Genomic DNA, 57,002 nt, shown 5'->3' with positions numbered 1-57,002 from the left:
CAAGGGGGAGTGGGGCGGCTGGGGCTTGATATAGCGTTCCTTTACCAAACGCGCTACCTGAACATACTTGGTTTCACGTGTAATACCGGTCATACTTCCAGTCTAGGTGCTGAAAAACTGCTCGGGCAGTTCACTACGCCGCTATTTCCTTTGACATAATGGTGAGCATGCAAACAAACGGCTCAGAGAACACAGCGCAGCAGCAAAATAATAAAACCGTGCTCATTGGAGCAAGCATCGGTATGGGAATTCTGGTGCTCCTTTTGGTATGGGCAATCTTGCAGGCAGCCCATGAGGAGTCAGTCCTGGGGTGGATTCTAGCGGGTGTTATCACTGCCTGGCTGGGCTTAGCTATCTATTTACTGGTGAGCGTCAACCGGACGTTGACTGCCCAGCGTAAGGCCTATGAAACCCACGCAGAGAAGCGGGCAGAGTATGAAGCTGATGTACATACCGAAAAACTGGCGCACTCCTTCCAGATTTGCCTAGTCCAGTCCAAAGTTATTGCTGAGCAGCTCGAAGCTGATGATGCTCACTCGCGCGACATGATTGACCGAGCCTTGGACACCATTAACTTCACCGCCAAAAACGGCATGGAGCTTGCCAAAGAAGGCGCGTAAGCCCCAAGGCCAACCCCACCGACTAGCAGCTTGAAAGCCCAGCTTTTTCAGCACAAAGGAAACCCCGTGAGCACCTCACAGCCTGAACAGATGTCAAAAGCCTCTATTGATCATGTAGATACCAGCGCTCCCCGCGCCTTCTCGGGCGCCCAGCCCTCAGCTGATTCTATGCACCTGGGTAACTATATTGGGGCCGTTAATAACTGGGTAACCCTGCAGCAGGACCACGACTGCCTCTACTTCATCCCCGATATGCACTCCATTACCGTGCCTCAGGACCCCGCGGTACTTTTAGAACGCACCCGCAAGACAGCTGCCCAGTACATCGCAGCGGGCATTGACCCCGAAAAGACCCCACTCTTTGTGCAGTCTCACGTACCCGAGCACGCTCAGCTTGCCTGGGTGCTGAACTGCATTACCGGTTACGGCGAAGCAGCGCGCATGACCCAGTTTAAGGACAAGGCAGCCAGGCAGGGTACTGATAACGCCTCGGTAGGTCTTTTCACCTACCCCGTTCTTATGGCCGCTGACATTCTGCTCTACCAGGCGGACGTCGTGCCGGTGGGTGAGGATCAGCGTCAGCACCTGGAGCTTACCCGCAACCTTGCTCAGCGCTTCAACTCCCGCTTTGGCGACACCTTTGTAGTGCCGGAGCCCAAGATACTCAAAGAGACTGCCAAGATTTACGATTTGCAGGAGCCGGGCAACAAGATGAGCAAGTCGGCAGCCACCGACAAGGGCATCATCTGGTTGCTCGATGACCCCAAGAAGACCGCTAAGAAAATCAAGTCAGCGGTCACCGACGCGGGCACAGAGATTTCCTATGACCGCGAGAATAAGCCAGGGGTCTCCAACCTGCTCTCCATCTACTCCGCCGTCACCGGCCGCGATGTTGACAGCATCGTCGCTGACTACGAGGGCAAGATGTACGGTCATCTCAAGGTTGATCTGGCAGAAATCGTGGTCGAAGAGCTCTCTCCCATCCGCGCTCGCGTACTAGAGCTCATGGATGACCCTGCAGAGCTGGACCGTCTGCTGGCAATCGGTGCTGGCAAGGCTCGCGAGATTGCTTCGGTGACGATTAAGAACGTTTACGACGCCGTGGGCTTCCTGCCCGCCCAATAGGTAGGGGCGCAAACAGTGGCGGTGTCACCAACCCTGCTGACCGGTGGTGGGTACCTGAGTATTATTGCTCGGGTGCCCCCGCCCCTTGCCGAGCGTATCGTTAAGTGGCGGCGTGAGCACGGTATGGTGGGCGCGGTTGCCGAGAGCTGCCATATCACCCTTCTTATTGCCCGGGACACCGCGGGTGAGGGGAAGCTTGTGCAGCTAGAGGCTGCCCTGGCTGGGCACGGAGCAGTTGAGGTGGTCCTGGGGGAGCCTGAGTCCTTTCAACCGGCTAGCCCGGTCACCTATCTGCCCTTAGCCCGCGGGGCGGACTGCTTTAGATACCTCCACAGCCGTTGCGTCGAAGTTCTGGGGAAATCAGAATCGCCCTTCTCCTATGAACCGCATCTGACTCTAGCTCATGGTCTTGAAGAGGCCGCTCTAGCTAGGTCTCTGCGTGATTTTGCCGGGCTTGATGCACAGCTCGCCGGTTTTACTATCGATCAGCTACAGGTCAACCGCTATACAGGGGAAACCTGGCACCATCTAGCCGATGTCAGCCTGCGCTAGCATCGCAGGCTAAAACCCCGCCGCCCTGCCGTTTATTCGGCCAGGCGGCGGTGTTTATCGGTGAAGGAGCTAGTGCTCTACCTCTGCTGATACTTTTGTAGTTGCGGTGCGTGAGATACCGTTGATTTCATTAGGAACCTCAGGTAGGTCAACTGATTCAAAGACTTCAGCTTCGCCCTGAGCAATTGTTGCTAGGGAAATGATGTGTAGTTTCTTGCTGGCGGGGTCGGTGACATAAGCGGTGTGACCATCCACCCAGATAGCAGGGCGGGGGTCCTGCCAGACGGTAGATTCTTCCCAGGAGTCCATAACATCAACAGCGCCCAGTTCAGCGCCGTCCTCAGCATAGAAACGTAGCTTGCCGTCGGTGGTGAGCAGCAAGTGTTCGCCCTGCTCACCGCGGGCTAGAGAGCGGAAGGTGTAAGAAACACCCTCAGGTAGTGCTACTTTGGTGCGGGTTTCAGCTTCGGTGTCGATGATAGAGAACTGCTCGGGGCGTTCAAGCTCAGCCTCTTTATCGGTCTTGTAGTCAGCTAGGACAAAGTGGGAGGCCTTAGAACCTGCCTGGTTTCCTGAGCGGGAGTATGGGTCTTCTGAGTTGCTGACCTTAATAAAAGCACCATCCTTGTAAATGAGGGCACCGTCCTGGCACCCTACGGTGTTGATGCCATCTGCCGCAACTGCCTCGCCGTGAAGACTCGGGCATTCCTTGTTTTCAACGATGGTCTTGCCCTCAGCATCGACCACAGCTGCACCGCTGCGCTCTTCATCGTTGCCCACGGCTACCAGGTAGCGGTCATTTTCCAGTGGAATAGCTAGGCCGTGATGGGGCTCAGGGAGGGTCACAGAGGTTGTTTCAAGCGTGGAGACAGTACGCTGATCTTCGCCGGTCAGGTCGGCTGGGTTATAGATGTCGAAGGTGCCGGTTTTATCGGCAAACATCGCGCTTTTGCCGTGATCCACTATAACGTGGCCGGTACCCTCGGCTGCAAAGCTCAGTGATGTAAGGGTGGGAGCGGTGGTGTAGTAGTGGTCGTGGTCCCCGTGCTCCTGCGTCCAGGCGCCCATGTCCAGCATGGTGTAGGAGTTGCCATCTGCCACTACCATGTGACGGTTATCCCCAGCGGGGTTAAGCCTCAAAAAACCTTCTTTTTCAATGGTTTTGAGTACCTCGAAGGTCTTGCCATCTAGGACCATGACCCCGCCATCATAGGTAAGTGCTAGGCGGGAGGAGGGTGCTGATGCTTCTTTAATTTCCGTCTGGGCTACGGCGCTAGAGGTTGCCGGTGAATTGGTAGCTAGGGTGCTGGAAGGGGATGCCGAACTGCAGCCTGCCAGCGCAAAAGCGGCAATGCAAATGACGGCCGATAGGGTTGATTGGTGTTTGGGTGTATGCATAAAAACAGCATAACTTAAATGAGAATCATTTGCATAAGAAGATTAAAAAGAACGGGAACCACCTTAATGGGCTCCCGTTCCAGTGTTGTTTTAGCCTAAAGCAGGTTATTCAATCCCTGTTCCTTGAGCTTTGCAACGGTGTTTTTCACGCTCTGTGCGTCATCTCTTACGGTGACTAAGAGTGCATCAGCGGTATCGACAATCACCACATCAGAAATACCAATCACCGAAATTTTACGGTGGGTGTTATTGACGATAATTCCGGTGGAATCCTCGGTGATGACATTATTTTTATCACCCAGGACAAAGAGATCGTCGCCGGTTTTCTCGATATTCAGGCGAGCAACCGCGTCAAAGTCACCAACATCGTCCCAACTGAAGGAGCCGGGAACCATGGCGACATCACCTGCTGCTGCAGCGGGTTCCGCCACAGCATAGTCAATGGCGGTCTTGGGTAGGGTGTCCCAGACTCTGTTCATGGTGGCGTCGCGTTCTGGGGTGTCCCAGGCGCCGGCAATCTGCATGATCCCTGCGTAAAGCTCCGGCTCATTAGCTTCAATATGCTTCAGCATGAGCTGGGCTGGGGCTACGAACATGCCTGCATTCCAGGTGTAATCACCGGTTGCAAGATAAGCGCTTGCGGTCTGGGCATCCGGCTTTTCCACGAACTCCTCGACGGCAAGAGCATGGGGGGCATCCTTGGCACCCAAGCTCTTACTGGCCTTAATGTAGCCAAAAGCGGTGGAGGGTTCGGTTGGCTCGATACCGATAGTGACAACCTTGCCGGTGGCAGCGGCAGCAATAGCTTCACGAACTACCGCCTGGAAGTCTTCAACCGGGTCAATCACATGGTCAGCAGCAAAGGAACCGATAATTGCTTCGGGGTCCCGCTGGTAGAGAATTGCGCTGGCAAGACCAATAGCTGCGGCAGAATCCCTGGGCGATGGTTCGAGGACGAGGTCTGAGCCCCGGAGTTCACGCAGTTGCTGGGTGACAGCATTAGCGTGGGCCTCGCCGGTAATTACCATGACCCCGTCGGTTGCAAGATCAACTAGCCGATCATAGGTAGCACGAAGCAGGGAAGAGCCTGTTCCGGTCAGGTCAAGAAGGAATTTAGGTTCTACCGCACGAGAGAGGGGCCAGAGACGTGAGCCCACTCCGCCGGCCGGAATGAGGGGGTAGAACCGTTCAAGTGGTGTTCTCATCGTGTCTAAGTGTACCGATAAATAACGTCATATTGCTGAAATGTTAGAGAAGTGTAGGTCCACCCTTGGGGGGCGTGTAGCTGTGAACCCCGTGGGCTACCCTGCAGTATCGCGCAGAAAAAGGCAATAAAGTCATTAAAAATTGCCCTAATTTCCGGTAAATGAGCTAAGGGTCTGACTGACACAATGTCATTATCACTCCTGAAAACCTGCTAATCTAACTGTTGAGTAGAACACACACTAGGTTGTTGTGCGGGTAGCTCGCGCAGGCAGATTAGAGCTGCTTCAACCGCATTACACAGGAGGTTATTCAGTGCCGAATACATCCAAGGGCACGCTGTACCGTGGCCGCGAAGGTATGTGGTCATGGGTTGCCCACCGCATTACCGGTATTGCTATTTTCTTTTTCTTGCTGGTCCACGTCCTTGATACCGCGGTAGTCCGTGTATCTCCGGAGGCCTACAACGCCGTTATGAGCGTCTACAAGAACCCCATTATGGGTGCCGGTGAAGCTGTATTAGTTGCAGCTATCGTTTATCACGCTTTTAACGGTATTCGTATCATCCTCATTGATTTCTGGAAGAACGGTGCCCGCAACCAGAAGGGCATGCTGTGGGGAGTGCTCGTTCTCTGGGCAGTCGTCATGATTCCTTTCATTATCCGTCACGCAATGCTCGTATTTGGGGGTCACTAGGCCATGGCAACACCGCTGAAAACTAAGATTTCTGTTCCCCGTAGCCGCGATCACAGCATTTCGGGCGTTAAGTACAACCGTTCATCTTCTAAGCGCAACAACTTTGAGATGGCAGCCTGGCTCTACATGCGTATCTCCGGTGTGCTGCTGGTTGTACTGATTTTCGGTCACCTCTTTGTCAACCTCATGATGGGCGAAGGTGTGCGCCGCATCGACTTCGGTTTCGTGGGCGGTAAACTCGCTAACCCCTTCTGGCAGGTTTGGGATCTGCTGTTGCTCTGGCTAGCTATGCTTCACGGCACCAACGGTATGCGCGTCATCATCGATGACTATGCAGAGAAGGACGGCGTACGTTTCATTCTTAAAGTTGCGCTCTTCCTCGCCTCAGCCTTCGTCATTCTTCTGGGCACCCTGGTCATCTTTACCTTTGACCCCTGCCCCGCTGGTGCTGACCCCGAGCTTCTTGCGTCCTTCTGCGCAGCCCCCTAAGTTTTCTAAGAACGAGACACTGAAGAAAGAAGCATTGACTAATGCAGGTACATAAGTACGATGTCGTGATTATTGGTGCCGGTGGCGCCGGCATGCGCGCAGCAATTGAAGCTGGTCAGCGCGTCCGCACCGCTGTTCTCACCAAGCTTTACCCTACCCGCTCCCACACCGGTGCAGCTCAGGGTGGCATGTGCGCAGCCCTTGCCAACGTCGAAGAAGACAACTGGGAATGGCACACCTTTGACACCATTAAGGGCGGGGACTACCTTGTTGACCAGGATTCAGCAGAGGTGATGGCTAAGGAAGCCATTGAAGCTGTGCTGGATCTTGAAAAGATGGGTCTGCCCTTCAACCGAACCCCTGAAGGACGCATCGACCAGCGACGCTTTGGTGGTCACACCCGTGACCACGGTAAAGCACCCGTGCGTCGCTCCTGCTACGCAGCAGACCGCACCGGCCACATGATTCTGCAGACCCTGTACCAGAACTGCGTTAAGCACAACGTTGAGTTCTATAACGAGTACTACGTGCTCGACCTGGTCATGGTTGAAGATGAGGACGGCGTCCGCCGCCCCGCTGGCGTGGTCTCCTACGACCTGGCAACCGGTGACGTCCATGTCTTCCAGGCCAAGTCCATCATTTTCGCTTCCGGTGGCTGTGGCAAGATCTTCAAGACCACCTCTAACGCCCACACCCTCACCGGCGACGGCATGGCGATTGCCCTGCGCAACGGCATTCCCCTGGAAGATATGGAGTTCGTACAATTCCACCCGACCGGCCTGGCTGGTCTGGGCATCCTGGTCTCAGAGGCAGCCCGCGGTGAAGGCGGCATCCTGCGCAACTCCGACGGTGAACGCTTTATGGAACGCTACGCGCCGACCATTAAAGACCTAGCACCCCGCGATATCGTTGCCCGCTCTATGGCTAACGAAGTGCGTGAAGGTCGCGGCTGTGGCCCCAACAAGGACTACGTCCTTTTGGATCTTACCCACCTGGAACCCTCACACATCGATGAGAAGCTGCCGGACATCACCGAGTTCGCACGCACCTACCTGGGTGTTGAACCCTACACCGAGCCTGTGCCTGTGTTCCCCACCGCTCACTACGCAATGGGTGGCATCCCTACCAACATCAAGGCTGAGGTTCACGCCAACTCAGAAGACATCATCCCCGGTCTCTACGCAGCCGGTGAGGTGGCCTGTGTATCTGTACACGGTTCAAACCGCCTGGGCACCAACTCCCTGCTGGATATCAACGTTTTCGGCAAGCGCGCCGGTATGTACGCTGCAGAGTACGCTGCAAGCGCTGACTTCCTGCCTGTGTCCGATGATGCAGCTGACGAAACCCTCGCCCTGCTCAATCAGATCCGCAACGGCGAAGGCACCGAAAAAGTAGGTCAGCTCCGTAAGGAACTGCAGGATGTTATGGACGCCGACATGCAGGTATTCCGCACCGAAGAGACCATCCACAACGCTGTCGACAAGATTGTTGAACTCGAAGAGCGTTACAAGAGCATCCAGATCCAGGACAAGGGCAAGCGCTTCAACCTGGACCTGCTCGAAGCTGTTGAACTGGGCTTCCTCTTGGAACTTGCCAAGGTTATGTCGGTCGCTGCCCTACACCGCAAGGAATCCCGCGGCGGTCACTTCCGCGAGGACTACCCCGACCGCGACGATGCTAACTTCATGAAGCACTCCATGGTCTACCGCGATGAGACCACCGAGATGGAAGGCATCAAGGGTCTGCGTTTCGACACCAAACCCGTGACCTTCACCCGCTACGAACCGATGGAGCGTAAGTACTAAAATGGCTGATTTTGAAGCACGTGAACCAGAATCAAAGGTTCAGTTAGCATCTGAAACCGGTGGCGCGGGCGCAACGCCCACTTTTGACATCACCGTTCAGGTACGCCGCTACGACCCCGAACTGTCGGCAGAAGTGCACTGGGACGAATTCCAGCTCACCATGTACGGCACCGACCGCGTACTGGATGCCCTGCACAAGATTAAGTGGGAGATTGACGGTTCGCTGTCCTTCCGCCGCTCCTGCGCACACGGTATCTGCGGCTCGGATGCCATGCGCATCAACGGCCGCAACCGCCTAGCCTGCAAGACCCTCATTAAGGACCTCGATCTGGCTAAACCGATTACCGTTGAGCCCATCAAGGGTTTGCCCTGCGAGAAGGACCTCATTGTCGATATGGAGCCCTTCTTCCAGGCCTACCGTGAGGTTATGCCCTTCTTGGTCAATGACACCCACGAGCCTGAGCGTGAGCGCTACCAGTCCCAGGAAGACCGTGCTCGCTTTGATGACACCACCAAGTGCATCCTCTGCGCAGCCTGCACCTCGTCCTGCCCCGTTTTCTGGACCGACGGCCAGTACTTCGGCCCGGCAGCTATCGTCAACGCCCACCGCTTTATCTTCGATTCACGCGATGACGCCGGCGATATGCGACTAGAAATCCTCAACGACAAAGAAGGCGTCTGGCGCTGCCGCACCACCTTCAACTGCACCGAGGCTTGCCCCCGCGGTATTGAAATCACCAAGGCTATCGCCGAGGTCAAGCAGGCAATTCTTGTCCGCTCACTCTAGCCGCTAGAGCATCTACAGGACGCCGCCGTGTCTCACCTGCCATCAGGGTAGGGGAGCGCGGCGGCGTCCTGCGTCTGGTGGAGAAGTGTCACAGAAGCGTCATAGAGAGGGTGGGGCTTCACGAGCGGTCTCACTTCGCAGGATTGCGGGGCAGGGGGTTATCTTAGATGTATGTCTTCTTCAGCAGCGATCACCCTTGATGTGAACTCTCCAATCTTTGAGCAGCGCCTTCGTGCGCTCACCCCGGAGCTCATCCGCTTCCGCCGTGAGGTGCATGCCAACCCCGAGTTGTCCTACCTGGAGAAGAAAACCACCGAGCGTATCTTTAGCGCTCTGACTGATGCCGGGTTGAAGCCTAAGCACCTCAAGGGCACCGGTTGCTATGTTGATGTGGGGGAGGGGCCTTACGCGGCAGCCTTTCGTGCCGACATCGATGCGCTGCCCATCCAAGAAGAAACCGATTTGCCCTACGCCTCCACAGTCAACGGGGTCATGCACGCCTGCGGGCACGACATTCACCAGACCGTCATGTTGGGTGTTGCCATCGCTCTGCATCGCCTGCACCAAAAAAACCCGCTGGGTGCGAGCATTCGTATTATTTTCCAGCCGGCTGAGGAACAGCTGCCTGGTGGCGCTGTCGATGTGCTGGCTCAGCGAATCCTAGAGGGCATGCCCCGCGCCTTTGCCCTGCACTGCGACCCCAAGGTAGATGTGGGCAAAATCGGAACCCGTATCGGGGCGATTACCAGTGCATCTGACACCATTAAAATCAGCCTTAAAGGTCGGGGCGGTCATACTTCGCGCCCGCACCTGACCGAAGACATCGTTTATGCTCTGAGCCAGATCGCCATCAATGTGCCCGCTGTGCTCTCTCGCAAGACTGACGTGCGCAGCGGCGTTCTGGTGGTCTGGGGCCAGATTGAAGCGGGGGTAGCCCCCAATGCCATCCCCTCCACCGCCTTTCTCGCCGGGACCATGCGCTGCCTGGAAGCAGACGTGTGGAAACAGGCAGGTTCAATTCTTGACGAAGTGGTTGAACAGATTGCTGCCCCATACAACGTCGAGGTGGAGCTAGAGCACTTCCGCGGCGTCCCGCCGGCAGTTAACACCGAAGACGAGGTTGCTATGCTCGAGAACGCTGCGCGTGCCGAGCTGGGTGAGGACGCAGTGGTGCTGGTCGAGCAGTCTATGGGCGGCGAGGATTTTGCCTGGATGTTGCAAGAAGTGCCCGGTGCCCTCATCCGTTTGGGTACGCGTGTGCCCGGGGGCTACACCTTTGACCTGCACCGCGGGGACTATGCCCCCGATGAACGTGCCATTGAAGTTGGGGTGCGCGTCATGGCAGCTACTGCCCTCCGCGCTATCCGCGCTGAACTAGTCCGCTAGAGGGCTGCCCTACCCAGAGAAACGTTGCAGGGCCAAGGACGAGAATATTTTTAAAAACCTTGAACTGGCTCGTCTCTGTTCCAGAATCCGGCTACTGCCGCTGTGATTAGCGTAAATAAGAGGGCAGTCACTCGGGAGCACCCAGAAGTGTAGTGTGGTTCACTTAGATCCTGGGCGGCCGGGGATGAATAGAAACTTAAATCACACTAAGATGTGTTGTGTTACGCAAAATATTCTCTGGGGCGGGTTAAAACACCGGCGCAAGGTCGCGCAGGGCACGCTTTCAGGGCCGTACGAAAAGGACCCTCATGGCTTTCTCACGCAAGCACATTGCATCAACCGGTTCACTGCTGGGTGTCTCCGCCCTCCTGCTTGCAGGTTGTGGAGCAGCTCCCGAAGAATCATCATCAGTATCCGGGGAGTCCAGCGACTACCTTGGCTGCATCGTTTCTGACTTTGGTGGCTTCCAGGACAAGTCCTTCAACCAGAACTCCTACGCTGGCGTAAAGCACGCTGAGACCGAGTTCGGTATTAACATGAAGGAAGCTCAGTCCACCGCTGAGACCGACTACGCTCCCAACCTCAACGAGATGGTCCAGGCCGGTTGTAACCTCACCGTTACCGTAGGCTTCGGTTTGGCTGATACCACCAAGGAAATCGCAGAAGCTAACCCCGATCTGCACTTCACCATCGTGGATGATAACTCCATCGAGCTGGATAATGTGCGCCCCATTGTCTTTGACACCGCTCAGGCTGCTTTCCAGGCCGGTTACGTTGCTGCAGCACAGTCAAAGACCGGCAAGGTAGCTACCTACGGTGGTATGGAATTCCCCACCGTCACTATCTTCATGGATGGCTTCGCGCAGGGTGTTGACTACTATAACCAGCAGAAGAACGCAGACGTTGAGGTTCTGGGCTGGAACAGCGACAGCCAGAGCGGTACCTTCACCGGCGACTTCGAGGATGCCACCAAGGGCAAGACCAACACTCAGAACTTCCTTGATCAGGGCGCTGACGTGATTATGCCCGTTGCTGGCCCCGTAGGTTCAGGTACTCTTGAAGCTGTTAAAGAATACAACGCATCAAACCCCGATTCACCCGCATCTGTTGTATGGGTTGACGCTGATGGCTTCGAAACCAACGCTGACTACCAGGACATCATCCTCACCTCTGTCATGAAGAAAATGGATGACGCTATCACCGAGACCATCAAGGCTGACATGGACGGTAACTTCACCTCCGAGGCTTACATCGGTACCTTGGAGAACGATGGTGTGGGCTTGGCTCCCTTCCACAACTTTGATTCCGAGGTAACTGACGAAACCAAGGCTGAACTGGACAAGATCAAAGAAGATATTATCTCCGGTACTATCAAGGTTGAAACCGCTGGCTCACCCACCGCATAACTCCTAGCAGTTGAGCCATAGTAAAGGCGGCTCGCACTCCCCCTAGGGTAGTGTGAGCCGCTTGTTTGCCCCCTGGTTCTTCCCTCGGCAAGAGACCAGTTAGACTAAAGCACAACGTATACGCGAAGCCACTCCAGTTTGCCGCTGGGTAAGGGGCTGCGCCGGTTCTTACACAGAAAGCCACTCGATGAAACTCGAACTGCGCAAGGTTACCAAACGGTTTGGTGATTTTACCGCTAACGACAGCATTGACCTGACCGTCACCCCTGGCACGGTTCACTGTCTCCTGGGGGAAAATGGGGCGGGTAAATCTACTCTGATGAACGTTATCTATGGTCTCTACCGCCCTACCGAGGGTCAGATGTTCATTGATGATCAGCCGGTGGAATTCTCCGGGCCTTCGGATGCAATGGCAGCCGGTATCGGTATGGTGCACCAGCACTTTATGCTGGTTCCCGTGTTCACGGTGGCAGAAAACGTAGCCCTGGGTGCTGAATCGATCAAGGGCGCTACCCTTGATCTTGAGTCAACCCGCAAGAAAATCCGTGAAATCTCTGACCGCTACGGCTTCCAGGTAGACCCAGATGCCGTGGTTGAGGATTTGCCGGTGGGTGTTCAGCAGCGCGTTGAGATCATCAAGGCACTGGTGCGCGATGCTGAAATCCTCATTCTAGACGAGCCTACCGCCGTCCTTACCCCTGCAGAAACTGATCAGCTGTTGGGTATCATGGATCAGTTGCGTAAGGACGGCAAATCTCTGCTCTTCATCTCGCACAAGTTGCGTGAGGTGCGCGAAATTTCTGATGATATCACCGTGATTCGCCGCGGTAAGGTGGTCGGTCACGCCCAGCCCACCATGTCAACCACTGAGCTGGCTTCCATGATGGTGGGCAAAAATGTTCAGCTAACCGTGGATAAGGACGCGGCCCAGGTCAGCGACAAAGTCTTTGAGGTTAAGAACCTGACCCTGATGGCAGATAACGGTGTGCCCCTGCTCAAAAATGTCAGCTTTGAGGTGCGCGGCGGTGAGATTCTTGCTGTGGCTGGTGTGCAGGGTAATGGGCAGACCGAACTGGCAGAAAGCATTATTGGCCTTCACCCCAAGGCAACAGGTTCTCTGAGTCTCAACGGCACCGAGCTGTTGGGTATGAGCACCAAGCAGGTGTTGCGCTCTGGGGTTGGCTTTGTGCCTGAAGACCGTAGCAAGGACGGGCTCATCGGCTCTTTCTCGATTTCCGAGAATCTGGTGCTCGACCTGTTTGATAGCCCTGAGTTTTCTTCAGCCGGTACTCTCAACCGATCAAAGATTTCAGCTAACGCTGATCGCGCTGGTACTGAATTTGATATCAGAATGGGCTCTAAGGAGCACACTGCATCCACCCTATCCGGCGGCAACCAGCAGAAAATTGTTGTAGCGCGCGAGCTGAGTCGGGACCTGCAACTCTTTGTTGGCTCCCAGCTCACCCGTGGTGTGGATGTCGGTTCAATCGAATTTATTCACAAACGCATCGTGCAAGAACGCGATAAGGGCGTGCCCGTTCTCATCGTTTCTACCGAACTGGATGAGGTCTATGGCCTTGCCGACCGCATTGCCGTCTTCTTCCACGGTGAGCTGATGGGCATCGTCCCACCGACCACCCCCAGATCTGTGCTGGGCCAGATGATGGCAGGTGCCACCTACGAGGAGGCGCTGGCAGCTGATACCGAGCACTCAGAGGCATCGAGTGGCTCTGCTGCTAAAACCCAGGTAACCGAGTCTGCTCCGCGGGCAGAAGGAGAAGAGAATGAGCGATAAGCAGCCCGCTGCCCAGCAGGTAGACCCTGCTCTGGCAGCCGACACCGACGCACCGACTCCTCCTCAGGATGTCCCTTCGCAGCTGGTGGAAACCCAGAAGCCCTCCCTCTTCGCCCGGATCGCCGGCGGGAGCATTGGCCTCTCTATTGGCGCAGCACTGGCTGCTTTCATTGTGGGAGGCCTGCTCATTGCTGTAACCGACCCAGCTACCCAGGCAGCATCACGGTACTTCTTTGCGCGCCCGCTGGATACCCTTGCCGCTGGGTGGAGCGCTGCTTATGACTCCTACGTAGCTCTTTTGCAGGGTTCAATCTTCAACCCCAATGGCAGGAACTTCACCCAGCAGATTCGTCCGCTGACAGAAACCTTAACCGTTGCAACACCCCTCATTTTTGCAGGTCTGGCTGTGGCGCTGTCCTTCCGAGCAGGTCTCTTTAACATCGGTGCTCAGGGCCAGATTATTCTGGGTGCCATCGTTTCAGGTTGGGTAGCCCTGAACGCGGGCCTCCCCGTTATCGTTATGGTTCCCCTGATTCTGCTGGGCGGTATCGTTGGTGGCGCTATCTGGGGTGGCATCATTGGTGTTCTCAAGGCTCGCACGGGCGCGCACGAGGTCATCCTCTCTATTATGATGAACTACATCGCTGCCAACCTTTTGGTCTACTTGCTGAAGACTCCGTTGCTGCAGCGCGAAGGTAGTTCTAACCCCATCTCAGAGAAGCTGGGCGAGAACGCCCTCTTTCCGCTCCTGCTGGGCCCGCAGTTTCGTCTGCACGCAGGTTTCTTAGCGGCGCTCCTAGCAGTAGCTTTCGTCTGGTGGTTGCTAAATAGCTCTACCGTCGGCTTCCGCCTGCGCGCGGTGGGCGCTAACCCCAACGCCGCCCGCACCGCCGGTATCTCCGTGGCATCGGGCTACATTGTGGTGATGGCACTATCCGGTGCTTTGGCCGGTCTCGCGGGCGCAGCCCAGGTAGCTGGAACCGAAAAAGTACTCTCTACCGGTATTGCGGCGTCCCTCGGCTTTGACGCCATTACCGTAGCGCTACTGGGCCGCTCCAAGCCTGTGGGCACCTTCTTCGCAGCTCTTCTCTACGGAGCCTTCCGCGCCGGTGGCGTATCAATGCAGGTCAGCACCGGTACTGACATTGACATCGTCTTGGTGCTCCAGGCTCTTATCGTTCTCTTTATTGCCGCACCTCCGCTGGTGCGCGCAATCTTCCGTCTGCCCGACCCCACCGGGGCACCGCGCACCAAAAAGAAGAAGTCCGCATCTAAGGCAGTGGAGGCAGCAGCATGAGCGTCGTAGCTACTCAAAACACTAAGGTCTCAGCTGAGACCGAAACCGGTGGTGTGAAGAACTGGAAAAACCCGGTTATTTACACGGTCTTGGCTCTGCTCTCGGTCTTCTTGATTGGGATCCGTGCCCCTGAGAAGACCATTAGCCTCGGTATTTCCGACGGCGTACGCTGGTTCCAAGCCGAACCTCTGCAGATTAACCCCCAGGTTTACGGCTGGGTGGCTGTGGTGATCATGCTGGCTCTAGCCGCCTACGCTCTGGTAACAACCAACACCGGTAAGCTACTAGGCCGCTGGGTAGCACCCCTCTTCTGGCTTACTTTTGTCACCGGTCTACTGGTTTGGGCTATTGGTTCTACCGCCAAACCCTCCCTGTCACTGGTCTCACTGCTGACCGGTGCGGTAGCACTGTCTATCCCCATGATTTTTGGTTCCATGGGTGGTCTGCTCTGCGAGCGCTCAGGCATCGTCAACATTGCTATCGAGGGGCAACTGCTCTTCGGCGCTTTTTCGGCGGTGCTGGTGGGCTCTCTCACCGGTAGCCCCTGGGCAGGTTTATTGGCAGCTATGGCCGGTGGCGTGCTGGTTTCGAGTATCCTGGCCCTCTTCTCCATCAAGTACCTGGTGGATCAGGTCATCGTGGGTGTGGTGGTTAACGTGCTGGTCTCGGGTCTCACCGGCTTCCTGTTTGCCCGCGTCCTGCAGCCCAATGCACCCACCCTCAACTCTGCGCCCAAGCTGCCCGGCTTCGAAATCCCCGTTCTATCACAGATCCCCGTCATCGGACCGGTACTGTTCGACCAGAATGTTCTGGTCTACCTCATGTACTTCGTTGTAGGGCTGATTTGGTTCGCGCTCAACAAGACCAAATGGGGTCTGCGTACCCGCGCGGTAGGCGAACACCCCAAGGCAGCTGACACTCTGGGTGTTAACGTCAATCGACTGCGTCTGATGAACGTGTTGCTGGCCGGTGCTGTAGCCGGTATGGGTGGAGCCTTCTTTACCCTGGTGTCGGTGTCCGCCTTCAACTCTGACATGACAGCGGGGCAGGGCTACATCGCGCTGGCCGCACTCATTTTCGGACGCTGGACTCCGGTGGGTGCCCTGAGCGCAGCCCTTCTCTTTGGTTTCTCACTGAACCTGCAGTTCGTGCTCTCCATTCTGGGCACCCAGGTGCCCACCGAGCTGCTGGCAATGTTGCCCTACCTTGTCACCATCTTTGCGGTGGCAGGTCTGGTAGGCCGTTCACGTGGCCCGGCAGCTGTAGGCACGCCCTACGTCAAGGAATAGCGACCGATGAATGGCTACTGCACGATAGAGTGCGGTAGCCATTGCTGTCTAAGGAAGGCATGATGACTTCAATTAACTGGGATGAACTAACAGATGTGGCACGCCGTGCCTTGGCCACCTCCTATGCTCCCTACTCCAAGTACCCGGTGGGTGCTGCTGCACTGACCGAGGACGGCCGCATCGTCTCTGGCGCCAATATCGAGAACGCTTCCTTGGGTATAACCCTCTGTGCCGAGTGTTCGCTGATCTCTGATTTATTTCGTACCGGCGGCGGTAAACTGATGGCCTTTGCCTGCGTGGACGGGGCAGGGGAGCCACTCATGCCCTGCGGACGTTGCCGTCAGTTGCTCTATGAACACAGTGCCGCAGGAATGATGATTAAGTCTGCCGGTGGAATCATGACCATCGAGCAGATGTTACCCGATGCCTTTGGCCCCGAACGGCTCTAAAACAGTAGACGGCTGCTTTAGACGGGCAGCCGCTAGCTTCAACTGGCATACTGGAAGATAGACAAGACACAAAGAGGTGGGACGAAATGGCCCTGTTGATGAGAGGACGCGCGTGAGTAACGAGGCTTTTGACGCTGTAGATGTCATCCGTACCAAGAGGGACGGCGGGCAGCTATCGAATGATCAGATTGACTGGGTCATTGATGCCTACACCCGAGGTGTAGTAGCTGATGAGCAGATGAGTGCCCTTGCCATGGCAATTTTCCTCAACGGCATGAGCCGGGCTGAAATAGCTCGGTGGACCGATGCCATGATTCGTTCGGGTGAGCGCATGGATTTCTCGTCCATCATTGGCCCGGGCAAGAAGATTGCTACCGCCGATAAACATTCCACCGGGGGTGTAGGCGATAAAATCACCCTACCTTTGGCCCCTTTGGTAGCCGTCTATGGGGTTGCGGTGCCGCAACTATCTGGCCGCGGGTTAGGCCATACCGGTGGAACCCTCGATAAGCTAGAGGCCATTCCTGGCTGGCAGGCTAGTATTTCCAACGAGCGAACCATCGATATTCTAGGTTCTATCGGTGCAGTTATTTCTGCCGCCGGCTCAGGGCTAGCGCCGGCTGATAAGAAGCTCTACGCACTAAGAGACACCACCAGCACCGTTGAAGCCATCCCGCTCATCGCCTCATCCATCATGAGCAAGAAAATTGCTGAAGGCACCGGGTCTCTGGTGCTCGATGTCAAGGTTGGTTCGGGTGCTTTTATGAAAGACATTCAGCAGGCCCGCGAACTAGCTGAGGTTATGGTGGGACTGGGGCATGACGCCGGGGTCACCACCAGTGCGCTGCTCACCAACATGGACACCCCGTTGGGCCTGACCGTAGGTAATGCCTGCGAGGTTGAAGAGTCGGTTGAGGTTCTCGCCGGTGGCGGCCCAGCGGATGTCGTTGAACTGACGCTTGAACTAGCGCGGGTGATGCTGAGGAACTCGGGCGTAGACGCCGACCCCGCCGAAGCTCTTAAAGACGGGCGCGCCATGGACAAGTGGCGTCAGATGATTTCAGCCCAGGGCGGTGACCCTGATGCTGCCCTGCCGGTGGCTCGTGAAACCCACGCTGTACTTGCTCCGCAGACCGGCACCCTGACCCGCTTGGACGCGCTCTCGGTGGGCGTGGCGTCCTGGCGTCTTGGGGCTGGCCGAGCCCGCAAGGAGGACGCTGTGCAGCTAGCTGCAGGTATCAAGCTTCACGCAAAACCCGGGGACACAGTGACTGAGGGGCAGCCCCTGATAACCCTCATGACCGACACCCCTGAACGGTTTGACCGTGCCCTGCAGTCTCTTGAGGATGCATGGGATATTAACGGCCAACTGTCAGAAACCTCCATCATCCTTGATCGTATTAACGCCTAGCGCGCCACTCCCTAGCCAGAAAAGAGAAGACAAGCCATGGGTCTCTTCAGCCGCAAAAAAGATCAGCAGCGGGCAGCTGTAACCGCACCTCGCGACGTTCTAGCTCCTGCCCTCATTGCACCTTCAAAAGAGTCTGCCCGTGCCCCCGAGCAACAGGCAGAAGTAGGCGGTGCATTGCGCGCTCTAGCACAGAAGATGCGCGCCACCGCTGATGGACAGATCACCCTCCACCTGGTTCAGCAGGGTAACGATATGAGCTACACCTTCTACCAGCGCGGCAACGAGCTAGAAAAAGGTAGCGTGCTACCCGGGGGCGACTGGTTTACTGAGGTTGCCGATCTCTACGTGGAAGAGGAAAAGGGCGAGCGCGGAGCCTTCACCCGTGCCCTCATTATGGTGAGCCCCGCTGCTGCCGAGGAGGAGCAGGTGCAGGCTTCTTTCATCAATTCGGAAAAGGGCAGCAGCCACAACCTGAACTACGCCCTAACTGCTGATAAGCCGGTAGCGTCTTCTGAGCAGGCTCAGGCTGAGCCGATTGAGACGGAACAGGGGTCACCCGAGGCAGAACACCTCGAGACAGCAAGCGCGGCGTCCGAACCTGCCCCTGAGGACGGCCCGACTGCAAGTAACCTGGGGGAGCGTGGATCGGCTACCTTAGCAGCATCGACCGAGGCAGAAGAGAGCGCAGATGAGCAGGCGAGCACTCAGAAGGCTCAGTTCCTGGCTCCCTCACCTACTTCTGATGCCACGATCGAGAGTGTATCTTCTGAAGACCCCAATGAGGACACCGCAGCTGAGGTGGAGGGTGCACCTGTGAGTCAAGAGACCGAGGTTCCCGCCCAGGTTACTGAAACTCCTGTCTCAGCTGAAACTGAAACTGTGAAGGAGGAGGACTATCAAGAACAGAGCCTTGAGCAGGACGCACAGCTCACGAAAACAGAGGGGTCTAAAGAGTTCACCGCTGCCTCTGAAACCGCTGCCTCTGAAACCGCTGGAGAACGTGCCGATACGGATGAGACCCTAGAGAACCCCGAGAATCATAACCCTGCTACCGATGGTCCTGCAGACTCAAATGATGGGGGAGAGAGCACAGCGGTAGCTCCCGTTCTACCCCTGGGTGGCCCCAGTAGCCTGCCCATCCACCTCGATGATGACGCTTTTGATACCCACGATGAGCAGACTGTGGTCGCTCCGGCGGCTGCCTCCCGCCCTGCCCTGGCATCGGCACCGCTTGATGCCCCCAGCGCGGGCGCTAATATGGACGTCGCTCCCTCATTTGCAGCCCAGAGCTACACCAAGCCCTCGGAAACCACCTTGGCTGAGGGCAACCTGGTGCTGACCGAAGCAGAGGTCGTCTCCCGCTTCGCACCTGCCTACGATGCTCTCTTTGGTGAAAACGGCACAGCGCTGGATGTTTCCACGGTGCTGATCCGGGTGCGCTCGCTGGGCTCCTACTACGATGCTCTAACTCACGTGCGCCGTAACGGCTTCTGGGAACAGGTGCGCACCTTTGACCTGGTACCCGAGGAAACCTTGGCTATCTTGCAGCTCAAGGCTGACTCCTACAAGGAGGGGAGCGGCTCACCCCTGGCCATCAATATCCGCTTTACCCCCGGTGTGCCCGCAGCAGTCAGTTTCGACTACACCGATGAGGAAGCCTTCATCAGCTACCCTGAGCGCCTGCCCGCCCAGCAGTATGTTGAAGAGCTACGCATGTTCCCCCGCACCGGCGCTAACATACCGGCGCATATGAACGACGCGCTGGCGTCCTGGACCTTCTAAAACCCACTGGAGTTTACCGCCCGGTCACTGCCTGCTAGCTGCCATCTGGTAGCTGATCATGCAGCGGCCGGGCGGTTTCTGTACACTGGCACCAAACCTATGACATCGAGGACAAAAGAGAAAATTGTGACGCAAGAACCTACCTGGATTCAAAAACTGCCCAAGATTAGCCTGCACGATCACCTGGACGGTGGGGTGCAGACAGAAACGTTGATTAAGCACGCTGCGGAGATTGGTCACGAACTACCTGCCACAGACCCCCAAGAGCTAGCCGCCTGGTTCCGTGAGGCAGCTGACTCCCGCTCACTAGAACACTACTTAGAAACCTTCGAACACACGGTGGCGGCCATGCAAACTGCCGAGCACCTGCGTAAGGTTGCCCGCGACCACGTGGTGACATTGGCAGCAGACGGCGTCATCTACGGGGAAGTACGCTGGGCACCGGAGCTTCACACCCGCCGCGGACTGAGCCTGCAAGAAGCGGTAGAGGCCGTTGCCGATGGGCTCATGGACGGTATGGAATACATCGGAACGCTGGGCGGCCGTATCCTGGTTAACCAAATTCTCTGCGCTATGCGCCAGAACGACCGGGCCCTCGAAATTGCCCAGCTTGCCGTGACTAACCGCCAGATGGGCATTGTCGGCTTTGACCTGGCAGGCCCAGAAGCAGGTTACCCCGCCAGCCTCTTCACCGAAGCCCTGGACTACGCCGCCGCCCACTTCATGCCCGTTACCCTGCACGCCGGTGAAGCCGATGGCTTAAAATCTATCCGCTCAGCCCTCGTCGACGGCCGCGCCCTCCGCCTCGGTCACGGCGTCCGCATTACCGAAGACATCACCGCCCGCACCGTTGCCGAGATTGACCCCGAGGGCACCCTCATGCCCGGCGCTGACCGCGACGCTACCGTACTGCAACTGGGCCCCGTGGCTGAATGGGTGAAGAACCAGCGCATCGTCTTAGAATGCTGCCCCTGCTCTAACCTGCAAACCGATGCCGCCCAGAAAATTGACCTGGTGGGCACCGGGGCCGCTTTCGACCCGGCACGCACCCACGAAGAGCACCCGCTGGCCCTGCTCTTCTCAGCCGGCTTCGCCGTCACTGTCAACCCTGATAACCGCCTGATGAGCTCCACCAGCATCACCCGAGAATTCGTTGAACTCTCCCGCAGCGCTGGCTTTGGCATACCCGAGTTCTTCGAAATGACGCTCAACGCAATCAACGGGGCCTTCTGCACCTTCGACGAAAAGCAGGCACTCATGCAAAGCGTGCAGAGTGCCTACGCCCAAATTTCCCAGGAACTCCAGCAGGCAGAACAGTCCCCAGCAGAGCAGGAGGGCTAGAATGACCCAGCTTGAGAATGCAGGCAGCCAATTCCAACGTCTGGTTACCATCATGGACACCCTACGCAGTCCTGGCGGCTGTCCCTGGGACGGCGAACAAACCCACGAATCCCTACTGCGTTATCTGATAGAAGAAGCCTACGAAGTGGTGGAAGCAATTGAGGCCCCCGCTGGAATCGACCGTGCCCTGCTGAAGGAAGAGCTGGGGGATGTGTTGTTGCAGGTGGTCTTCCACTCCCGTGTAGCCGAGGAAACCCCGGCAGAACAGGGTGGCTTTGACATCGTGCAGGTGCTCACCGCCCTCAACGACAAGCTTGAACGCCGCCACCCCCATGTCTTCGGTGATGAAGAAGCGGTCACAGGCGATGACGTGCTGACCCGCTGGGACGAACTCAAAAAGAAGGAAAAGCCCGAACGCACCGGCCCCCTGGACGGAATCCCACCTCACCTACCTGCCTTAGCCCTGGCCGAAAAAACCCTGTCTAAAGCCTCCAAAGCTGGGCTGCTCGACCCGGAGGAAATGGGTGCTGGCACCAGCTTTACCACCGAAGAGGAGCTGGGGGAGCACCTGCTCACCCTGGTCGCCGCCGCCAAAAGCCGGGGGCTGGACGCCGAACGCGCCCTGCGCTCAGCGACCCGCAAGCTCATCGACCAACACAGCTAGAGTCAAGGCCGCTTGGTGTGCCCGTCCTTGCGTTCTATTCCGTGTGGAATGTGGGTAACCGTGGGTAAAGAGCCACTAAACCCTCTGCTATTTGCCGACATATTAGTGGGAATTAGTGAATTTTTGTTTGCTTATGTGGGTTTTTTGGTAGACTGAAGGCATAACCGTGCTTCGGAGCTCACCGCCCGCCGGTGGGGCTCGAAGCGCAGATTAGCCATTTTCATTTCTATCCTTCAAGGAGCATATTCATGGCTTTGATTACCGCAGTTCACGCTCGTCAGATTCTTGACTCACGCGGCAACCCCACCGTTGAGGTTGAGGTTCTGCTCGAAGACGGCGCTTTTGGCCGCGCAGCAGTTCCCTCAGGCGCATCCACCGGTGAGTGGGAAGCAGTAGAGCGTCGCGATGACGATAAAGCTGTTTACCTGGGCAAGGGCGTTCTCGGTGCTGTTTCTGCAGTAATCGATGAAATCTCCGAAGAAGTTATCGGTATCGACGCTTCAGATCAGCGTGCTGTTGACGCAGCCATGATTGCTCTTGACGGTACTGACAACAAGGGTAAGCTGGGCGCTAACGCTATCCTGGGCCTGTCCATGGCCGTCGCTAAGGCAGCTGCTGAGTCAGCTGACCTGCCCCTTTACAAGTACCTGGGTGGCCCCAACGCTCACGTCCTGCCCGTTCCCATGATGAACATCCTCAACGGTGGCTCACACGCTGACTCCAACGTTGATATCCAGGAGTTCATGATTGCTCCCATCGGTTTCGACACCTTCTCAGCTGCTCTGCAGGCTGGCGTTGAGGTCTACCACGCGCTGAAGAGTGTTCTGCACTCACGCGAACTCTCCACCGGTCTGGGTGACGAGGGTGGCTTCGCGCCCAACCTGGATTCGAACGCTGCTGCGCTTGACCTGATCATTGAAGCTATCGAGAAGGCTGGCTACAAGCCTGGCGAGGAAATCGCACTGGCTCTGGATGTTGCTTCCTCCGAGTTCTACAACGATGGCGCCTACGACTTTGAGGGTCAGAAGCGTTCAGCTGAAGAGATGTCACAGTACTACGCTGACCTGGTCGCTAAGTACCCCCTCGTGTCCATCGAGGATCCCCTGGACGAGAACGACTGGGACGGCTATAAGACCCTGACCGAAATGATCGGCGACAAGGTCCAGATCGTTGGTGACGACCTCTTCGTGACCAACCCCGAGCGTCTGGGCAAGGGCATCGCTGAAGGCGCTGCTAACGCACTGCTGGTCAAGGTAAACCAGATTGGTTCACTGACCGAAACCTTCGACGCTATGAGCCTGGCTCAGCGCAATGAATACCGTTGCATGGTTTCACACCGTTCAGGTGAGACCGAAGACGTCACCATCGCTGACCTGGCTGTTGCTACCAACGCTGGCCAGATCAAGACCGGTGCTCCCGCCCGCTCCGAGCGCGTTGCTAAGTACAACCAGCTTCTGCGCATCGAAGAAGAACTGGGCGAGCAGGCTGTTTATGCGGGCAAGGGTGCTTTCCCCCGCTTCGCTAAGTAGTCTTTAGCTTAAATACAAAGCCGGCAGGCGGGTTTGCCCGTCTACCGGCTTTTGTATGCCCACCGGCCTATCGGCAAAAGACGGTAGACTGGTGAGGCACAGATCAGCGACGAGGGGAGCGGCAGAACATGGCAGGTCAAAAGAAACAACCCGGGCGTAACCCAATTGCTGCCTTTTTTGGTTTTGGTCTCTCGCATCCAGGCGTCCAGCCGCAGAAGAATAAGAAGAAACCCACCCCATCCAGAGCAATTTCTAGCCCTTCCGGTGACACTGACACGCAAGTTCCCGTTGCAGCTCATTCTTTCTCTGGTCACTTCATTACTGTTGCGATCATCATCGCTATCATTGCCGTCTCTATTTACGGCCCTCTGAGCTCCTTCCTCAAGCAACAAGATGAGATTAACGACGCCAAAGAGACTATCGCCGCACTTGAAGCTGAGCAGGACGCTTTAGAGGCGCAGGTCAGCTGGTGGGAGGACGATAACTACGTCAAACAGCAGGCACGCAGCCGCCTCTTTTACGTTGAGCCCGGTCAGACACCCTACCTGGTGGTAGGCCTAGATGACACCTCAGCGTTAGTCGATGACACCAGCGCCGCAGCGAAAATGGCCCCGGAAGACCCATGGACCACCAAGTTGTGGGGCTCTTTCCAGTTAGCTTCTGGGCAGGACGCCCCAGCGGCGGGCGCCGGCTCTGGGGCAGAAGAAACTGAGTCTTCTGACGCGCCTAGCCCTGACCGTAGCGTTACCCCTAGCGTTACCCCTAGCGAGTGACCCCTGCTTAAGGTCGGTGGGTGTCACCGCGTACACTTATAGCTAATCCCCCGTTCAACCATGATGATAAAGGATCCCATGACCACTCACTTACCTCACGGCTTCGGCGTCACCGCTGAAACCCTTGCCCCCACTGAACTCGATATTCAGGTTCTCTCGGCACAACTGGGGAGAAAAGTTCGTGACGTGGCCGAGATTCCTGCTCGTTGTGTCTGCGGTAACCCGCTGGTGGCTGCTACCGCCCCGCGTCTGTCGAACGGAACTCCTTTCCCCACCGTCTTTTACCTGGCACACCCTGTTATCACTGCAGCAGCGTCTCGCCTCGAAGCAGAAGGTGCAATGTACGCCATGACCGACGAGATCGCCGCTGATGAAGCAATGGCTGAAGCTTATCGCGCTGCCCACGAGAACTACCTGGCTGAGCGTGAGCGCATCCGCGTGGCAACCAACACCGGTGAGGTACCAGAAATTGAGGGCATCTCAGCCGGTGGCATGCCTACCCGCGTTAAGTGCCTGCACGCGGTGCTGGGCCATACCTTGTCGGTGGGGCGCGGCATCAACCCCTACGGGGATCGCACCCTGGATATGATTTCTGAGTGGTGGACTCCCGAGGTTTGCCACTGCGACCCTGCCTGGCGTGCTGACGCCGTTACAGAAGCTTAAGGGGTAGAAGATGCGCGTAGGTGCTATCGACTGCGGGACCAACTCAATCCGCCTGCTCATCGCTGACATGGAAGAGGGCGCAGACGGTGCTGTCCACTTATCAGAGGTGGTGCGCCGCATGAAGATTGTGCGCCTAGGAAAGGGCGTGGACGCCACCGGGTGGCTGGCCAAAGAATCTTTAGAGCGCACTTTTGAAGCAGCCCGTGAATACGCAGGTTTGCTGAAGGAACACGGTGCGCAGAAAGTTCGCTTTGTGGCTACCAGTGCCACCCGCGATGCCGGTAACCGCCACATTTTCACGAACGGTATCCAAGAGATTCTGGGGGTTGAACCCGAGATTATTTCTGGCACCGAAGAGGCCGCGCTGTCCTTTGCTGGCGCCCTATCATCGGTGGGTAATACCGAGCAGATGACGCTGGTGATCGATCTAGGCGGCGGCTCTACCGAGTTCGTCCTCGGCGACAAGGACGGGGTAGTGGCCTCGCAGTCGGTCAATATCGGCTGTGTGCGCATGACCGAGCGTCATGTTAGTTCTAACCCTCCGAGTGTGGATCAGATTGCCCGCGTCATTGCAGATACTGACCGGGCTATCGGGGGTGCATCTGCTGAGGTTGACTTCTCTGTGGCTGAACGTCTGGTGGGGGTCGCTGGTACGGTCACTACGGTCACTGCGCATGCTCTGGGTCTCGACTCCTATGACCCGCAAGCTATTGACCGCACCGAACTGTCCATCAAAGATATTTCAAAGGCGGCAGCTGATTTGGTGGCTATGACCACCGAAGAACGCGCTGAACTGGGCTTTATGCACGAGGGCCGCGTTGACGTTATTGGCGCCGGCTCAATTGTCTGGGCTCGCATTATCGAGCGTATTTCGAAGATGACCGAGGGGCGGGTTTCTACCGCTATTGCATCTGAAAAAGATATTCTAGACGGCATTGCCCTCTCATTAGCTCGGTAGGGCTTTGCCCCCCCAACACCGATTACCTCTCAGCAAACTACGGTAAGGAGTGTGCTTCCATGGCTCGGTTCAGCCTTCGCCAGGTTCTAGCGCTTGTTGCTAGTGCTCTGCTGATGACCACTGGCTTTGGCGCCGCCCATGCTACTGAACCCAGTGCGTCCCCCAGCGGAGGAACCAGCTCTCGCGCCCCCAGCCCGTCGCACCTGCCCTCCGTTCCTACTATCGATACCCCGCGAGGTGACTCCATTCGGGCTAGGCAGTACTGGCTGATGCAGTACGGGTTCGCAGATCTCTGGAAGGAAGCCACCGGTCAGGGAGTAACCGTCGCGGTCATTGATACCGGAGTCGACGGCAACCATCAAGATCTCAAGGGCAATGTCATTGACGGATTTGACGCTTCGGGCAATGGCTCCGGTCAGGGCTGGAAGGGCCTGGGCGTCGAGCCGGAGCACGGCACCCTGGTTGCTTCTGTCATTGCCGGGCATGGACACTCCGATGGGGGCACTCCGGCTAACCCAGGAGAACCCGGGGATGGCCCTGCAGGCATGATAGGTGTAGCGCCAGAAGCTACCATCTTGCCGATTTCCTTAGAGCTGGGCACCGTGGGTAGCTCTACTAAGTCCGTGGATGAGCAGATTCCCGCTGCCGTCCGCTATGCTGTGGACGCTGGCGCGGACATCATCAACCTCTCGGTGGGTTCAGACAGCACCTCTTGGCCCGAGAGCTGGGATTCTGCCTTCACCTATGCCGAAGAAAAAGGTGTCATTATCATCGCCTCAGCCGGCAATAGGGGAGCTGGGCTTACCCAGGTGGGTGCTCCCGCTACCATGCCCGGTGTTCTTACCGTAGGTGGGGTAGACAAGAGTAAGAAGGATTCCTGGTCCTCGTCCTCTCAGGGTATTTCTATCGCCGTCTCAGCCCCGAGTGAGTCCATGGTGGGCGCGATCCCCAATAACAAGTACGCTACCTGGAGCGGCACTAGCGCGGCTGCACCTACGGTTTCTGGCCTAGCCGCTCTCATCATGGAAAAGTACCCCGACCTCACCGGTAACCAGGTCATTGAGCGTATTATCTCCAGCACTGATGACGCGGGGGAGAGCGGGCGCGACGCTTTCTACGGTTTCGGGGTGATCAACCCGCAACGGGCGCTAGATCCCGATACACCCGATTCAGCTGAGTCTAATCCCCTGGGATCGATGAAAGAGTGGGTTTCGGTGCACCGTAAACACACCGGCACAGCAAGCCCCACTTCCAGTCCCACTGCTGCCCCAGTGCATGAAGAGGGAGAGACCATCGAGGCAGTTGCTGCCCCTCAGCCCGTGCGTCCAGCTGAAGATTCGGGCATCCTGCCCTTCATCGTGCTGACGGCCTTCGGTTTTTGGATTGTGGTGATTACAGCCGGTAGCTTGCGCCGTCTGGACTCACTGACCCGCCGCGCAAGCCGCCGCTGATAAAACCAGTCAATCAGACTCTCACCCGGCACTTTGCCCCCACCTTTCTGGTGACTCTGGTCTAGCCGCCTAGAAATTGAAAAACGTGAGAAAATAGACCCGAACCAAACCGTAAGACCTTTCCCTCAAACCGTGCTTAAAGGCGCCAAAAGTGGCAAGATAAGCATGGAGACTTTTTGCCGTACACCGGCAAACAACCAACAGGAAGTAGCAAACTCAATGGCTTTCAATAAGATTGCACAGGACCGCCCTCGCGTTCTCATCGTCGGTGGCGGCTACGTCGGCTTCACCGTCGCTCAGAAGATTCAGAAGGTTATCAAGGAATCCGGTGGCGTTGTCACCGTTGTAGACCCCAACCCCTACATGACCTACCAGCCCTTCCTTCCCGAAGTAGCTGCTGGTTCCATGGAAGGCCGTAACGCAACCGTTCCCCTGCGTCAGCATCTGCGCGATTCCGAAATCATTGGCGGCCGCGTTGTAGCTATCAACCACGCCACCAAGACCGCCACCATTGAACCCATCAACGCTGGCGAGAACTTTGAACTGACCTACGATGAAATCGTCATCGGTGCAGGTTCAGTAACCCGTGCCTTCCCCATCCCCGGTCTGGCAGAAGTTGCCATCGGTATGAAGACCATTGAAGAAGCTGTTTCTGTTCGTAACTGGGTACTGGAACGCATCGAAGTTGCTTCTCTTGAAATTGATGAGGACGCCCGCCGTCGCGCCCTGACTTTCGTGATCGTTGGTGGCGGTTTCGCTGGTGTTGAGACCATCTCAGAACTCGAAGATATGGCTCGCGAAGCTGTTAACCGTAATGAGCGCTTGCGCGTTTCTGACATCCGCTTCGTGATGGTTGAAGCGGCCCCCCGCATCATGCCCGAGGTCCCCGCAGACCGTGCTGAGAAGGTTGTTGCTGAACTGCGCGGCCGCGGCATCGAAGTTCTGCTCAACACTTCGCTATCAGATGCAACCGACGGTCACCTGCAGCTCATCAACATGGGCGATAAGTCACCTGCCGGTGAACTGGACACCGACACCCTCATCTGGACTGCAGGTGTCGCAGCCTCTCCCATGCTGAAGAACACTGATTTCCCCATCGATGAGCGCGGTCGTGTGCGTGTAGGCGCTGACCTTCGCATCACCGGCGACGAGGGTGTTATCGAAGGCGCTTGGGCTGCAGGCGATAACGCTGCTGTTCCCGACCTCACCGGTGGCGGCGTGGGTGGCTTCTGCGTACCCAACGCTCAGCACGCCTCCCGCCAGGCAGTTAAGCTGGCTGAAAACCTGCTGGCTAATCGCCGCGGTGAGTCACTGACCGACTACTACCACGAGACCATCGGCGTTGTTGCTGGTCTGGGTCTGTGGAAGGGCGTTGCTAACTTTAAGGGCAAGACCATCGGCGGCCCCCTGGCTTGGATCATGCACCGCGGCTACCACGGTACTGCAATCCCCACCACCGAGCGCACCGCACGCGTCATGGCAACTTGGGCTCTCAACCAGATCTTCGGTCGAGACACCTCCTCAATCCGCCACCAGCGTTCACCTCGCCGCGCTTTCCAGGAAGCAACCGGTACCGCACCTGAAAAAGAGAAGGCACGTCTTTAACCTTTTTCTGGTATAAATAATGGGTGCCCGCATTGTGCGTGCGGGCCCTGTGCGCCCCTATAGCCCAATTGGCAGAGGCAGAGGACTTAAAATCCTTGTGTTCTGGGTTCGAGTCCCAGTAGGGGCACCACACTGAGACCCGGTGCTAGTAGCATCGGGTCTTTTGCATAGCAAGAATCTTTTACCCTTTTCGTATGTAACTGAAAGCCCAGCATGACTAGCCCACGCCTTTTTGCCGTAGACCTTGACGGAACTCTTCTCACCGATACTAAAACGTATAACCATGAGCAATTGGACCGCGTTCTTGAGCTGATGGCTGCGGAGGGGTCGCACTTGGTGATTGCCACTGGAAACCAAATGCCCAAGGTTGATGAGTACCTGGCAGGGCACGAGCATCACGCCAACTTGCACTACATCGCCGAAAACGGTGCCATCATCCACAACCAGGGTAGAGATTTGGCCCTCTGGGGTTTTAGCCCTCAACTGGTGCATGACACCCTGGAGGCTTTGCAGCAACACCTCGAGCTAGGCATTATTGTTTCTTGCCGTCACCATTCGTATATCCCAGCAGACCGCCTTGACACCATTTCGGCAATCGTTCACTCGTACCTCTCTGCTACTGGAATGGAAATACCCGGTTATGATCCCGCTGACCCTCTCACCGTGATTCGTCCCTTCTACCCCAACGTTGAGGCAATTGACGATGTACAAGCTATTAAGGACACCGTAGTTAAGGTTGCCCTCAACACCGATTCTTCTGCTGATGTTTATGAGACGATGAGTATGCTGCATCAGACCCTGCCTGAGGGCGTTACTCCTACCTCATCTGGTTTTGGGGCGATTGACCTGATTCTTACCGGCAATCATAAAGGCCGTGGTCTGGCATGGCTAGCTAATCATTTGAGCATTCCACAGAGCCAAACCATAGCTTATGGGGACTCAGGGAATGACCTTGAAATGTTCCAGTACGCCGCCACCGCCATCGCTATGGAAGAAAGTGATCCACGTCTTCTACCTGAAGCAGATTTTAGTATTGGTAGCAACCAAGACGGCGCGGTGCTAGATCATATCGAAGCGACGCTTACTGCCCCTTAGCCTGAAAATTGCCTGGGGAGTGTATAGCCCAGAGAAAAATACCCAGCAAAGAAGCATACTTTTCGGTAGGCTAACAAGTAACGTTTCCACGACTACTATTAGGAGAACTCAGCCGTGGCAGGTAACCCACTTCTCAACAGCATGACTAAGCCAAAGGGTGATCCCCGCTTTGGTCAGTTCGGTGCTGGCGGCACCTCAGCCGCTTACCCCTACGGTCAGCAGACCTACGGTAACTACCAGCAGCCTCAATATGGGCAGAACCCTTACGGTCAGCAGCAGTACGCTCAACCGACTGCAGAAGAGCTGAACCAGATGTACGGTGCTGGTACCGCAGGGCCCGCAGATACCAACCGTTTGACCATTAACGATGTCATCGTCAAGACCGGTCTCAACCTCGGTATTGTTGTGCTGGGCGCGGTCATTGGGTGGGCATTCCCTGCTCTGATGTTTGTTGGCATGATTGCCGGACTGGCACTGGGCATTACCAACGCAGTGAAGAAAAAGGTCTCACCTGCTCTGGTTATGGCCTACTCCTTTGCGCAGGGCCTGCTCGTAGGCGGTATCTCTGGTCTCTTCGAAACCATGTACCCCGGTATCGTGGTCCAGGCTGTTCTAGCAACCCTCATTGTCTTTGCCACGGTGCTGACTCTTTACTCTTCAGGCAAAATTCGTGCCACTGCTAAGCTGACCCGCTTCTTCATGATTGCGACGATCTCTTACCTAGTTTTCGCTCTCATTAATCTGGGCTCAGCACTCTTCTTTGGTTTCGATATGCGTAGCGACATCACCATCATGGGTATCCCCCTGGGTCTCATCATCGGTCTCTTCGCCGTGCTACTGGCGACCTACTCGCTGCTGCTTGACTTTACCAACGTCAGTGAAGCAGTGAAGATGGGTCAGCCTGAGCGCGAATCCTGGCGTCTTGCCTTCGGTCTGATCGTCACCCTCGTGTGGCTCTACATCGAGATTCTGCGCGTCGTTTACTTCGTGCGATCCATGGCAGATAACTAAACCATAATTCAGTACCAGAAGGGGGAGGGAGAAGCGTTGAGCATCCCTCCCCCTTCTCGCGTACAAGTTCCTTTATCGCCGGTATATGAGATACCTAGAACAAGCACGAGATAATCATGGGAAGATAAAAATATGAGTGTACAAGTCCCCGACACCAGAAGTAGAGATACCCAAGAGCCCTCTGCCCACTATGTTTCACCCGCACTTAAAATAGCGGCTGGCTGGTCCTGGCGTCTCCTCGTGGTGGGTATCGCCGCAGCTGCGCTCTACTGGATGTTCTCCAAGATCTCGCTGATCGTCATTTCTATCATGATTGCCGCGCTTTTGGCAGGGCTCGTGGCCCCGGTCGTTTACTTCCTGCGGAAAAACAAAATTCATGCAGGTATCGCAACAGCTATCACCGAAATCGGTCTTATTGCTGGCGTCATCGGCCTGTTAACGCTTGTTGGTCAGCAACTTACAGCTGGGTTCTCATCCCTGTCTGATCAGGTGGCAGAGGGCTGGAATCAGTTGGTTGCCCTGCTCAACAACCTCCCCATTGAGCTAGGTGCCGACCGTATTGATGGCTACATTAGCCAGCTCACCGAGGCAATCCAGAACAACACATCCAGCATCATCAGCGGTGTCGCCAGTGTGGGCTCAACCGCCGCTGACATTGGCACCGGCACCGTCATCGTTCTCTTTACCCTCATCTTCTTCCTCATGGAAGGTGAGCGTATCTGGCTTTTCATGGTTAAGCTTTTCCCACGCCGTTCACGCCTTGCCGTCAACGGAGCTGGTCGTCGTGGTTGGAAGTCACTGGTCAGCTACGTGCGCGTACAGGTCTTCGTCGCGGCGGTGGACGCCGTAGGTATTGGTCTCTCAGCCTTCTTCTTGGGCGTGCCGCTGGCTTTCCCCCTGGGCGTCCTGGTTTTTCTGGGTTCCTTTATTCCCGTGGTTGGTGCACTTCTGACCGGTGCTATCGCGGTACTGCTCGCTCTGGTAGCTAACGGACCTATCAACGCTCTTATCATGCTGATCATGGTGCTGATCGTGCAGCAGGTTGAATCTAATATTCTTCAGCCCCTGGTCATGGGTAAGGCCGTCTCTCTACACCCGCTCGCTGTCGTTATCGTGGTCATTGCTGGTTCAACCCTTTACGGTATCGTTGGCGCCCTCTTTGCTGTGCCTGTGCTTGCAGTCGTCAACACGGTGGTGAGATACCTTGCCGGACGAGAGTGGGAGAGGGACCCCGATATTAGACAGAGTGAGTTCCTCTACCCGCACGAAGTAAAACGCCGCAACAAAAAAGCGATTGCTGAAAAAGTTAAGGAACGCTTAGAACGCAAGAAGGAAATAGAAAAGAAGCAGGAAGCTACTGCAGAAGCGGTTGAGACCTCCACCGCCCCTGATTCTTCAGCAGCCCGTTAGCAACCAGCACACAACACAAAGGTAGACATCAGTGGAAGAACTGCCCGTTCAGCTTGCAGATATCCAAAACGCCGCCGACCTGCTTGAAGGCGTTATTGAGCGCACCCCTATGGCTCACTCCCGTGCGCTCAGTGAGATTCTAGGGACCGAGGTCTTTCTCAAGTGTGAGAACCTGCAACGATCCGGTTCTTTCAAGGTACGCGGGGCCTACGTCCGTATGGCACAGCTCAGTAGCGCTGAGAAAGCGCTGGGTGTCGTAGCAGCATCAGCGGGCAACCACGCCCAGGGTGTAGCCCTCGCTGCCTCGCGCCTGGGGATTGAGGCCAGAATTTATATGCCGCGCGGTGCAGCCCTGCCCAAAATCGCTGCAACTCGCAGCCACGGTGCTGAGGTGATTTTGCACGGCAACACAGTGGACGATGCTCTCGCAGAAGCCAAGCTGTATGCCCAGCAGACCGGTGCGATTTTTGTGCATCCCTTCGACAACGAGGACATCATCGCTGGTCAAGGAACCCTGGGTCTTGAGATTCTCGACCAGGTCTCTGACGTAGATACTATCTTGGTTGGTGTGGGCGGGGGCGGGCTACTGGCGGGTCTTTCTGTGGCGGTACGCGCCAAGGAGAAGGAACTGGGCAAAAAAATCCGCATTATCGGTGTGCAAGCAGAACACGCTGCTGCCTACCCGCCCTCACTGGCAGCGGATGCCCTAGTACCCCTCAAAAAGGTCTCAACCATCGCTGACGGTATCGCGGTGGGCCGTCCAGGTCAGTTGCCCTTTACTATCATCAAATCCCTGGTGGACGATGTTCATACCGTCTCTGAAGACGATATCGCCCGGGCACTCATCTTCCTTCTTGAACGAAACAAGTTGGTAGTTGAACCTGCAGGTTCTGTACCAGTTGCTGCCCTCATGAGCGGTTCATTGGCCGAGAAGTACGGCGACTTAGGCACCACGGTGTGTCTGCTTTCCGGCGGTAACATTGACCCTATGCTGATGCTCAAGGTCATCCAGCGCGGTCTTTCAGCGGCAGGTAGGTTCATGACCATCAAACTGATGCTAACTGACCGCCCCGGTGAGCTCACCTCAATCTCCCGTATCATCTCTGAACACGACGCCAACGTAACTGGCGTGGACCACACCCGCTTAGGTGGTGCCCTATCCATGGGCGATGTTTCAATCACCATCGACATGGAGACTAAGGGCGCCGAGCACTGCAAAGAGGTCATCGCTGCTCTAGAGGCTGAGGGCTACCAGCCAATCGTCGTTCAGTAACCTGCTTTTCAGCCTGACATACAACAAGGCCCCGGCGTATCCACCTGTGAGGGTGAAGACGCCAGGGCCTTAGTTTATTGCAAGCTTTTAGCCGGTAAAGGGCTTAGCTGAGATGATCTTAACGGGAATCTGCTTACCGTTGGGTGCTTCGTAGGAAAGTTCATCACCAACCGTGTGACCATTGATGGCAGCACCCATGGGTGACTTTTCACTGAAAACCTGCAGTTCGCTGTCACCTACCAGGGAGTCAGCAACTTCGCGAGAGCCGAGCAAGAAGCTTAGCGCCTTACCGCCGATTTCTGCCTCAATGACCATGCCGGGCTCAACGATACCATCATCAGCAACGGGCTGATCTGAGACCTGGGCGTTGTCCAGCAGATGCTTGAGCTGGGCGATACGGCCTTCGTTCTTGCCCTGCTCCTCGCGGGCTGCGTGGTAGCCGCCATTTTCTTTAAGATCGCCTTCATCACGGGCAGCTGAGATGCGTTCTATAATTTCCTGGCGGTAGGGGCCAGAAAGGTGGTCGAGCTCAGCCTGCAGACGGTCATATGCCTCCTGGGTGAGCCAGGCGCCTTCGTTTTCAGCCATTTTTCCTCCTTGGGTGCGGCTTTCCAGCTAGGCTGGGCAAGATCCGCTACTAACGAGAGAGGCACCCGCTAACCGGGTGCCGCCCTGAGATATATGTGACCAATTTTACCCATAGAGGCAGGCGTTGACCTAATGTTCCCCCTGAGCTAAAGAGCTACTTCTGTTCTGGGATCCAACAGGAATCAACGGTCACTGTATGGGCTTCACCAAGTGTGCGTAGAGCTACGGTTTGCACAGAGATTCCGTTGCCGTTTTCATCGGCATAGGGGCCAATAGCAACTTCCTTCCACCCTACCGGCGCTGCTGAAGGGTTGAGAGCCTTGAGCGCGCACACTGCGGTATCTTCAGGGTTTTTGCTGACCTCGAAGGTGACATCAACTTCATTAACACTGGTCAGCGTGAACCCGACGTCCCGAGCTGTAGGCTTATCCTGTGAGGAGATCTGTACCCAAAGGACAAATGCCACGCCCAAAGCAACGCCTAGTGCTGCCAGGGTATACCAGAAAGCTGCGGACATTTTTTTGCGTTGGGTGCGTTGACCATAGCGTTTAGAAAGGGTGGGTGCGGTCATTGTGCTCATTCATCTGGGGTAATACTGGGGTTTATGGTGCTCGGCTCTTTCGCTAGAATTGAGCACAGCAAAACAGCGGGTCACCACTCCTACGATACCGTTTCTCATTCACCGATTCACCTCCTAGCGCCGAAAGCATCATGATGATTACACCTCAGTCACAACCTCTCTTTGATCGCGCGCACCTTGCTCCGCTTGAGGAAGACTACACCGGTTTGCGCATCTTAGCAGTGCATGCTCACCCCGATGACGAGTCCTCTAAGGGCGCCGCTTCCATGGCAGCTTATGTTCAGCGCGGAGCGCGCGTGATGGTTGCATCCATGACAGGTGGTGAACGCGGCGATATTTTGAACGCTGAGGTTGATAGCAACCCGGCAGCTCACCGCGACCTACCGGGAGTTCGACGGTCCGAGATGAAAAAAGCCGCTGAAATTCTGGGTGTAGAGCACCGTTGGGTGGGATTTGTCGATTCCGGTCTCCCTGAAGGTGACCCCCTGCCGCCTTTACCTTTTGGCTCCTTCGCAACGCTACCCCTTGAACAGGCCGCCGCGCCTCTCATTCGGCTAGTGCGGGACTTCAAGCCCCACGTGATCCTCGCTTACGATGAGATCGGCGGCTACCCCCACCCGGATCACATTATGAGCCACCGGGTAGCTATGGAGGCCTACGATAAAGCCGGAGACTCCACCGCCTATCCGGGGACCGGTGCGCCCTGGGAAGTCTCCAAAATTTATTACGATCGTACCTTCAGCCCTGATCGTATGACGACTTTTCACAACTACCTGGTGGAGCAGGGGCACGAATCACCCTTCGCCCGCTGGGTAGCTGAGGCAATGGAAGGTGACGGCAAGGGGCACACCCCACCGGTTTCCCGCCACAAAACCACCACCCGCATCCTTGCGGCAGATCACTTTGACCAGCGAGATGCAGCTCTACTGGCCCATCAGTCACAGATTGCTCCCGACTCCCTCTTCTTTGCTATCAGCCCCCAGGACCAAAGCAAAATCTGGCCCTTTGAAGACTACGTACTTGCTTTCAGTAGAGTCAGCTCCCAGCTGCCAGAAACCTGCTTCGCAGCAGGTATTGATTACGCAGCGCGCTAAGAAGGGTGAGCTATCTTCCCCACCACCTATAATGGGAAGATAGGCTTAAGCGCTTTTTACGTTCCACGACCCTAAGGATGCCCAACCGTGTCATCTCTGACCCTTGTAGCCCTCACCGTTGCAGCAGAAGCGACCCCCACCGTCATCACCACGGTTAACCCTGATGGCACCTTCCGCGGGTCTCCCGGGATCGTCGGTTTCGGAGTGACCTTCGTGCTGGCTGTGGTCATCGTGATGCTGGGTCTTGACCTCACCCGCCGCGCTCGCCGTCTGCGCTATCGGAGCGAATACGCCATTGCCCGTGAAGCTGAGGAGCTAGCGAAGGCCGAGACCGCGGCATCCGCTGCTCAGGTCGCTACCCCTGAAGTGCACCCCACTGTCAAAGATGAAGCGGTGGTAGCGCAGGATCATTTGCGCCGCCCGCACTAGATACCGTGCCCTAAGGTCATAAAAGAAACCTGGCAGCCCCACATGGGGTGCCAGGTTTTTCTTATGCTCCTGGACTAGACAGCGAAAATTGCCAGCATGACCGCAATGTAGTGCAGAATAAAACCGATCACGGTACAGGCATGGAAAAGTTCGTGGAAACCAAAGATGGAGGGGGACATGCGCGGCCACTTGCTGGCGTAAAATATTGCGCCAACGATATAGAAGGCACCGCCTGTGGCAATCAGTATCATGGCGGCAGGTGATACCTGCCAGAAATCACCGAGGAAGAAAACCGCTAAGAGACCCATCACCATGTAGATCGGGGTGTAGAGCCAGCGGGGAGCACCCGTCCAGAGTACGCGGAAGAGCACCACCAATAGTGCACACCCCCAGATTGTCCAGAGCAGGACTGCCTGCTTGGTTCCGCTCAGCAGAGTGAGTGCGATGGGGGTATAGGTGCCGGCAATGAGTAGGGCAATGTTCGCGTGATCCAGCCGCTTGAGCAGCATTCGTGCTTTAGCCGGCCAGAAGCCACGGTGGTACATGCCCGAGACACCAAAGAGCAGCACGCCGGTGAGGGCGAAAACGGCGCAGGCAAGAGCAAGCGGTCCGCCCCCTGAAAGGGCGATGAGGACGATGCCGGCAACAAAGGCCACGGGCGCAAAGGCCGCATGAATCCAGCCGCGCATTTTAGGTTTACCGTTGAGACGGTAGAACTCCATGATTTCGTGCTGGGTTTCGCTAAGACGCTCCATGACCCCGTGGTAACGGTCATGAGGTGCTACCTGCTGGCCGGAGGACGGTGAGTTGGTGGTCTTTTCCATATATTTAGTATGGCAGGTATAAATTCTGGTGAAAAGTAGATGCCGGGACGTGCAGTGATCTTGAGCTGTGGGCTGATGGGACAGCGCCCGGCACCAGGGCAAAGGGCTAGAATAGGGTAGTGAAAAACCTCTCTGATCGGTCAGGAGCCAGCATGAAACTACCTCAACCCCTCTACACGGTGTATGAGCGGTCGCTGGCGGCCTCCTTGCCAGTTGAAAAGTTGCCCCAGCACATCGGTGTTCTGGTGGACGGTAACCGCCGTTGGGCGGCTTTGTCAGGTCAAAGCACCAAGCACGGGCACCAGGCCGGCGCTGCGCGCATTATCGAATTTTTGGGGTGGTGCACTGAGCTTAGAATTCCGATGGTCACCCTCTACATGCTTTCAACCGAGAACCTCAAACGAAGCAGCGAAGAGCTCACTGACTTAGTGGAGGTTATTGAAGGGTTTATCGGTCAATTGGCTGATTCTGGGCTGGCCCGCATCCGAGCGGTGGGTCAGCTGGAGTCGTTGCCAGATAGCCTGAGATCTGCCTTTGAAGGGGCAACTGCCCAGACCGAAAACGTGCAGGACCTGCAGGTGAATGTGGCGGTGGGCTACGGCGGTCGCCAGGAAATCGCCGACGCCGTGCGTGGCCTTCTGCGAGAGGCTGCTACCAGTGGTGCATCCCTGGCAGAGCTCTCTGAGAGTATCACCATTGACGATATTTCCCGCCATCTCTACACCAGCGGTATGCCGGACCCCGACCTGCTGATTCGTACCTCCGGTGAGCAGCGACTTTCGGGCTTTATGACCTGGCAGTCCGCCTACTCGGAGTTCTACTTCTGCGAGGCACTCTGGCCGGACTTCCGCCGCGTTGACTTTCTGCGCGCTCTACGTGACTACGCCCAGCGGCAACGCCGCTTCGGCTCCTAGAGCCCGATGCTGACAATCATTGCGGATTTCGCCGCCCGGGGGTTGAACGGGGATTGGCGTGCTGGCGCCTCAGCCCTTCTGCTGGTGTGGGCGCTGGGTTACTTTCTGGTCACTGCCTGGAAGCTCTGGGCTATCGATGTGAGGGAACACCGCCTGCCGGACCGACTGGTGCTACCCATGTATGCCGGAGTGGGAGCGCCTCTCTTTGCTGTTGCCTTTCTGGGGTCAAACACCTTTAACGATGCCCGCGAGATAGCCTACAGCGGGATGCTGATGATGGGCTTCTACTGGATGATGCGTCTAGCCTCCCGCCGCGCTCTGGGCTTCGGCGACGTTAAGCTCGCCGGTGTGCTGGGCATGCTCTTGGGCTTTTTCTCATCCACTAACCTGCTGTGGGGTAACGTGCTTATCTTCTTATTCGGTGGGCTCTGGGCACTGACTCTGGTCATCGCCCGCCGTGCCAACACCAAGACTCATATCGCTTTTGGTCCTTTCATGCTGCTGGGCACGGCGCTGGCAGTATTCTTCCCCGCCTGACCCCTGCATCCTACGAAAGGGGCGCTCATGCCCACTCCAGAATTCATTACCTCCCTGCGAGAGAAAATCGGCAGTGAACTGCTCTGGCTCTCCGGCGCCACTGCCGTCATCCAGCGCGATAGCGGGGATATTCTGCTGGTGCGACGCTCCGATAATGGCAATTGGACGCCGGTCACCGGCATTGTAGACCCTGGGGAGAACCCCGCGCTAACCTGCCTGCGGGAGGCACAAGAAGAAGCCAACGTAAAGATTGAGGTGGTCGCCTTTGCCCAGCTTAAGGCTGACCCTCCTCAGCAGTTCACCAATGGCGACCGCTGTCAGTTTTTAGACCACACCTTCTACTGCCGTTACATTTCGGGCGAAGCGCGCGTCAACGATGAAGAGTCCAGCCAGGTGCGCTGGGTGCCGGTAGAACAGCTCGCTGATTATTGCGGGGCGCGTATGTTAGACCGTATTGACGCTGCCCTCAACTATCGGGACGGTGCACGGTTTGGTTTCGAGGCTGTCTAAGAAGATTCGATGGTGCTAGCCCAAGGCTCTCGTTGGAGGCCAGCCTAGCCTAGCGAAAAAGAAAGCACGGTGCTCATCTGCTGTGGTTTGGCAGGCGCGCACCGCGCTTTCCCTTGAAGGGCTGGTAGAGGCCGGGGAGGGCTTAGAAGTTGCCCAGCATCTTGGTGACGTCCAGGGCCTCGTCTAGCTGAGCCTCGGTCACTTCGCCGCGCTCCACGTAGCCCAGGGCAATGACAGCCTCGCGCACGGTGGTCTTGTTAGCCACCGAGTACTTAGCGATCTTGGCTGCTGCCTCGTAACCAATCAGCTTGTTCATAGGGGTCACGGTAGAGGGGGAGGCCTCTGCCAGGAAGCGGGCACGCTCCACGTTAGCTTCAAGACCGTTAATCATTTTGTCAGCCATAACGCGTGAGGTGTTGGCCAGCAGACGGATGGACTGCAGGAGGTTAGCCGCCATGACGGGTATGCCCACGTTGAGCTCAAAGGCGCCGTTGGTAGAGGAAAGGGCGATAGTGGTGTCATTACCGATGACCTGGGCTGCTACCATGATGGCGGCTTCACAGATCACGGGGTTGACCTTGCCGGGCATAATCGAGGAGCCGGGCTGCAAATCGGGGATGTGCAGTTCGCCCAAGCCGGTGTTGGGCCCTGAACCCATCCAGCGAATATCATTGTTGATCTTCATGAAGGAGTAGGCGATGTTGCGCAGCTGGCCGGAGGCTTCAATCAGGCCGTCACGGTTTGCCTGGGCTTCAAAATGGTTGCGCGCCTCGGTCAGGGGCAGACCGGTTTCTTCCGCCAGAAGTTCAATGACGCGGGCGCTAAAGCCGTCAGGGGTGTTAATGCCGGTTCCAACAGCGGTACCGCCCAAAGGGACCTCTGCGATGCGAGGCAGGGAGGCGTGGATTCGCTCAACACCGTAGCGTACCTGCGCTGCGTAGCCGCCAAACTCCTGGCCCAGGGTCACGGGGGTAGCGTCCATCAGGTGGGTACGGCCGGACTTAACGACGTCCTTGAACTCCACAGCCTTGCGCTCAAGTGACTCAGCAAGGTACTCAAGAGCGGGCACCAGGTCTTTGATCAGCGCTTCGGTCGCTGCCACGTGTACAGAAGTGGGGAAGACGTCGTTAGAGGACTGGGACGCGTTGACGTGGTCGTTGGGGTGCACCTCAGCCTCGGAGCCTTCAAGCTCACGGTTGGCAAGGGTTGCCAGTACTTCGTTGGTGTTCATATTAGACGAAGTGCCAGAACCGGTCTGGAACACATCGATGGGGAAGTGTGCATCGTACTCGCCGGCGGCGACCAGGTCTGCGGCCTTCTGGATAGCGGTGGAGCGCTCAGCATCGAGTACGCCCAGTTCTTCGTTAGCCTTTGCAGCGGCTTTCTTGATGAGGGCCAGGGCGCGGATGTGGGCAGACTCCAGTGTCTGACCTGAGATGGGGAAGTTTTCCACGGCACGCTGGGTTTGCGCGCGGTAGAGGGCATCTACCGGTACGCGGACTTCGCCCATAGTGTCGTGTTCAATGCGGTATTCAGTGTTTTCAGCCATACCCACGATTTTAGTACGAAGCAGTGACGCCTGTCGCATTGGAGCGCAACATGACGGCAGAAAACCATGCCGCAGGATTAATCGGTGATGCTGGGGGAGCTGGAGTAGACCAGCTCGGCCTTACCGTCGGAGAGGTGGTAGAAGACGCCAATGACAGCCACGGTTCCACCCTCGACTGCCTCACGAATGATGGCTGACTGCTCGGCGATGCGGGCAGCGGTCTGGCGGGTGTGTTCAATGACCATCTCATTAATGGTGGCATCAACGGGTAGGTCGGGGGAGATCACCGATGGCAAGATGCCTTCGACGAGGTTGCGGATGAACCCTGGAGGCATGGTGCCAGAAATCAGTGAATTACGGGTGGCAGTGACTGCGCCGCAGGAGTCATGCCCCAGCACCATGATGAGGGGGATTTCGAGTTCAGCTGCTGAGTATTCAAGGGAGCCCAGCACCGCATCATCGAGCACCTGACCAGCGGTACGCACCACAAACGCATCTCCCAAGCCCAGATCAAAAATGATTTCGGCGGCTAGACGTGAATCCCCGCAGCCCAGAATAGCGGCAAAAGGGTGTTGTCCGTTGACTAGCTCAGCACGCCGGGCGGCGTCCTGGCGGGGGTGGGAGCTGGTGTTGGCCACGAAGCGTTCGTTGCCTTCTAACAGTCGCTCCCAAGCTTGCTGCGGTGTTGCAATCAGGCTCACAATGTTCTCTTCTCTACGAAGCAGTGTTTCTAGGGTCTAAGCTAGCAAGCTAAGCTACCAAAAATAGTATGACACACCTAACTTTTATCCAATGCCGCTAGAAGGAGTGGGCGAGGCAGTAGAAGACGGAGCCTTCAGGTAAGCGACCGTTGCTTCTGCCAGAGATTCAAATTCGGGAGCTTCTGCTTCACCCATCATGATGACCGTAGTGCCTTCAAGCTCTCCGATATAGTTGGTGGTGATCTTATTCTTATCATCAGGGTCAACCTGGGAGCGCACTTCCCACTCAGTCCCCGCCATCTGAACCTGCGCTTCGGGCACTGCATTGCCTACCTGTTGCGCAACCCAGGTGGGGTTGGCGTCCTGAGCCTGGACCAGCTCGATGAAATGGTTGCTGGGGGTCACCTGACCGCTGGACCAGTAATTGATGCCGTCTGCAGCGCCGGTGTTCCAGCGAGCGTAGTTGTAGTGCCAGCCTTCCTGCTCGGCCGCAGCCACGTGGTAACCTGCCTCACGGCTTGCTTCGTAAGCAACGACCGGCACATCTACGGTGGGCCGGTAGGGGTTCTTGTTAGGTTGTGGCATTAGCCAGAGCACGGGGATGATGAGCAGCAACATCACCACCATCGAAATAATCATGTTTCTCGCCGGAGCGTTAATACGCCTTGCTTGCTTTTCAGTAATCTGAGGCAGCACCTGCTCACCACTTTGCGCATCAGAAGACGCGGGGGCGTCGGCAGGCTGCGCTGAGGGATGGAAATCGGGAGTATTGTTCGATGAAGTCACGCTTTCTAGTATGACCTACCAGAGCATAGAAATCGAAGATACCTCTTGCCCATGACCTACCTCACCCTCATCGGGGCTTCCGTAAATGTTCCTTAACAAAGCCTAGAAGAGAGTAGGCTAAATAGAGGCACATAGCCACACCGGGACCAGTATGCCAAGGTGCCCCGGAGCAACAACTCAAAGGTGAGAAGATGATCGAACCCTACATGTCAGACCGTAACCTAGCTCTCGAACTAGTGCGTGCTACCGAAGCCGCAGCCATCGCCTCCGGCCCGCTCGTAGGTGCTGGAGACAAAAACATGGCAGACGGAGCCGCGGTAGATGCCATGCGCGCCCGCCTGAAGACGGTTCACTTCAACGGCACCGTAGTCATTGGTGAAGGCGAAAAAGACGAAGCCCCTATGCTCTTCAATGGTGAGCAGGTCGGTGATGGTAGCGGCGCTAAGTTCGACGTTGCGGTAGACCCAATCGACGGTACCCGCCTCACCGCCCTGGGCATGGATAACGCCCTCTCAGTCATCGCGGTTGCTGAAGGCGGCACCATGTTTGACCCCTCAGCCGTCTTTTACATGGAAAAACTGGTCACCGGCCCCGAAGCCGCCGACATGGTGGATTTACGCCTACCGGTCAAACAAAACCTACACCTGGTGGCTAAAGCTAAAGGCACACATATCAACCAGCTCACCGTCTGTGTGCTCGACCGCCCACGCCACGCCAAGCTGGTTGAAGATATTCGTGCCACCGGCGCTCGCACCCGCATGATTCTGGATGGCGACGTGGCTGGTGCCATCGCAGCCTGCCGCGAAGGCACCGGTGTGGATCTCATGATGGGCACCGGCGGCACCCCCGAAGGTATTGTCGCTGCCTGCGCTATCAAGGCAACCGGCGGCGTCATTCAAGGACGTCTGGCGCCCGTAGATGATGCCGAGCGCCAGAAAGCCCTCGACGCTGGTCATGACCTGGACGCCGTGCTGAATACCGATGACCTGGTAACTACCGATAACTGCTTCTTCGCAGCTACAGGTATCACCGACGGCAAACTGCTCCGCGGTGTGCGCTATGGTCGCGACACCGTCACCACCCAGTCGCTGGTTATGCGCTCGCTCTCAGGCACCGTGCGACTCATCGAAGCTGAGCACAAGCTCTCACGCTACCTCACCAACGTAGCCGGTATCATGTCCCGCTAATACCATAAACGCCCCAGCCACGTGGCTGGGGCGTTTTTTATGGGTTAACCGCAGTTCTACTTGCCGACCTTGGTACGAACGGTGGACATCGTTTTCTGCGCGGCCGGTAGCACCTTGGTCTGGGCCAGCTTCTTAGCCTGAGCTAGGCCCTCACGAGCGGCTCGAATACCCTGGTAAGCGCGATAACCCTGAGCTGATACGGGTAAATCCCAGGTTCCGGGGAAAGCCACTGATTCGCCGCCAAAAGACTTCTTGAACTGCGTGAAACCTGCCCACTCATGGTTAGGGTCATCATTGGGAGCAATGCCGAAAAGATCCATATATTTCAGGCCCTTCTCCTTAGCATCCATTATGATGGTGGAGAGCAGCGGGTTACCAGCTTTGAGCTTGCGGTGATCAAAGCTAACTGCAGTATGGGCGTAGACACGGGTATCGTCTGAGTCGTAGCAGAGGGAAGCACCGATAGGTTCGCCGTCAACCTTGACGATAAAGAGAGTGGCGGCGTCCTCGGGCATCAAAACCTTAGCCACGTTCATCAGGTAGTCGTCCTGCTGGCGATTAAAGCCAAGGCGCTCTGCGGTCTCGTTGAGGTAGTGCAGAAGAATTTTGACGTCTTCGGGGTTCTGAGACTTCTCAAACGTCACACCCTTTTTATGGATATTGCGGTGCAGGTTTCGGTTGGATGAAATCATGCCCTTGAGAAGTTCATCCTCGGAGAGGGTTAGGTCAATAATTTGGGTATGACCGGGCTGAATCTGGCGGGGGGAGAGTTTGAACCCTCGCGCTGCCAAGAAAGCTTCGCCGCTCTGCTGGCCCCAGATCCTGTCGTTAGTTGGCTCCACTCGAATGAACCAGCACTTGTGTTCGGCAGCAACTCTCTTCATATCGGCTATGGCCGCATCAAAGGCTGCAGCATTCTCTGCCTCAGGACCGTAGGGGGAGTAAAGATAACGCCCTGTGGAGCCACCTTCAACGGTTGCCATGTAGTTCCAGCCTTCGCCCGAACCCCGCACTACCGTGTGCCCATTATGTTCCTGAAGTTTAGCCCAAATATCTGACTGCAGAATGTTACTCATGGCGTTCAGTCTACCGGTTAGGGAACGGAGCAGGTGCCATTGGGTGAGAGCTCACTGGCTAGCTGCGCGCGGAAGGACACAGGTTCAACCGTTACAGCGTCAGAGATTGTGCTTGTATCGGTGTCAGCTATTTCAGAGGTAGAAGACCCACCCTGCGCCGTGGTGGCCGTGGGGGCGATACCCTGGGCCGACTCAGAAATCATTTTTTCTACTGCTGCATGGAGCTGATCAAAGTCTGGGTAGGTCGGGAAATCTTCGCTGAAGTAGGGCGGCCCAGCGGCGAACTGAATCAGATCGTAGTCCTTGGACTTCAGCGCCACATCACCCAGCTGGGATAAACCGCTTTGAGGGATATTGGTTTCCACCACCTGCTCACCTGCTGCAGTGATATCGGCGAACTTGGTCAGCACATTAGCAGGGTCAAGCTGCTTGAGCATAGCAGCCTGAACGCACCGCTGGCGTGCCTGACGGTCGTAATCCGAGGCGCCCTCTCGTGAACGGGCATACCAGAGAGCATGGAAACCATCTAGCTTCTGCACACCTGGCTCAATGTAGCCGTCAATGGGGTTGGGCTCACCCGTGAGCTCGTTGGTACCCCCGCCAATGGGAACGTAACCTCCAACATCAATGGTGATTCCACCCAGGGCGTCCACCAGTTGCTCAAAACCGCTCATATCAATCAGTAGGTAGTTCTCAACCGTAATCCCCAAAACCCCTGATACCGCATCCATGGTAGCTTCAGCGCCAGGATCCTCTGCCTCCGGGTACAGGTCAGGGTAGTTAGCGGTGACATCAGGGTAGAGAGCGTTGAGAATACACTCGTCTCCACAGTTGAAGCCCTCTGGGTAAACAGACCAGAGAGGGGAACCCTGCTCGAAGATTGCGTTCTGCAGGTTGCGCGGCACCGAGATGGTGATGGCCTGCCCGGTTGAAGCGTCGATACTGACTACCGTCATAGAATCCGGGCGGCGGCCCACCCGGTCTTCGCCGGCGTCCCCTCCCATGAGCAGAATGTTGTAACGGCCCTCGTTCTCATTCAGAGCGCCGTCAGCGAAGATAGAACCGAGAGCTCCCCTGCCTACCCAAGTGATGTAGGCGCCGTAGCCCAAGCCACCACCGGTGACAAAAATTGCTGCAATCAGGCAAAGGGTTACCAGGGTGCGGTGCTTACCGGCCAGCAGACTTGGACGGATAGCACGCAGAGTATCGAGGAAGAGATACACCCAGCCTGCGGCTAGAGACAGCAGGAGGAGGGCGAAGGCGGAGAGAAACCAGGTATTGGTAAACAGCGAAAGCACCATGGTGCGGCGCATCAGCCAAAGCCCCAGCATAAGAATGATGAGAGCCCACACCGTGAGAGTCACGGCCAGTGCCCGCTTTCCTACCACCTTGCGGTCGGTCATCAGTTGAACAGAACCGGGTAAGACCAAAGTGAGCAGCAGAAACAGCCATGCTCTTTTAGACCGCAGGGCAGGTGAAGCTGCTTCTGGGTGATGCAAAGGATCAGTCAGATTGGGTTTGCCCAGATTCTGACCACGGCTACGCATCCCGCTAATCGGATGAACGGGTTGAGAATCACGCTGATCTGACACGATGGCCTCCCCTGGGCTGAACAGCACCAATATGCTCTTTATCTAACAGAGAAAAACTCTGCCTCACCACATTAGCTAAAGAATCTGGGTGTACCACCTGTACAAGGGGGCTAAACCCTGAAGAGGAGGCACACTTCACAAGTACAACGCTATTCTTTAGGGGGCGTAGGGTGCTTTAGCATCACTTTCTGATGCATCGGGAGCTGGGTGTGCGGGGTCAGGGCGCTCGCCGGCTTCTTCAGCGGCGTCCTCGATGCGTTCGGTGACTTTAGCGCGCAGGGCTGAGCCCTTGTCCATGGCGGTCTGGCGCAGTGAAGCCGCGAAGTCGATCATGTCTGAGCGCACCTGGCGGGCAAAGCTATCATCGCCGCTGCCCAGGATACGCAGAGCCAGCAGACCTGCATTACGGGCACCGTTGATGGAAACAGTAGCCACGGGCACTCCGGCGGGCATCTGCACAATGGACAGCAGAGAATCCATGCCCTCTAGGCTCTTGAGCTTGACCGGGACGCCGATGACCGGCAGGGGAGTCACTGCAGCCAGCATACCCGGCAGGTGGGCAGCACCGCCTGCTCCGGCAATAATGACACGGATGCCGCGTTCGTGGGCTTTTTTGCCGTAATCAATCATGTCCTCAGGCATGCGGTGGGCTGAGACCACATCAGCTTCGTAAGGAATCCCGAATTCTTCGAGCACCTGGGCTGCGGCTTCCATGACGGGCCAGTCAGAGTCAGAGCCCATGACGATGCCGACGATGGGGTTAGATGAGTCGTAGGGTGAGCTCATGAGCGTCTCCTTGAAGTAATGGCTAGGCGCCGTGGGTGAGTAAGTGAGCTGCCGTGGTTGCCTGCTGCCGCATAGTGGGCAGGTTGCTACCTATCATATTGATGTGACCGATTTTGCGCCCGGGCTTGGGCTCTTTGCCGTAGAAGTGCATTTTGGCAGCAGGGTCGTTGCCCAGAACCTGGGGGTAAACACCGAAGATGTCTTGATTTTCTCCACCCAAGAAATTTTTCATCAGAGCGTAATCGCTCTTGAGGGAGGTATCTCCCAAAGGAAGGTTGGCAACTGCGCGCAGATGCTGTTCAAACTGGCTGGTCACAGATCCGTCCTGGGTCCAGTGCCCAGAATTGTGGGGGCGCATAGCAAACTCATTGACCATGAAACCGGCAGCAGAGCCGGGCACTTCAAAGAGTTCAGCTGCCATGACACCGGTAACATCTAGTTCGGTGGCGACCTGAACAGCGGCTGCTGTAGCTGCCCTCATGAGATCTTCAGAGAGACCCGGGGCAGGAGCAATCACTTCATCGCAGACCGAGTTCACTTGAATAGATTCAGCTACCGGCCATGCACGTACTTCACCGGAATCTCGGCGGGCTACCAGAGCCGAAAGTTCGCGGGTAAAGGGTACCTTTTCTTCAACGAGGAGGGATGAAAAATCGGTGCGTTCGGACAGCTGATCAAACCAGGTAGCCGCCTGGTGGCGCGCCTGGTCGGCGTCATCCAGCACCAATACGCCTTTGCCGTCATACCCGCCACGCGGTGTTTTAAGGACGACGGGCCAGCCGGTCTCTTCGCCGAAGACCAGTAGTTCGTTGAGGGTCTTTACCTCAGCCCAGGTGGGATTGGGCAGACCCAGGCGGTCTACCGCCTTGCGCATCTCTAACTTGTCCTGGGCATGGACCAGGGCGCCAGGTCGGGGCTGAACGTTGACGCCATCATCAATGAGCCGTTGCAAGAAATCGGTGGGCACATGTTCGTGATCAAACGTCAGCACATCGACGCCGCGAGCGAACTCGCGCAGGGTATCAAAGTCCCTGTAGTCGCCCACCGGGGCGTAGGGAACAGCGCGGGTGGCGCAAACATCATCAGATTCAGCTAGAACCTGTAGTTCTAGACCGAGTTCGGTTGCAGCGGGTGCCATCATGCGGGCAAGCTGCCCGCCTCCGATGACACCGATTTTGGGGCCAGTTACAGGAAAAGTCACTCTTTTAGGGTACCGGTCACACTACCGCTTGTAAAAGCCTGTCCTAGGGGTCACGACAGGGTGACCTGTGAGCAAATACGTAACGAACTTTCGAGAGCTCGCACAGGGGCCGCTGTATATTTGACTCAATACAGCCCTAACCTGAACTAATTCGGGGTGCCGGGCCCAAGCTTTTCGGTGCTGGGCCCGCTGGGGGCACCGAAGATAAGGAAACCATGAGCTCTTTTTCTGAGCGGCTAAAACTCATCTGGCAGTCGCACGGCCGTGAAGTCCTACAGTTTTTGTCCGTGGGCGGTGCGGCCTTCGTCATTAACTCGGCCGTGACGTGGACTCTCATGCATTCCATCTTTGAGGACGGGCACGGTAAGGCTAAAGTAGCCGCCGGTATTGTTGCTACCCTCTTTTCCTGGGTAGCTAACCGCCTGTGGACTTTTAAGGAAAAGCGCACCGGAAATAAGTGGCGCGAAGCGATTGAATTTGCCATCGTGAACGCAATCGGTATCGGTGTTGAGTTAGGTTGCGTGCTCTTTAGTTTCTATGTTCTGCAGTTGACCAGCCCCACGGCGTCCTTCGTCTCGGGCACCATTATCGGCACCATTTTGGGTACCATCGTGCGCTACTTCCTCTACAAATTCTGGGTCTTTTCCAAGAGCAAGGGCAAAACTGACCTGACTGAAGAAGAGCGCCGTGCTCAGCTTATTGCCGAGACTACGCAGATTATGACTGGACACATCCCCCAGGTTAAGGCTGAGCAAATTAAGCGCCCTGAGAGCAACGGCTCCATCAGAGCTGATCGCTAGCCTAAATCTTGGGGAGCTGTGGCCCTTTCATCGGACATAATGCGATTCTTGCGCTCATCGGCCCACTCTTCTTGCGGGTCAAGAACCAGCACGCTGTAACCAGCCATGAGCGCCCCCAGTACATCAACGGTGGCATTAAGGCTGAGCTTAGAAGTTTCAAGCAGCAGCGAGTGCTTCCCTGTTGCTGTGAGCTGCGATAATTGCGCCGCCCGGGCTGCTACCCGCTGCATGAGCTCACGGTAGGTTAGCCCCTTGAAGGCCGCATCGCTCTCGTGGGGCAAAGAGAAACCGCTGTAAGCATCAGAGTGGGAACGCACCTCAGCGCAGTAATCGGTGGTACCTGCCGGCACCTGCCCCATAAATCTCATAGAGAGGGGGCCGCGGTCGACCAGCACAGGGTATTCAGCCGCTGATTGCTCTATCTCAGCCGGTGAGAAAGCCGCGTGCACCTGTGAACCTTCGCCCCCACCCTCAAAGGTGAGTCTCGCCCCCACTCTTAGGCCCGCTAAAAGCAATACTAAGCTGCGCCAGTGCACCTGCTGGGTCAGCGTATATTGCTGTGCGGCACCCAGCTCACATTCATCCACCAAGAAATTTGCTGATTTGCTGACCCAGTTATCTAACACGCGCCCTGAGAGCTCGATACGCTCTCCCGGCGCTGAGTACCACAGCAGGGCTGGGCTTTGACGCCGGGCTAAAGATGAGATGAAGGCAGTAAAAGTGGGAATGGAATCTATAGTCATATTCTCTACTTTAGTAGAGCGTCGGATGAGGGCCATAGAGCAGGGCGCCTAGCTGAAAGCTGTGGTTTGCATATACCATAGTGAAACGCAAATCTGAGTGAGAAGCCCGGTCAGAAACACATAATTTTTAATCTCAGCTTGACGAAAGGGGCATTACACACGTGTAATTAGGTGCAGGGAATTTTTTACGAACAGACATCACGGTGCCTTATCAGCCCCCTTCGGGGAATAAAAAGGCGATGTAGGCCAGGCTGTTCGGGAAGGCCAGAGCGGCAGTCCGGCGCCCAGTCGCCGGGTTTATATCTACCGCGCATTCAGTCCTGACCAGGATATGAAAGGGAAGACAATGGGCTCTTACAGTCACCAGCCTCACGGCGATGCCGGTGGGCGCACTGCAGGGGTTCAGCACCACAATATGCACTCCGCCCAGTACCTTGAACACCAAGCAAGCAACTTTCTTGCCCCCGTTGCAGAACGGGAGCCAGCCCGCACACCCCAGATGGGTTCTGCAGGACCCCAGGAGGCTGCGTCCAGTGATGCCGATAACCTGTCATTGTGGCAGCAGGCAGCCGGTATCTACAGCACAGATGGGGACGAAGGCGAGCTCTCATGGCAAGCTGATGCTCTGTGTGCACAGACTGATCCTGAAGCTTTTTTCCCCGAAAAAGGTGGATCAACTAGGGACGCCAAGCGCGTGTGCAGTGAATGCCCCGTACGTGAGGCCTGCCTAGAATACGCCATGGAAAATGACGAACGCTTCGGCATCTGGGGCGGTCTTTCAGAGCGCGAGCGCCGTCGTCTGCGCAAGCAGGCCATCTAAGAAAGAAAGGCTTGTCATATGGCAACTACTCGCCAGTGCTCGCGCCAGACCTGCCAGCGTGAAGCTATTTTCACGCTCACCTATGCATATTCCAATTCCACGGCTGTCATTGGTCCTCTTTCAGTGCACCGTGAACCGCATGCCTACGACCTGTGTGAATTTCACGCGGACCGTCTGACTGCTCCCCAGGGCTGGGACGTAGTACGCGTAGCTTCCCCGGTAAGTGCTACACCTGAGCAAGAAGCTCCAACCCAGGGGTCCTACCCGCCGCTTCGCGGTCTATAAATCACCCTCTTACTGTGGCAGTGGGGCCTTAGTGTAGGCGGAGGAGCCACTGGCTCAATATGACACCGTCACCCAGCGCTTACTTGACCTTAATCACAGACGTGTGACGTAGCCAGGTCGCGTAACCGGCCCTCCAACTATGTCTTAGATAGCTCACATCAGATAAAATGTGACGAGCACACTAACACACTTGCACCCCCCCCAATACCTTTAGGAAGTACGTTTTCGTGGAACATCCTCACTCCGGTTTATCTCGCGATGCCTGGACCAGGCGGTCCTTTGTTACCGTGGGCGCCTTAGGTACCGTTACCCTGGCTGCCTGTTCGACATCCTCTGAGAATGCAGCTGAGAGCGAGGTTTCACCTAGCACCACCTCTGCCACCCCTTCACCAACCCCTGAGAAGGAGTTTGCCGGGACGGTAGAGGTCTACCCGGCTTTGGGTGAGGTAGAAATCAACCCCGTCGAGAAGGTGACTGTAACCAGCCCTGACTCAACCCTGACCGACGTTACTGTCACCACCCCTGAGGGTGCTGAGTTAGCTGGCGAACTGTCAGACGATGGGAGTGTCTGGACTTCCACCGACAACATGCTTTTCCACAGCGACTACACCGTGAGTTGGCAGGCAGCGGATGCTGAGGGAACAGCGGGTGAAGGCGAAAGTACCTTCTCAACCGTCACCTCTCCCTACGAAGCAGATGTCATTGTCAACGTTACTGACGGTAGCACCTACGGCATTGGGCGAATTCTTCAGTTCAACTTCTCTGAACCCGTGCTCAACAAGGCCGAGGTGGAAAAACGAATTAAGATCACCGGCGGTGGCGACCAGGCAGGCAAATTCCGCTGGTACAACGATTACATGGCACGCTACCGTCCCGCTGATAAGTGGGCGACCAACTCAACCATCACCCTTAACATCGATTTGTTTGGGCTGGATATCGGCAACGGCATGATCGGTAATCACAACACCGCCCTGAGTTTCAACACCTGGAATAAGCGGTACGCACTAGCGGATAACCTTACCAAGACCATCAAGATTTACGTTGATGATGTTCTGGTGCGGGAGAACCCCATCACTCTGGGGAATGCTGAGTGGCCCTCAGTGGTAGGTGAGCTGCCCATCATGGAGAAGTCTGAAAGCTACTACTTCAACCCTACTTCTCTTGAACTTGAAGAGGATGATGAATACTACTACGAGCCCTTCTGGGCGTCCTGGACGGCGCGACTGACCAGCGGCGGTGTCTTTGTGCACCAGGCACTACCCACCGCCTGGTCTTCTGTAGGTGTTTACAACGTGTCGCACGGCTGCATCGGCATGCTACCTGAGGATGCCAAATTCTTCTACAACACCTTCGGTGTAGGTGACATCGTGGAAACCGTGAACACCGGCTACCCCCAGGCTGACCCGGATGATGGCTACGGCGACTGGAACATTCCCTTTGAACACTACAGCGACTCAAGCTGGGTAGGTAACTGGTAGACCAGCCCTTTAGAGAAGCTCCCGCCCCTCCTGTGGGTGGGAGCTTTTCTGCGCCCTGCTGCATACAGTACAGTGAAGCAAGCACACATCAATCACAGGGGAGCGTTATGACCCAGGGACCAGACCAGAGCCAGAAGCCAGAACGAGAATGGGGCAAACTTTCGCCCGCTATTTCCTCACCCACAGCGGACTCACTTCTATCTGCTCGTCGTAAGGAAAGCATCGTGCCCACAGAGGCACCAGCGCCCGGCGCGGAAACTCCCTGGACATCCTCCATACCCGCGGTGGCAAGTCACCGGGCAGACGCCTTAGAAGAGCACGGGCAGTCAGCTGAGCAAGAAACCACAGCGTCTCTGCCTGCTGAAGCCTCGACCGCTGAAGCCCCGACCACCGGTGGCTCTGATCCTGCTCCTCAACCCCTAGCGGCCTCCATCGCTACTGCCGAAGAAGCCAGTGTGCGGGCTGAAGCTCGAGAGACTGCTGTGGAAGATCGCCCACGCTGGCTAGCAGCTCGTACCGCACTCATCGCCCTAGCGGTTCCCCTGCTGACCCTCCTAACAGCCGTGCGGCTCATCGCCACTCACGGCTTCCTCTGGGCCGAGTATCACCGCCCAGGGTTCCCCGCTGACAGCTATGGCTTTGACACCCAAGAGCGTCTGCGCCTGGGGTCCTACGGTCTGGACTACATCCTTAACTTTGCCCCCCACACCTACCTCTCTGAGATCGAAACCGGGGGAGCTACCGCCTTTTTAGCCTCCGAGGTAGAGCACATGACCGACGTAAAACGGGTCATGCTGATAGCACTTACCGCAGGGGCCCTGCTCTTTATCGCTGCTCTATTTGCCAGCCGATCACTGCGCACCCGCGCACCCGGTGCCATCAGAAAAAGCCTTTTCACTGGCTCCTGGCTCACCCTGGGCATACTCGTTGCACTGCTGGTGATCGGGCTTTTGGGCTGGGAACCCCTCTTCACGGCCTTCCACCAGCTTTTCTTCCCCCAGGGCAACTGGCAGTTCCGCATGTCAGATACCCTCATTCGCCTGTACCCACCCCAGTTCTGGGTGGACGCTGCGCTCGCTATCGCAATTCTCACCCTGCTTTTCAGCCTGGTACTCATGATGCTCACCTGGCCTACCCAAGCCCGTAAGCAGCGGGCACTCGCCCGCCGCGCGCAACGTCAGGAACTCCAGAGGAAGCTCAGCCAGTAGAGCTACATTGAGTGATAGTACTTGCTTTAGATCCAGGCGTCGAACCACATACGCTGGCGCCACTGGTCATAGGGCACCACCTCAGCGGTCCAAATGGGCCAGAAGTAAATTGAGATGAGGAGCGCGAAGACGGTAAAGAGCCCCACCGTCAGCAGGCCCAGCCGTTTGCGCCGTACGCTATCGCCCGGGCGTCCAAGTGCCAGCCCCAGCACCCCTGCCAACATCAGAATAAGGTAGGGCTCAAAGGAGAGGGCGTAGAAGAAGAACATGGTGCGCTCTGGGTAGGCGAACCAGGGTAGGTAGCCCACCGCGAAGACTGCCAGCAGGGCACCGAAACGCCAGTCCCTGCGCCACAGCAAGATGAGCAGGGAAAACACCGCAACGATGATGAAGGACCACCAAATCAGTGGGTTGCCAATGTTTAGTACCGCCTGAGAACAGGATTCTACAGTGCAAGCACCCTCACCCATGCTGGAGGATTCGTAGAAGTAACTGGTCGGTCGCCCCAAAATTAACCATTCGGCTGCTGAGGACTGGTAGGTATGAGGTGAGCTGAGACCCGCGTGAAAGCTGTAGGCAGAGCGGTGATACTCCCAGAGGGACCGCAACGAATCAGGGAGCCAAAGCAACCCCTCACCCGGGTGCTCGGCCGCCCAGTTACGGTAAAAGGCGGTGGATGAAAGAAACCAGCCGCTCCAGCTGGCTAGGTAGGTCAGCAGACCGGTACCAATAAGAGCAAAGAACGCCAGCACGCCGTCCCCTAGGAAACCTGACACGTACCAGTGCCTCACACCCGCTATACGGCGGGCGTTGGCGTCCCAAAAGACGGTGAGCAGACCAAAAATCGCGATGAAAAAAAGAGCGTTCCACTTCACGCCCACTGCCAGACCCGAGCAAACGCCGGCAACCAGGCGCCAGTAGCGCAGGCCCAGAGCGGGGCCGAAACGCATGAAAGAGTCAGTGGGTGCTCCACCGTTGGACGCCGCGTGTGCTGCAATCCGGCGTGCCAGCGCCCGGCGCCCCTGATAGCGGTCAAGGAGCAAGGCCACGAAGGCGGCAAGCAGCCAGAACATCAAGAAAATATCGAGCAGGGCAAAACGCGACTGTACAAAGTGAAGACCATCAATACTCAGCAACAAGCCAGCCAGAGTTGCCACGGTGATAGACCTAAACAGTAACCAACCTGCAAGCATCACCAAGCCAATGGAAAGGATACCGGTGAGGGCGGCAGCAAATCGCCAGCCGAAGGGGTTATCGTCGCCAAAGAGCAGCATGCCCACGGCAATCATCCACTTGCCGACCGGTGGGTGCACCACGTACTCAGCCGAATCCTGAACGCCCGACGGTGCACCGGCAACGAAGGAGTCATTTGCTCCCTCAGCCCAGGTACGCTCATACCCGAAATGCAACAGCGAGTACCCGTCTTTAGCGTAGTAAGTTTCATCGAAAACAATAGCGTTGGGTTCAGCCAGATTCACCAACCTCATCAACCCGGCAAGAAGCAGAACCAGTGCAGGCGCCACCCAACCCCAGGAGGGCAGTGAAACATACTGCACCGCCAAACGTGCTCGTAGGGCTTTTTCTGTAAAAGCGTCGGTGAGCGTCATAACGGCGGCGGGCCGGGCACTATCATTGGTTTTCACCCGTCCTATGCTAGTTGATATCGGGCTGTTTCTGTGGGCAGACCTGCCTCATCGTTTGCGTTATCAACAGATGAAGCGGTGATATTGCACCCCTTTTCTGGCGCACCCCTGTTGGGCTTTGACCGGCTCCTAGTAGGATGGGCACGTTGAAAATTACACCCTAGGAAAGCAGATAATGAGTCAGCCTGCCGCAAAACCCGCAGCTCAAAAAGACACAGCCCCTTCACAGATCGCTTTAAACCTGGTGCGTGGTGCCCTTATCGGGACGGTAGAAACCGTGCCGGGTGTTTCCGGCGGAACGGTGGCGCTGGTCGTGGGTGTGTACGAGCGTCTCATTAGCGCGGCGTCCTCACTGATGAGCGGGATCAAAGAAGTAGCGGTGAGCACCGTGCGCAAGGACCCTGCCCAGCGCAGCGCTGGTTATCAGCGGATTAAAAACCTGCCATGGGCACTGCTGCTTGCTATCTTCTTGGGTATGGGCGTAGCCGTTGTATCGATGGCGCACGTGATGAGCTACCTGGTCGAGGAACAGCCGGTACTGACCAGCGCCGCTTTCTTCGGCATGGTGCTAGCCTCCCTCTACGTACCTTTCAGTTTCGCCGGTAAGTGGCGGGGCAGGGATTGGTGCTACGCCCTGATTGCTGCAGGCATCATGTACTTCGTTGTCTCTGTGCCGCCTGCCGGGGATATGTCTAACCCGCCCTGGTACATCATTATGGGCGCGGCGGCTATCGCCATTGCAGCTCTCGTCTTGCCGGGCCTGTCCGGTTCCTTCCTGTTGCTGAGCTTTGGGCTATATCAAACTACTATGAACGCTGTGAGCAATTTTGATCTCACCTATATCACTCTTTTTGGGCTGGGCGCAGTTTTGGGACTAGCTACCGTGGTCAAGGGTCTGGAGTGGGTGTTGCAGCATCATCATCACCTCACTCTGGTGGTGCTGGCCGGCGTCATGCTGGGTGCACTGCGTGCCCTCTGGCCCTGGAAAACTGACAGCAACGACCTGCTGGCGGTGGGCGATCAGGCCAGTGCCGCGCTTATCTGGTGCCTGGTGGGCTTTGTGCTGGTGGTACTGGTCATTCTTGCAGATAAAATCTTCAACAAACCTAAGGTAGTGCATCAGGAAACGATCTAGACGCTCTGCTTTCTGCCCACCGCCCGGTCTGCCCTCTAGGGGCAAGGCGGGCGGTGCTAGTCTTAAAACCATGAGTGAACAGCAGAGCACGAGCACCCCCCAGACCGATATAGACCCCAGAGCCGGTGCGCTGGTCCTGGGTGGCACCCCTATCGGTAATCTGCAGGATGCTTCCCCGCGCCTGCGTCACGCCATGGCTACTGCCGATGTGATTGCTGTGGAAGATACCCGCACCCTGCGCCGTTTGGCGTCGGGGCTCGACGTGCAGACCCGCGGGCGGGTTCTGGTCAACCATGACCACAATGAGGCTGCACGAGCATCCCAGATTGTCGATGCTGTTGCAGCGGGGCAAACGGTGCTGCTGATGTCTGATGCCGGTATGCCCGCGGTCTCTGACCCGGGCTATGTAGCTGCTGCCGCTGTGGCTGATGCTGGGCTTCCCGTTACCGCCGTGCCTGGTCCATCGGCTGTTGTCACGGCGCTGGCGGTCTCTGGCCTGCCCAGCGGGCGTTTTACCTTTGAGGGCTTTCTGGCACGCAAAGGCTCTGACCGCACCAAAAGGCTCGCAGCCCTGGCTGCAGAAGAGCGCACCATGGTGTTCTACGAGTCTCCCCACCGCCTGGTTGCCACGTTAGCTGATTTCGCTCAAACCTTTGGTGCTCATCGCCGGGCAGCGGTCTGCCGTGAGCTCACCAAACTTCACGAAGAAGTTGCACGCGGCACTCTGACCGAACTGGTTGAGTGGAGCGAATCCAAGCAAATACGTGGTGAAATTGCCATCGTTGTGGAGGGAGCCGAACCTCCTGCTGCCCAAGATGCCGAAAGCCTTACGGAACTCGTCCTTGAACTGGTGGACGGCGGGGTACGGCTCAAAGACGCCTGCGCGCAGGTAGCAACAGCTCAGGGAGTCTCTAAACGGGATCTCTACGAGGCAACGCTGGCTGCCCGCGATCACCACTAACCTGCAATTCAACATGAGGCTGGGGGGACAGCTCGCTCAAGATGCCCCATCCCTCACCTGCCTACCGTGATACGGAAGAGAAACTTATGTGCACTAGCCACCACACCATGACAGCTGAAGATCTAGCAGAACTAGCGGCGCGCTTTGCCGGTACCCTTCCATCTCAGAATGAGCTGACGGCATCCATCTTTGAAACCCCGCTGCCTGTCCCGGAAGGGCAGGTTCCTCCCGCCTATGAACCCGAGCGCTACGCTCTTGCCGGTGAAGAAAGCGGGGAGGGGACGCGTCGCAGGTCAGAGCAGGGGCAGGATG

General features: G+C 56.7%; 56 protein-coding genes and 1 tRNA gene (2 of these 57 running past the window's edge). 42 read left to right on the top strand and 15 right to left on the bottom strand.

Annotation, left to right across the window (positions count from 1 at the left end):
• Window positions 1-93, bottom strand: the 5' end (the start) of a protein-coding gene (locus ABD982_RS08100; RefSeq protein ID WP_345446292.1) for a GntR family transcriptional regulator. It extends 618 nt beyond the left edge of the window; the window shows 93 of its 711 coding nt (coding positions 1-93); its start codon is at window positions 91-93; its stop codon lies beyond the left edge, outside the window.
• A gap of 74 nt (window positions 94-167) precedes the next feature.
• Between ABD982_RS08100 and ABD982_RS08095 the strand changes: the two genes are divergently transcribed.
• From ABD982_RS08095 to ABD982_RS08085, 3 genes are all read left to right on the top strand, one after another.
• Window positions 168-620, top strand: a complete 453-nt coding sequence (locus ABD982_RS08095) for a hypothetical protein (RefSeq protein ID WP_251380627.1) — start codon at window positions 168-170, stop codon at window positions 618-620.
• A 90-nt stretch (window positions 621-710) separates the two neighbouring features.
• Entirely contained in the window at window positions 711-1,745 is a 1,035-nt protein-coding gene (gene trpS, locus ABD982_RS08090) for a tryptophan--tRNA ligase (RefSeq protein ID WP_345446336.1), read from the top strand.
• A 15-nt stretch (window positions 1,746-1,760) separates the two neighbouring features.
• Window positions 1,761-2,297, top strand: a complete 537-nt coding sequence (locus ABD982_RS08085; protein ID WP_345446289.1) for a 2'-5' RNA ligase family protein — start codon at window positions 1,761-1,763, stop codon at window positions 2,295-2,297.
• A 69-nt stretch (window positions 2,298-2,366) separates the two neighbouring features.
• Here the strand turns inward: ABD982_RS08085 and ABD982_RS08080 are convergent, their stop codons facing one another.
• Window positions 2,367-3,695: a hypothetical protein gene (locus ABD982_RS08080; protein ID WP_345446287.1), complete on the bottom strand. Its 1,329-nt coding sequence runs from the start codon at window positions 3,693-3,695 to the stop codon at window positions 2,367-2,369.
• 95 nt (window positions 3,696-3,790) lie between these two features.
• Window positions 3,791-4,900: a mannose-1-phosphate guanylyltransferase gene (locus tag ABD982_RS08075; RefSeq protein ID WP_345446285.1), complete on the bottom strand. Its 1,110-nt coding sequence runs from the start codon at window positions 4,898-4,900 to the stop codon at window positions 3,791-3,793.
• 313 nt (window positions 4,901-5,213) lie between these two features.
• Here ABD982_RS08075 and sdhC point away from each other — a divergent pair, with 313 nt between their 5' ends.
• The 25 genes from sdhC to ilvA all read left to right on the top strand — a co-directional run bounded on the left by sdhC (window position 5,214) and on the right by ilvA (window position 33,263).
• Window positions 5,214-5,594 carry a succinate dehydrogenase, cytochrome b556 subunit gene (sdhC, locus tag ABD982_RS08070; protein ID WP_251380631.1) on the top strand — a complete coding sequence of 127 codons (381 nt, stop codon included), beginning with the start codon at window positions 5,214-5,216 and terminating at the stop codon, window positions 5,592-5,594.
• A 3-nt stretch (window positions 5,595-5,597) separates the two neighbouring features.
• Window positions 5,598-6,083: a succinate dehydrogenase, hydrophobic membrane anchor protein gene (sdhD, locus tag ABD982_RS08065; protein WP_345446283.1), complete on the top strand. Its 486-nt coding sequence runs from the start codon at window positions 5,598-5,600 to the stop codon at window positions 6,081-6,083.
• A gap of 41 nt (window positions 6,084-6,124) precedes the next feature.
• Window positions 6,125-7,888, top strand: coding sequence for a succinate dehydrogenase flavoprotein subunit (gene sdhA / locus ABD982_RS08060; RefSeq protein ID WP_345446282.1), 1,764 nt, complete (start codon window positions 6,125-6,127; stop codon window positions 7,886-7,888).
• A 1-nt stretch (window position 7,889) separates the two neighbouring features.
• Window positions 7,890-8,675, top strand: a complete 786-nt coding sequence (locus tag ABD982_RS08055) for a succinate dehydrogenase iron-sulfur subunit (RefSeq protein WP_345446280.1) — start codon at window positions 7,890-7,892, stop codon at window positions 8,673-8,675.
• Between the two features lie 171 nt (window positions 8,676-8,846).
• A complete protein-coding gene (locus ABD982_RS08050) occupies window positions 8,847-10,061 on the top strand; it encodes an amidohydrolase (protein ID WP_345446278.1) in 1,215 nt (404 codons plus the stop codon).
• A gap of 308 nt (window positions 10,062-10,369) precedes the next feature.
• Window positions 10,370-11,467 (top strand): BMP family lipoprotein, encoded by a 1,098-nt coding sequence (locus tag ABD982_RS08045; RefSeq protein WP_345446277.1) that lies wholly within the window; start codon window positions 10,370-10,372, stop codon window positions 11,465-11,467.
• Between the two features lie 187 nt (window positions 11,468-11,654).
• Entirely contained in the window at window positions 11,655-13,262 is a 1,608-nt protein-coding gene (locus tag ABD982_RS08040; protein ID WP_345446275.1) for an ABC transporter ATP-binding protein, read from the top strand.
• Window positions 13,252-14,559, top strand: coding sequence for an ABC transporter permease (locus tag ABD982_RS08035; protein WP_251380638.1), 1,308 nt, complete (start codon window positions 13,252-13,254; stop codon window positions 14,557-14,559). Before ABD982_RS08040 ends, ABD982_RS08035 begins: the two co-directional genes overlap by 11 nt.
• Entirely contained in the window at window positions 14,556-15,848 is a 1,293-nt protein-coding gene (locus ABD982_RS08030) for an ABC transporter permease (protein ID WP_251380639.1), read from the top strand. Before ABD982_RS08035 ends, ABD982_RS08030 begins: the two co-directional genes overlap by 4 nt.
• A gap of 62 nt (window positions 15,849-15,910) precedes the next feature.
• Entirely contained in the window at window positions 15,911-16,297 is a 387-nt protein-coding gene (locus tag ABD982_RS08025; RefSeq protein WP_251380873.1) for a cytidine deaminase, read from the top strand.
• A 112-nt stretch (window positions 16,298-16,409) separates the two neighbouring features.
• On the top strand, window positions 16,410-17,708 hold the full coding sequence (locus ABD982_RS08020; protein ID WP_345446271.1) for a thymidine phosphorylase: 1,299 nt from the start codon (window positions 16,410-16,412) through the stop codon (window positions 17,706-17,708).
• Window positions 17,709-17,744: 36 nt separating this feature from the next.
• Entirely contained in the window at window positions 17,745-19,490 is a 1,746-nt protein-coding gene (locus ABD982_RS08015; protein WP_345446269.1) for a prolipoprotein diacylglyceryl transferase, read from the top strand.
• Window positions 19,491-19,616: 126 nt separating this feature from the next.
• Window positions 19,617-20,831, top strand: coding sequence for an adenosine deaminase (locus ABD982_RS08010; protein WP_345446268.1), 1,215 nt, complete (start codon window positions 19,617-19,619; stop codon window positions 20,829-20,831).
• Between the two features lies 1 nt (window position 20,832).
• Complete coding sequence (mazG, locus tag ABD982_RS08005) at window positions 20,833-21,495, top strand: nucleoside triphosphate pyrophosphohydrolase (protein WP_345446267.1); 663 nt, start codon at window positions 20,833-20,835, stop codon at window positions 21,493-21,495.
• 248 nt (window positions 21,496-21,743) lie between these two features.
• Window positions 21,744-23,024 carry a phosphopyruvate hydratase gene (gene eno / locus ABD982_RS08000; protein WP_251380644.1) on the top strand — a complete coding sequence of 427 codons (1,281 nt, stop codon included), beginning with the start codon at window positions 21,744-21,746 and terminating at the stop codon, window positions 23,022-23,024.
• Window positions 23,025-23,152: 128 nt separating this feature from the next.
• A complete protein-coding gene (locus ABD982_RS07995; RefSeq protein WP_345446265.1) occupies window positions 23,153-23,797 on the top strand; it encodes an FtsB family cell division protein in 645 nt (214 codons plus the stop codon).
• A 78-nt stretch (window positions 23,798-23,875) separates the two neighbouring features.
• Window positions 23,876-24,460: a DUF501 domain-containing protein gene (locus ABD982_RS07990; RefSeq protein ID WP_251380646.1), complete on the top strand. Its 585-nt coding sequence runs from the start codon at window positions 23,876-23,878 to the stop codon at window positions 24,458-24,460.
• A 10-nt stretch (window positions 24,461-24,470) separates the two neighbouring features.
• A complete protein-coding gene (locus tag ABD982_RS07985) occupies window positions 24,471-25,418 on the top strand; it encodes a Ppx/GppA phosphatase family protein (RefSeq protein WP_345446262.1) in 948 nt (315 codons plus the stop codon).
• 59 nt (window positions 25,419-25,477) lie between these two features.
• Window positions 25,478-26,869 carry a S8 family peptidase gene (locus ABD982_RS07980; RefSeq protein ID WP_345446260.1) on the top strand — a complete coding sequence of 464 codons (1,392 nt, stop codon included), beginning with the start codon at window positions 25,478-25,480 and terminating at the stop codon, window positions 26,867-26,869.
• Window positions 26,870-27,088: 219 nt separating this feature from the next.
• On the top strand, window positions 27,089-28,474 hold the full coding sequence (locus ABD982_RS07975; RefSeq protein ID WP_251380649.1) for an NAD(P)/FAD-dependent oxidoreductase: 1,386 nt from the start codon (window positions 27,089-27,091) through the stop codon (window positions 28,472-28,474).
• A 53-nt stretch (window positions 28,475-28,527) separates the two neighbouring features.
• Window positions 28,528-28,604: transfer RNA gene (locus ABD982_RS07970), tRNA-Leu, on the top strand.
• A gap of 83 nt (window positions 28,605-28,687) precedes the next feature.
• The gene (locus ABD982_RS07965; RefSeq protein WP_345446257.1) at window positions 28,688-29,569 is read left to right on the top strand and encodes an HAD hydrolase family protein; all 882 of its coding nucleotides are present in this window, start codon (window positions 28,688-28,690) and stop codon (window positions 29,567-29,569) included.
• Between the two features lie 141 nt (window positions 29,570-29,710).
• Window positions 29,711-30,580: a Bax inhibitor-1/YccA family protein gene (locus ABD982_RS07960; RefSeq protein ID WP_345446255.1), complete on the top strand. Its 870-nt coding sequence runs from the start codon at window positions 29,711-29,713 to the stop codon at window positions 30,578-30,580.
• Between the two features lie 132 nt (window positions 30,581-30,712).
• Window positions 30,713-31,990, top strand: coding sequence for an AI-2E family transporter (locus tag ABD982_RS07955; RefSeq protein WP_345446254.1), 1,278 nt, complete (start codon window positions 30,713-30,715; stop codon window positions 31,988-31,990).
• Between the two features lie 31 nt (window positions 31,991-32,021).
• Window positions 32,022-33,263, top strand: coding sequence for a threonine ammonia-lyase (gene ilvA, locus ABD982_RS07950; RefSeq protein ID WP_345446253.1), 1,242 nt, complete (start codon window positions 32,022-32,024; stop codon window positions 33,261-33,263).
• Between the two features lie 87 nt (window positions 33,264-33,350).
• On the opposite strand, the gene greA is transcribed toward ilvA, so the two are convergent.
• Both greA and ABD982_RS07940 read right to left on the bottom strand, forming a co-directional pair.
• Window positions 33,351-33,851 (bottom strand): transcription elongation factor GreA, encoded by a 501-nt coding sequence (greA, locus tag ABD982_RS07945; RefSeq protein ID WP_251380654.1) that lies wholly within the window; start codon window positions 33,849-33,851, stop codon window positions 33,351-33,353.
• 154 nt (window positions 33,852-34,005) lie between these two features.
• Window positions 34,006-34,422, bottom strand: coding sequence for a DUF4307 domain-containing protein (locus ABD982_RS07940; RefSeq protein WP_251380655.1), 417 nt, complete (start codon window positions 34,420-34,422; stop codon window positions 34,006-34,008).
• A gap of 143 nt (window positions 34,423-34,565) precedes the next feature.
• Here ABD982_RS07940 and mca point away from each other — a divergent pair, with 143 nt between their 5' ends.
• Both mca and ABD982_RS07930 read left to right on the top strand, forming a co-directional pair.
• Window positions 34,566-35,525, top strand: a complete 960-nt coding sequence (mca, locus tag ABD982_RS07935; RefSeq protein ID WP_345446332.1) for a mycothiol conjugate amidase Mca — start codon at window positions 34,566-34,568, stop codon at window positions 35,523-35,525.
• Between the two features lie 87 nt (window positions 35,526-35,612).
• A complete protein-coding gene (locus ABD982_RS07930) occupies window positions 35,613-35,954 on the top strand; it encodes a hypothetical protein (RefSeq protein ID WP_345446250.1) in 342 nt (113 codons plus the stop codon).
• A 74-nt stretch (window positions 35,955-36,028) separates the two neighbouring features.
• Here the strand turns inward: ABD982_RS07930 and trhA are convergent, their stop codons facing one another.
• A complete protein-coding gene (trhA, locus tag ABD982_RS07925) occupies window positions 36,029-36,778 on the bottom strand; it encodes a PAQR family membrane homeostasis protein TrhA (RefSeq protein WP_345446247.1) in 750 nt (249 codons plus the stop codon).
• A gap of 152 nt (window positions 36,779-36,930) precedes the next feature.
• Between trhA and ABD982_RS07920 the strand changes: the two genes are divergently transcribed.
• Genes ABD982_RS07920 through ABD982_RS07910 form a run of 3 tightly spaced genes read left to right on the top strand, consistent with a single transcriptional unit; the run spans window position 36,931 to window position 38,739 of the window.
• Complete coding sequence (locus tag ABD982_RS07920) at window positions 36,931-37,692, top strand: isoprenyl transferase (RefSeq protein WP_345446246.1); 762 nt, start codon at window positions 36,931-36,933, stop codon at window positions 37,690-37,692.
• 6 nt (window positions 37,693-37,698) lie between these two features.
• Window positions 37,699-38,229 (top strand): prepilin peptidase, encoded by a 531-nt coding sequence (locus ABD982_RS07915; RefSeq protein WP_345446244.1) that lies wholly within the window; start codon window positions 37,699-37,701, stop codon window positions 38,227-38,229.
• Window positions 38,230-38,256: 27 nt separating this feature from the next.
• On the top strand, window positions 38,257-38,739 hold the full coding sequence (locus ABD982_RS07910) for an NUDIX hydrolase (protein ID WP_251380660.1): 483 nt from the start codon (window positions 38,257-38,259) through the stop codon (window positions 38,737-38,739).
• Between the two features lie 142 nt (window positions 38,740-38,881).
• Here the strand turns inward: ABD982_RS07910 and ABD982_RS07905 are convergent, their stop codons facing one another.
• The 3 genes from ABD982_RS07905 to ABD982_RS07895 all read right to left on the bottom strand — a co-directional run bounded on the left by ABD982_RS07905 (window position 38,882) and on the right by ABD982_RS07895 (window position 41,775).
• Window positions 38,882-40,288, bottom strand: a complete 1,407-nt coding sequence (locus ABD982_RS07905) for a class II fumarate hydratase (protein ID WP_251380661.1) — start codon at window positions 40,286-40,288, stop codon at window positions 38,882-38,884.
• 77 nt (window positions 40,289-40,365) lie between these two features.
• On the bottom strand, window positions 40,366-40,989 hold the full coding sequence (locus ABD982_RS07900) for a carbonic anhydrase (protein ID WP_345446239.1): 624 nt from the start codon (window positions 40,987-40,989) through the stop codon (window positions 40,366-40,368).
• Window positions 40,990-41,073: 84 nt separating this feature from the next.
• Window positions 41,074-41,775 (bottom strand): DUF4245 domain-containing protein, encoded by a 702-nt coding sequence (locus tag ABD982_RS07895; RefSeq protein WP_345446237.1) that lies wholly within the window; start codon window positions 41,773-41,775, stop codon window positions 41,074-41,076.
• A gap of 191 nt (window positions 41,776-41,966) precedes the next feature.
• On the opposite strand from ABD982_RS07895, the gene glpX reads away from it, so the two are divergent.
• Window positions 41,967-42,962, top strand: coding sequence for a class II fructose-bisphosphatase (gene glpX / locus ABD982_RS07890; protein WP_345446235.1), 996 nt, complete (start codon window positions 41,967-41,969; stop codon window positions 42,960-42,962).
• 56 nt (window positions 42,963-43,018) lie between these two features.
• Here glpX and ABD982_RS07885 read toward each other — a convergent pair whose 3' ends face one another.
• The 4 genes from ABD982_RS07885 to ABD982_RS07870 form a co-directional block, all read right to left on the bottom strand.
• The gene (locus tag ABD982_RS07885) at window positions 43,019-44,038 is read right to left on the bottom strand and encodes a lipid II:glycine glycyltransferase FemX (RefSeq protein WP_345446234.1); all 1,020 of its coding nucleotides are present in this window, start codon (window positions 44,036-44,038) and stop codon (window positions 43,019-43,021) included.
• Window positions 44,039-44,055: 17 nt separating this feature from the next.
• Window positions 44,056-45,630, bottom strand: a complete 1,575-nt coding sequence (locus ABD982_RS07880) for an LCP family protein (RefSeq protein ID WP_345446233.1) — start codon at window positions 45,628-45,630, stop codon at window positions 44,056-44,058.
• Window positions 45,631-45,786: 156 nt separating this feature from the next.
• Window positions 45,787-46,416, bottom strand: a complete 630-nt coding sequence (gene purE, locus ABD982_RS07875) for a 5-(carboxyamino)imidazole ribonucleotide mutase (protein WP_345446232.1) — start codon at window positions 46,414-46,416, stop codon at window positions 45,787-45,789.
• Window positions 46,417-46,438: 22 nt separating this feature from the next.
• Complete coding sequence (locus ABD982_RS07870; RefSeq protein ID WP_425570035.1) at window positions 46,439-47,557, bottom strand: 5-(carboxyamino)imidazole ribonucleotide synthase; 1,119 nt, start codon at window positions 47,555-47,557, stop codon at window positions 46,439-46,441.
• A gap of 275 nt (window positions 47,558-47,832) precedes the next feature.
• Here ABD982_RS07870 and ABD982_RS07865 point away from each other — a divergent pair, with 275 nt between their 5' ends.
• Complete coding sequence (locus tag ABD982_RS07865; RefSeq protein WP_345446228.1) at window positions 47,833-48,417, top strand: GtrA family protein; 585 nt, start codon at window positions 47,833-47,835, stop codon at window positions 48,415-48,417.
• On the opposite strand, the gene ABD982_RS07860 is transcribed toward ABD982_RS07865, so the two are convergent.
• Window positions 48,414-49,160 (bottom strand): TIGR03089 family protein, encoded by a 747-nt coding sequence (locus tag ABD982_RS07860; RefSeq protein WP_345446226.1) that lies wholly within the window; start codon window positions 49,158-49,160, stop codon window positions 48,414-48,416. The genes ABD982_RS07865 and ABD982_RS07860 overlap by 4 nt on opposite strands.
• A gap of 346 nt (window positions 49,161-49,506) precedes the next feature.
• On the opposite strand from ABD982_RS07860, the gene ABD982_RS07855 reads away from it, so the two are divergent.
• From ABD982_RS07855 to ABD982_RS07840, 4 genes are all read left to right on the top strand, one after another.
• Window positions 49,507-49,980, top strand: a complete 474-nt coding sequence (locus tag ABD982_RS07855; protein WP_345446224.1) for a WhiB family transcriptional regulator — start codon at window positions 49,507-49,509, stop codon at window positions 49,978-49,980.
• An 18-nt stretch (window positions 49,981-49,998) separates the two neighbouring features.
• Complete coding sequence (locus ABD982_RS07850; RefSeq protein ID WP_345446222.1) at window positions 49,999-50,265, top strand: DUF3499 family protein; 267 nt, start codon at window positions 49,999-50,001, stop codon at window positions 50,263-50,265.
• 227 nt (window positions 50,266-50,492) lie between these two features.
• Entirely contained in the window at window positions 50,493-51,743 is a 1,251-nt protein-coding gene (locus ABD982_RS07845; protein WP_345446220.1) for a L,D-transpeptidase, read from the top strand.
• Window positions 51,744-51,850: 107 nt separating this feature from the next.
• Entirely contained in the window at window positions 51,851-52,951 is a 1,101-nt protein-coding gene (locus tag ABD982_RS07840) for a TIGR01906 family membrane protein (protein WP_345446219.1), read from the top strand.
• 26 nt (window positions 52,952-52,977) lie between these two features.
• On the opposite strand, the gene ABD982_RS07835 is transcribed toward ABD982_RS07840, so the two are convergent.
• Window positions 52,978-54,594 (bottom strand): dolichyl-phosphate-mannose--protein mannosyltransferase, encoded by a 1,617-nt coding sequence (locus ABD982_RS07835; RefSeq protein ID WP_345446217.1) that lies wholly within the window; start codon window positions 54,592-54,594, stop codon window positions 52,978-52,980.
• 175 nt (window positions 54,595-54,769) lie between these two features.
• Between ABD982_RS07835 and ABD982_RS07830 the strand changes: the two genes are divergently transcribed.
• The 3 genes from ABD982_RS07830 to ABD982_RS07820 all read left to right on the top strand — a co-directional run.
• The gene (locus ABD982_RS07830) at window positions 54,770-55,729 is read left to right on the top strand and encodes a DUF368 domain-containing protein (protein WP_345446215.1); all 960 of its coding nucleotides are present in this window, start codon (window positions 54,770-54,772) and stop codon (window positions 55,727-55,729) included.
• Between the two features lie 70 nt (window positions 55,730-55,799).
• Complete coding sequence (gene rsmI / locus ABD982_RS07825) at window positions 55,800-56,690, top strand: 16S rRNA (cytidine(1402)-2'-O)-methyltransferase (RefSeq protein ID WP_345446213.1); 891 nt, start codon at window positions 55,800-55,802, stop codon at window positions 56,688-56,690.
• 86 nt (window positions 56,691-56,776) lie between these two features.
• Window positions 56,777-57,002: the start of a TatD family hydrolase gene (locus tag ABD982_RS07820; RefSeq protein ID WP_345446211.1), read on the top strand. It continues 854 nt past the right edge of the window; the window shows 226 of its 1,080 coding nt (coding positions 1-226); it begins with the start codon at window positions 56,777-56,779; the stop codon falls past the right edge of the window.

This window comes from Rothia endophytica (assembly GCF_039543885.1).
GTDB classification, from domain to species: Bacteria; Actinomycetota; Actinomycetes; order Actinomycetales; family Micrococcaceae; genus Rothia; species Rothia endophytica.
This window is presented reverse-complemented; position numbering and strand designations above follow the sequence as displayed.

Coding starts and splice junctions, on each gene's coding strand:
- ABD982_RS08095 (WP_251380627.1), top strand. CDS start 168: ATGCAAACAAACGGCTCAGAGAACACAGCGCAGCAGCAAAATAATAAA.
- trpS (WP_345446336.1), top strand. CDS start 711: ATGTCAAAAGCCTCTATTGATCATGTAGATACCAGCGCTCCCCGCGCC.
- ABD982_RS08080 (WP_345446287.1), bottom strand. CDS start 3,695: ATGCATACACCCAAACACCAATCAACCCTATCGGCCGTCATTTGCATT.
- ABD982_RS08075 (WP_345446285.1), bottom strand. CDS start 4,900: ATGAGAACACCACTTGAACGGTTCTACCCCCTCATTCCGGCCGGCGGA.
- sdhD (WP_345446283.1), top strand. CDS start 5,598: ATGGCAACACCGCTGAAAACTAAGATTTCTGTTCCCCGTAGCCGCGAT.
- sdhA (WP_345446282.1), top strand. CDS start 6,125: ATGCAGGTACATAAGTACGATGTCGTGATTATTGGTGCCGGTGGCGCC.
- ABD982_RS08055 (WP_345446280.1), top strand. CDS start 7,890: ATGGCTGATTTTGAAGCACGTGAACCAGAATCAAAGGTTCAGTTAGCA.
- ABD982_RS08050 (WP_345446278.1), top strand. CDS start 8,847: ATGTCTTCTTCAGCAGCGATCACCCTTGATGTGAACTCTCCAATCTTT.
- ABD982_RS08045 (WP_345446277.1), top strand. CDS start 10,370: ATGGCTTTCTCACGCAAGCACATTGCATCAACCGGTTCACTGCTGGGT.
- ABD982_RS08040 (WP_345446275.1), top strand. CDS start 11,655: ATGAAACTCGAACTGCGCAAGGTTACCAAACGGTTTGGTGATTTTACC.
- ABD982_RS08035 (WP_251380638.1), top strand. CDS start 13,252: ATGAGCGATAAGCAGCCCGCTGCCCAGCAGGTAGACCCTGCTCTGGCA.
- ABD982_RS08030 (WP_251380639.1), top strand. CDS start 14,556: ATGAGCGTCGTAGCTACTCAAAACACTAAGGTCTCAGCTGAGACCGAA.
- ABD982_RS08025 (WP_251380873.1), top strand. CDS start 15,911: ATGACTTCAATTAACTGGGATGAACTAACAGATGTGGCACGCCGTGCC.
- ABD982_RS08015 (WP_345446269.1), top strand. CDS start 17,745: ATGGGTCTCTTCAGCCGCAAAAAAGATCAGCAGCGGGCAGCTGTAACC.
- mazG (WP_345446267.1), top strand. CDS start 20,833: ATGACCCAGCTTGAGAATGCAGGCAGCCAATTCCAACGTCTGGTTACC.
- eno (WP_251380644.1), top strand. CDS start 21,744: ATGGCTTTGATTACCGCAGTTCACGCTCGTCAGATTCTTGACTCACGC.
- ABD982_RS07995 (WP_345446265.1), top strand. CDS start 23,153: ATGGCAGGTCAAAAGAAACAACCCGGGCGTAACCCAATTGCTGCCTTT.
- ABD982_RS07990 (WP_251380646.1), top strand. CDS start 23,876: ATGACCACTCACTTACCTCACGGCTTCGGCGTCACCGCTGAAACCCTT.
- ABD982_RS07985 (WP_345446262.1), top strand. CDS start 24,471: ATGCGCGTAGGTGCTATCGACTGCGGGACCAACTCAATCCGCCTGCTC.
- ABD982_RS07980 (WP_345446260.1), top strand. CDS start 25,478: ATGGCTCGGTTCAGCCTTCGCCAGGTTCTAGCGCTTGTTGCTAGTGCT.
- ABD982_RS07975 (WP_251380649.1), top strand. CDS start 27,089: ATGGCTTTCAATAAGATTGCACAGGACCGCCCTCGCGTTCTCATCGTC.
- ABD982_RS07965 (WP_345446257.1), top strand. CDS start 28,688: ATGACTAGCCCACGCCTTTTTGCCGTAGACCTTGACGGAACTCTTCTC.
- ABD982_RS07960 (WP_345446255.1), top strand. CDS start 29,711: ATGACTAAGCCAAAGGGTGATCCCCGCTTTGGTCAGTTCGGTGCTGGC.
- ABD982_RS07955 (WP_345446254.1), top strand. CDS start 30,713: ATGAGTGTACAAGTCCCCGACACCAGAAGTAGAGATACCCAAGAGCCC.
- greA (WP_251380654.1), bottom strand. CDS start 33,851: ATGGCTGAAAACGAAGGCGCCTGGCTCACCCAGGAGGCATATGACCGT.
- ABD982_RS07940 (WP_251380655.1), bottom strand. CDS start 34,422: ATGACCGCACCCACCCTTTCTAAACGCTATGGTCAACGCACCCAACGC.
- mca (WP_345446332.1), top strand. CDS start 34,566: ATGATTACACCTCAGTCACAACCTCTCTTTGATCGCGCGCACCTTGCT.
- trhA (WP_345446247.1), bottom strand. CDS start 36,778: ATGGAAAAGACCACCAACTCACCGTCCTCCGGCCAGCAGGTAGCACCT.
- ABD982_RS07920 (WP_345446246.1), top strand. CDS start 36,931: ATGAAACTACCTCAACCCCTCTACACGGTGTATGAGCGGTCGCTGGCG.
- ABD982_RS07915 (WP_345446244.1), top strand. CDS start 37,699: ATGCTGACAATCATTGCGGATTTCGCCGCCCGGGGGTTGAACGGGGAT.
- ABD982_RS07910 (WP_251380660.1), top strand. CDS start 38,257: ATGCCCACTCCAGAATTCATTACCTCCCTGCGAGAGAAAATCGGCAGT.
- ABD982_RS07905 (WP_251380661.1), bottom strand. CDS start 40,288: ATGGCTGAAAACACTGAATACCGCATTGAACACGACACTATGGGCGAA.
- glpX (WP_345446235.1), top strand. CDS start 41,967: ATGATCGAACCCTACATGTCAGACCGTAACCTAGCTCTCGAACTAGTG.
- ABD982_RS07885 (WP_345446234.1), bottom strand. CDS start 44,038: ATGAGTAACATTCTGCAGTCAGATATTTGGGCTAAACTTCAGGAACAT.
- purE (WP_345446232.1), bottom strand. CDS start 46,416: ATGAGCTCACCCTACGACTCATCTAACCCCATCGTCGGCATCGTCATG.
- ABD982_RS07870 (WP_425570035.1), bottom strand. CDS start 47,557: ATGATGGCACCCGCTGCAACCGAACTCGGTCTAGAACTACAGGTTCTA.
- ABD982_RS07865 (WP_345446228.1), top strand. CDS start 47,833: ATGAGCTCTTTTTCTGAGCGGCTAAAACTCATCTGGCAGTCGCACGGC.
- ABD982_RS07860 (WP_345446226.1), bottom strand. CDS start 49,160: ATGACTATAGATTCCATTCCCACTTTTACTGCCTTCATCTCATCTTTA.
- ABD982_RS07855 (WP_345446224.1), top strand. CDS start 49,507: ATGGGCTCTTACAGTCACCAGCCTCACGGCGATGCCGGTGGGCGCACT.
- ABD982_RS07850 (WP_345446222.1), top strand. CDS start 49,999: ATGGCAACTACTCGCCAGTGCTCGCGCCAGACCTGCCAGCGTGAAGCT.
- ABD982_RS07840 (WP_345446219.1), top strand. CDS start 51,851: ATGACCCAGGGACCAGACCAGAGCCAGAAGCCAGAACGAGAATGGGGC.
- ABD982_RS07830 (WP_345446215.1), top strand. CDS start 54,770: ATGAGTCAGCCTGCCGCAAAACCCGCAGCTCAAAAAGACACAGCCCCT.
- rsmI (WP_345446213.1), top strand. CDS start 55,800: ATGAGTGAACAGCAGAGCACGAGCACCCCCCAGACCGATATAGACCCC.